The 51,921-nt window shown below is 64.0% G+C and carries 42 protein-coding genes, 1 tRNA gene and 1 pseudogene (1 of these 44 running past the window's edge); 11 read left to right on the forward strand and 33 right to left on the reverse strand.

Annotated features, from left to right (window positions below; genetic code table 11):
- The 4 genes from GRI75_RS05570 to GRI75_RS05585 form a co-directional block, all read right to left on the reverse strand.
- Positions 1 to 150, reverse strand: partial view of a CsgG/HfaB family protein gene (locus GRI75_RS05570; protein WP_160745949.1) — the beginning only. Its footprint begins 849 nt before the window's first position; only the first 150 of its 999 coding nucleotides appear in the window; the start codon lies at positions 148 to 150; its stop codon lies off the left edge, out of view.
- A 14-nt stretch (positions 151 to 164) separates the two neighbouring features.
- Positions 165 to 578, reverse strand: a complete 414-nt coding sequence (locus tag GRI75_RS05575; RefSeq protein WP_235911343.1) for a curli assembly protein CsgF — start codon at positions 576 to 578, stop codon at positions 165 to 167.
- Between the two features lie 253 nt (positions 579 to 831).
- Complete coding sequence (locus GRI75_RS05580) at positions 832 to 1,467, reverse strand: helix-turn-helix transcriptional regulator (protein WP_160745951.1); 636 nt, start codon at positions 1,465 to 1,467, stop codon at positions 832 to 834.
- Positions 1,468 to 1,691: 224 nt separating this feature from the next.
- Positions 1,692 to 2,468 carry a hypothetical protein gene (locus GRI75_RS05585; protein WP_160745952.1) on the reverse strand — a complete coding sequence of 259 codons (777 nt, stop codon included), beginning with the start codon at positions 2,466 to 2,468 and terminating at the stop codon, positions 1,692 to 1,694.
- 359 nt (positions 2,469 to 2,827) lie between these two features.
- Here GRI75_RS05585 and GRI75_RS05590 point away from each other — a divergent pair.
- Positions 2,828 to 2,914 (forward strand) — tRNA-Leu (locus GRI75_RS05590).
- Between the two features lie 80 nt (positions 2,915 to 2,994).
- Here the strand turns inward: GRI75_RS05590 and GRI75_RS05595 are convergent.
- Both GRI75_RS05595 and GRI75_RS05600 read right to left on the reverse strand, forming a co-directional pair.
- Entirely contained in the window at positions 2,995 to 3,738 is a 744-nt protein-coding gene (locus GRI75_RS05595) for a glutathione S-transferase family protein (protein ID WP_160745953.1), read from the reverse strand.
- Positions 3,739 to 3,799: 61 nt separating this feature from the next.
- Positions 3,800 to 4,222 carry a MarR family winged helix-turn-helix transcriptional regulator gene (locus tag GRI75_RS05600; RefSeq protein WP_160745954.1) on the reverse strand — a complete coding sequence of 141 codons (423 nt, stop codon included), beginning with the start codon at positions 4,220 to 4,222 and terminating at the stop codon, positions 3,800 to 3,802.
- Between the two features lie 270 nt (positions 4,223 to 4,492).
- Here GRI75_RS05600 and GRI75_RS05605 point away from each other — a divergent pair, with 270 nt between their 5' ends.
- Complete coding sequence (locus tag GRI75_RS05605) at positions 4,493 to 5,431, forward strand: SDR family oxidoreductase (RefSeq protein ID WP_160745955.1); 939 nt, start codon at positions 4,493 to 4,495, stop codon at positions 5,429 to 5,431.
- On the forward strand, positions 5,428 to 6,492 hold the full coding sequence (locus GRI75_RS05610) for a hypothetical protein (RefSeq protein WP_160745956.1): 1,065 nt from the start codon (positions 5,428 to 5,430) through the stop codon (positions 6,490 to 6,492). The genes GRI75_RS05605 and GRI75_RS05610 overlap by 4 nt, the downstream gene beginning before the upstream one ends.
- Positions 6,493 to 6,533: 41 nt before the next feature.
- On the opposite strand, the gene GRI75_RS05615 is transcribed toward GRI75_RS05610, so the two are convergent.
- The 7 genes from GRI75_RS05615 to GRI75_RS05645 form a co-directional block, all read right to left on the reverse strand.
- Positions 6,534 to 8,129, reverse strand: a complete 1,596-nt coding sequence (locus GRI75_RS05615; protein ID WP_160745957.1) for an MFS transporter — start codon at positions 8,127 to 8,129, stop codon at positions 6,534 to 6,536.
- A gap of 56 nt (positions 8,130 to 8,185) precedes the next feature.
- Complete coding sequence (locus GRI75_RS05620; protein WP_160745958.1) at positions 8,186 to 9,079, reverse strand: SDR family NAD(P)-dependent oxidoreductase; 894 nt, start codon at positions 9,077 to 9,079, stop codon at positions 8,186 to 8,188.
- Entirely contained in the window at positions 9,079 to 10,050 is a 972-nt protein-coding gene (locus GRI75_RS05625) for a hypothetical protein (RefSeq protein WP_160745959.1), read from the reverse strand. The genes GRI75_RS05620 and GRI75_RS05625 overlap by 1 nt, the downstream gene beginning before the upstream one ends.
- 16 nt (positions 10,051 to 10,066) lie before the next feature.
- Entirely contained in the window at positions 10,067 to 11,350 is a 1,284-nt protein-coding gene (locus GRI75_RS05630; RefSeq protein ID WP_160745960.1) for an MFS transporter, read from the reverse strand.
- Between the two features lie 203 nt (positions 11,351 to 11,553).
- Positions 11,554 to 13,995 (reverse strand): TonB-dependent receptor, encoded by a 2,442-nt coding sequence (locus GRI75_RS05635; protein WP_160745961.1) that lies wholly within the window; start codon positions 13,993 to 13,995, stop codon positions 11,554 to 11,556.
- Between the two features lie 51 nt (positions 13,996 to 14,046).
- Entirely contained in the window at positions 14,047 to 14,766 is a 720-nt protein-coding gene (locus GRI75_RS05640) for a glutathione S-transferase family protein (RefSeq protein WP_160745962.1), read from the reverse strand.
- Complete coding sequence (locus GRI75_RS05645; protein ID WP_160745963.1) at positions 14,763 to 15,545, reverse strand: glutathione S-transferase family protein; 783 nt, start codon at positions 15,543 to 15,545, stop codon at positions 14,763 to 14,765. The genes GRI75_RS05640 and GRI75_RS05645 overlap by 4 nt, the downstream gene beginning before the upstream one ends.
- Positions 15,546 to 15,836: 291 nt before the next feature.
- Here GRI75_RS05645 and GRI75_RS05650 point away from each other — a divergent pair, with 291 nt between their 5' ends.
- Complete coding sequence (locus GRI75_RS05650; RefSeq protein ID WP_202389604.1) at positions 15,837 to 18,407, forward strand: G8 domain-containing protein; 2,571 nt, start codon at positions 15,837 to 15,839, stop codon at positions 18,405 to 18,407.
- A 61-nt stretch (positions 18,408 to 18,468) separates the two neighbouring features.
- On the opposite strand, the gene GRI75_RS05655 is transcribed toward GRI75_RS05650, so the two are convergent.
- The 4 genes from GRI75_RS05655 to GRI75_RS05670 all read right to left on the reverse strand — a co-directional run bounded on the left by GRI75_RS05655 (position 18,469) and on the right by GRI75_RS05670 (position 24,571).
- The gene (locus GRI75_RS05655; protein ID WP_160745964.1) at positions 18,469 to 19,491 is read right to left on the reverse strand and encodes a MarR family winged helix-turn-helix transcriptional regulator; all 1,023 of its coding nucleotides are present in this window, start codon (positions 19,489 to 19,491) and stop codon (positions 18,469 to 18,471) included.
- A gap of 100 nt (positions 19,492 to 19,591) precedes the next feature.
- Positions 19,592 to 20,926, reverse strand: a complete 1,335-nt coding sequence (locus tag GRI75_RS05660; protein ID WP_160745965.1) for a cytochrome b/b6 domain-containing protein — start codon at positions 20,924 to 20,926, stop codon at positions 19,592 to 19,594.
- Between the two features lie 77 nt (positions 20,927 to 21,003).
- Positions 21,004 to 23,955, reverse strand: coding sequence for a TonB-dependent receptor plug domain-containing protein (locus GRI75_RS05665; RefSeq protein ID WP_160745966.1), 2,952 nt, complete (start codon positions 23,953 to 23,955; stop codon positions 21,004 to 21,006).
- Between the two features lie 214 nt (positions 23,956 to 24,169).
- Positions 24,170 to 24,571 (reverse strand): DUF6152 family protein, encoded by a 402-nt coding sequence (locus tag GRI75_RS05670; protein WP_160745967.1) that lies wholly within the window; start codon positions 24,569 to 24,571, stop codon positions 24,170 to 24,172.
- 196 nt (positions 24,572 to 24,767) lie between these two features.
- On the opposite strand from GRI75_RS05670, the gene GRI75_RS05675 reads away from it, so the two are divergent.
- The gene (locus GRI75_RS05675) at positions 24,768 to 25,568 is read left to right on the forward strand and encodes a hypothetical protein (protein WP_160745968.1); all 801 of its coding nucleotides are present in this window, start codon (positions 24,768 to 24,770) and stop codon (positions 25,566 to 25,568) included.
- A gap of 256 nt (positions 25,569 to 25,824) precedes the next feature.
- Here GRI75_RS05675 and GRI75_RS05680 read toward each other — a convergent pair whose 3' ends face one another.
- From GRI75_RS05680 to GRI75_RS05710, 7 genes and pseudogenes are all read right to left on the reverse strand, one after another.
- Positions 25,825 to 27,924: an alpha/beta hydrolase family protein gene (locus GRI75_RS05680; protein ID WP_160745969.1), complete on the reverse strand. Its 2,100-nt coding sequence runs from the start codon at positions 27,922 to 27,924 to the stop codon at positions 25,825 to 25,827.
- A 107-nt stretch (positions 27,925 to 28,031) separates the two neighbouring features.
- A complete protein-coding gene (locus tag GRI75_RS05685; protein ID WP_160745970.1) occupies positions 28,032 to 29,675 on the reverse strand; it encodes a redoxin domain-containing protein in 1,644 nt (547 codons plus the stop codon).
- 114 nt (positions 29,676 to 29,789) lie between these two features.
- Positions 29,790 to 32,948, reverse strand: a complete 3,159-nt coding sequence (locus GRI75_RS05690) for a TonB-dependent receptor domain-containing protein (RefSeq protein ID WP_160745971.1) — start codon at positions 32,946 to 32,948, stop codon at positions 29,790 to 29,792.
- An 87-nt stretch (positions 32,949 to 33,035) separates the two neighbouring features.
- Positions 33,036 to 34,124 (reverse strand): FecR family protein, encoded by a 1,089-nt coding sequence (locus GRI75_RS05695; RefSeq protein ID WP_160745972.1) that lies wholly within the window; start codon positions 34,122 to 34,124, stop codon positions 33,036 to 33,038.
- Positions 34,121 to 34,669, reverse strand: coding sequence for an RNA polymerase sigma factor (locus tag GRI75_RS05700; protein WP_160745973.1), 549 nt, complete (start codon positions 34,667 to 34,669; stop codon positions 34,121 to 34,123). The genes GRI75_RS05695 and GRI75_RS05700 overlap by 4 nt, the downstream gene beginning before the upstream one ends.
- Before the next feature lie 154 nt (positions 34,670 to 34,823).
- The gene (locus tag GRI75_RS05705) at positions 34,824 to 35,126 is read right to left on the reverse strand and encodes a chorismate mutase (protein ID WP_407925133.1); all 303 of its coding nucleotides are present in this window, start codon (positions 35,124 to 35,126) and stop codon (positions 34,824 to 34,826) included.
- 264 nt (positions 35,127 to 35,390) lie between these two features.
- Positions 35,391 to 35,840: pseudogene (locus GRI75_RS05710) on the reverse strand (MucR family transcriptional regulator); the annotation flags it as partial.
- A 406-nt stretch (positions 35,841 to 36,246) separates the two neighbouring features.
- Between GRI75_RS05710 and GRI75_RS05715 the strand changes: the two are divergent.
- Positions 36,247 to 37,680, forward strand: coding sequence for an amidase (locus tag GRI75_RS05715; protein ID WP_160745974.1), 1,434 nt, complete (start codon positions 36,247 to 36,249; stop codon positions 37,678 to 37,680).
- A gap of 28 nt (positions 37,681 to 37,708) precedes the next feature.
- On the opposite strand, the gene GRI75_RS05720 is transcribed toward GRI75_RS05715, so the two are convergent.
- From GRI75_RS05720 to GRI75_RS05730, 3 genes are all read right to left on the reverse strand, one after another.
- On the reverse strand, positions 37,709 to 38,146 hold the full coding sequence (locus tag GRI75_RS05720; protein WP_235911344.1) for a DUF411 domain-containing protein: 438 nt from the start codon (positions 38,144 to 38,146) through the stop codon (positions 37,709 to 37,711).
- A 5-nt stretch (positions 38,147 to 38,151) separates the two neighbouring features.
- Positions 38,152 to 38,346, reverse strand: coding sequence for a hypothetical protein (locus tag GRI75_RS05725; protein WP_160745975.1), 195 nt, complete (start codon positions 38,344 to 38,346; stop codon positions 38,152 to 38,154).
- Positions 38,347 to 38,443: 97 nt separating this feature from the next.
- On the reverse strand, positions 38,444 to 39,334 hold the full coding sequence (locus tag GRI75_RS05730; protein WP_407925130.1) for a LysR family transcriptional regulator: 891 nt from the start codon (positions 39,332 to 39,334) through the stop codon (positions 38,444 to 38,446).
- Positions 39,335 to 39,435: 101 nt separating this feature from the next.
- Between GRI75_RS05730 and GRI75_RS05735 the strand changes: the two genes are divergently transcribed.
- Together GRI75_RS05735 and GRI75_RS05740 are read left to right on the forward strand one after the other, a co-directional pair.
- Complete coding sequence (locus tag GRI75_RS05735) at positions 39,436 to 40,131, forward strand: pirin family protein (RefSeq protein WP_160745976.1); 696 nt, start codon at positions 39,436 to 39,438, stop codon at positions 40,129 to 40,131.
- Between the two features lie 74 nt (positions 40,132 to 40,205).
- Positions 40,206 to 40,775: an NADPH-dependent FMN reductase gene (locus GRI75_RS05740; protein WP_160745977.1), complete on the forward strand. Its 570-nt coding sequence runs from the start codon at positions 40,206 to 40,208 to the stop codon at positions 40,773 to 40,775.
- Between the two features lie 44 nt (positions 40,776 to 40,819).
- Here GRI75_RS05740 and GRI75_RS05745 read toward each other — a convergent pair whose 3' ends face one another.
- From GRI75_RS05745 to GRI75_RS05755, 3 genes are read right to left on the reverse strand one after another with little or no spacing between them, the layout of a single operon-like run.
- Positions 40,820 to 43,273 carry a TonB-dependent receptor gene (locus tag GRI75_RS05745; RefSeq protein ID WP_160745978.1) on the reverse strand — a complete coding sequence of 818 codons (2,454 nt, stop codon included), beginning with the start codon at positions 43,271 to 43,273 and terminating at the stop codon, positions 40,820 to 40,822.
- 52 nt (positions 43,274 to 43,325) lie between these two features.
- The gene (locus tag GRI75_RS05750) at positions 43,326 to 44,369 is read right to left on the reverse strand and encodes an amidohydrolase family protein (RefSeq protein WP_160745979.1); all 1,044 of its coding nucleotides are present in this window, start codon (positions 44,367 to 44,369) and stop codon (positions 43,326 to 43,328) included.
- A gap of 2 nt (positions 44,370 to 44,371) precedes the next feature.
- Entirely contained in the window at positions 44,372 to 45,613 is a 1,242-nt protein-coding gene (locus tag GRI75_RS05755; protein WP_160745980.1) for an MFS transporter, read from the reverse strand.
- A 123-nt stretch (positions 45,614 to 45,736) separates the two neighbouring features.
- Between GRI75_RS05755 and GRI75_RS05760 the strand changes: the two genes are divergently transcribed.
- Positions 45,737 to 46,390 (forward strand): TetR/AcrR family transcriptional regulator, encoded by a 654-nt coding sequence (locus GRI75_RS05760; protein WP_160745981.1) that lies wholly within the window; start codon positions 45,737 to 45,739, stop codon positions 46,388 to 46,390.
- Here GRI75_RS05760 and GRI75_RS05765 read toward each other — a convergent pair.
- Positions 46,371 to 46,943 (reverse strand): peptidase S14, encoded by a 573-nt coding sequence (locus tag GRI75_RS05765; protein WP_160745982.1) that lies wholly within the window; start codon positions 46,941 to 46,943, stop codon positions 46,371 to 46,373. The genes GRI75_RS05760 and GRI75_RS05765 overlap by 20 nt on opposite strands.
- Before the next feature lie 183 nt (positions 46,944 to 47,126).
- On the opposite strand from GRI75_RS05765, the gene GRI75_RS05770 reads away from it, so the two are divergent.
- On the forward strand, positions 47,127 to 47,408 hold the full coding sequence (locus tag GRI75_RS05770; protein WP_160745983.1) for a hypothetical protein: 282 nt from the start codon (positions 47,127 to 47,129) through the stop codon (positions 47,406 to 47,408).
- A gap of 4 nt (positions 47,409 to 47,412) precedes the next feature.
- The gene (locus GRI75_RS05775) at positions 47,413 to 49,284 is read left to right on the forward strand and encodes a M61 family metallopeptidase (protein ID WP_160745984.1); all 1,872 of its coding nucleotides are present in this window, start codon (positions 47,413 to 47,415) and stop codon (positions 49,282 to 49,284) included.
- A 13-nt stretch (positions 49,285 to 49,297) separates the two neighbouring features.
- Here the strand turns inward: GRI75_RS05775 and GRI75_RS05780 are convergent, their stop codons facing one another.
- Positions 49,298 to 49,498 (reverse strand): hypothetical protein, encoded by a 201-nt coding sequence (locus GRI75_RS05780; RefSeq protein WP_160745985.1) that lies wholly within the window; start codon positions 49,496 to 49,498, stop codon positions 49,298 to 49,300.
- 762 nt (positions 49,499 to 50,260) lie between these two features.
- Positions 50,261 to 51,652, reverse strand: coding sequence for an MFS transporter (locus GRI75_RS05785; RefSeq protein ID WP_160745986.1), 1,392 nt, complete (start codon positions 51,650 to 51,652; stop codon positions 50,261 to 50,263).
- Positions 51,653 to 51,921: the final 269 nt, after the last annotated feature.

Consider the following 51,921-nt stretch of genomic DNA (forward strand, 5'->3'; position numbering starts at 1 on the left):
GCTGGAGAGCAGGACCTGGGTCTGCGTCTTGTCGGGGATGAACGCCTTAGAGCGCGTTTCCGGCATCGACGCGCGGCCGTGTTCGGTGACGGTCGAGCAGGCGGAAAGCGCAAGCGCGGCCACGGAGGCGAGAGCGGACTTGAGATACATGGACCGTGCCCGCCTCAGTTTACTTCGATGAAGGTCGGGATCACGATCGTCGTCACCTCGCCGGTGCCGTCATCGGTGATGTTCAGCGTCACTTCGGTCAGGCTGCGGACGAAGTCGATCGTCTGGCCGCCGAAGCTGATCGTGCCGCTTTCCTGCGGGTTCTCCCCGAAGATCGCGTCGACGATCTGCGATGAGAGCGCCGAGAGCAGGCGCGACTGGAGCTGGCGGGCGAAGATGTCCGCCTGGCTCGACGTGCTCTGCGCCTTCGGGTCTTTGGTGTTGTTCTGCGCGTTGGCGATGCCGAGAAGGTGCGCCGAATTGAACGGGTTGCCGCCAAAGCTGGGATCGATCGGCTGATATGTGATGTCCTGCGCCGCCGCGGGCAGCGCGGCCAGGCAAGAGACACCCAAAATGAAACCGGCCGTCAACCTGGTAGCCGAAAACGCACGCACCATTCGTTACCCCCAATAAGGTCGGCTTGCCGGCGCCCGCGCTGGGCCCCCGGATCCAAGCTGTTGGCAGCGGTCGCGCTGGACCCCAACCGAGCGCTAACTTTGAATTAGTGCCCGAACCCCCGTTCGTTAACATTCGTTTACGATTGGCCGATCTGATTCGCATCCCCAATTCGGGTGGCATCGCGCAGAAGGTGGGGCATGTGTCCCCTTTCGGTACAGACCGGCTTCAGGAATCCCCGAAAGCGCGCACGATCTGCAGCAGGCGGACGCTCGAGGTCACGGCCATCTTCGCGTGTATCCGCTTGAGATGGCTGCGAACCGTGTTGATCGTTATCTGCAGCTCCCGCGCGATCTCGGCCGGGCTGCGCAGCCGCGCGAATTGATCCAGAACGGTTGCTTCTGCCTTGGTGAGACCGAAATAGGAGGCCAGGCCGCTAGGCCGTGTATCGCGCGCCGGTTGGGAGAGCGCGAAAGTCAGGAACAGCAGCCGGCGGTTGTCCTCCTGCTGCGCCCAGCCGCTCATCAGGACCCAGCAGTCCTCCATAGGGTTGGTGAACAGCAGGCGCCCCCCCTCCGGCTCAAGCGAGGCGAGGAACGCCTTGCCGTCCTGCGTCGCCTGGCCGTCCTCGAAGCACAAACGCCCTTTCCTGATGTGAACCGGGAAAGGCTGGCGCAGTAGCCGGTCCGCGCTCGGCGAACTCCACAGCAGCCGGGCGCCGGCATCGGCGATCACGCGCGGCCGGGCATCGCGCTCGACCAGGCTGCGCCCGAACATCGCCTCCAGTTCCCGGTCGGAATTGCGCCCGCGCGCGGCAACAGGCTCCCCTGCCCGCTGCACGAGCCTCACTTCACCGCTGGTCATACCCCGACTGCCCCCTTCAGATGCCTCGCGTCCCGCCGCAGGCCCGCGCAGCTTCCGCTAAATGCTAGCTAGATTCCGATCCTTTGCCTGAATCTCCCAGGCACTGGCGGAAGCGCGCGTTCCGCTCCGCCTGGACCAAGGAGATGACGGGCTCGTTGCAACCAGCACCGTGCGGCGTCCGGCCGGCGGGCTGCCGACAACGTGATCGAACGAAGGTAACGACATCAACTGGTTATACGCAGTTCGTCATAGACCGGGTCATATCGCAGGTTCAGGCCCATCGCGCGCAGCTGATCGAAGCTGACGAACGTATCGGCGGCCGCGGAACTGCGCAGCCGCTCAAACTCGCTGCTGTCGAAGCGTTCGACTAGGAGGTCGAGCAGTCCGGAAAGCTGGACATCGAAGCTTTGCGCGTCGCTGGTCCGCAAAGCGACCTTGCCGAGTTCCGACTCGCCGATGCGCACCAGCAGGTTCGACGGCGACTCGGCCAGGAGCGCGGCCCGCTCCGTGTCGCGCAGGCGCGGCGGCGGCGGCAGGGTGACCTGCATGGCGTCGACTCGCGCCGCGAGGGTCGGCGCGCCGGCCCCGGCAAGCCCCGGTTCGCGGAGCTGCGCCATACGCAGGGAGCGCGCCTCGCTATCGGCGATCTGCTCTATGTCGACCGGGCGCAAGGGCTCGCTGGCGAATACCAGATCTTCGGCGACAACAGGCTCGGATGGCGGCGGTTGCGCGGCGGGTTCCGCCATTGCCAGCACCGGGAGGGCGCTCGGCCGCGGCATGACTTCGGCCGCGGGCGCGCCGGACACGGATGGGGGAGCCTTTTGCGCAACCGGCAGCGGTCGGATCATCGCCGCCTCTACCGGCGCCAGTGCACTCTGGTCGGCAGACGGGGCCGTGGTAGCCACGGCGGGTGCGGAACGGTCGCCGCTCGCCACGGCCAATGCACGCGGCCACGGATCGCCGCTTGGCGCGGCAACGAAGCAGGCGCCGGCGAGCAACATCGCTCCCCCTGTCCGGCGGGCGGCCGACCGCGGCCGTAAGGACGCCGGGCGCCGGCCGACCCGGCCTTCGCCCCCGCCCTCCCTCTCGCCATCGCTGTGCCGTAGCTCGTCCATCTGCCCCCCGGGACCTGCATAAAGTTGAGTCCGGCAAATGCAATGCTGCCGGCGAATTGTCCCACAACAAGACACTTTAGAGCGCCTCACACCGCTCCGCTCGACAACCCGAGGTCGGCCAGCACGGGCAAGAAACAGCCCCTTCGTGACGAGGCATCGGTTCGCGTGTTGACAACATCCCCGTGGCGCAGCTATCGGCCCCCTCCTACCTGCCGCACGGGGTTCGATGCCCGCGCGGCCTGCGTGCCCAGATGGCGGAATTGGTAGACGCACCGTCTTCAGGTGGCGGCGGGGGAAACCCCGTGGAGGTTCGAGTCCTCTTCTGGGCACCACTTTAACCCTCTGGCAGCGTTCAGAGGTGTCCAGCAGGCAGCCGTTTTCACAGTCATTGAGCACTCACTTCGCAGTGCATTCAGCTTGCGGGTCGGGTGTTCGGGCTTGGTGCGCGGAAGGAGGCGAGGGCTTTTACGGCCCGCCGCTGCTCCATCCTCTGCAGCCAGGCGCACACGCTGGGCGAGGCTTGCTGGTTGCACATCTGGGGCACTATCCGCGGCAGCGCCGGGACCATCGAGTACCACTTGATGTCTGCTAGAGAGTATTCGCTGCCGACCAGCCATTGCCGTCCGTCGGCCAGCTGGCGCTCCATGCGGTCGACGCAGATCTCCACACGCCGCCGAGCGTCGGCGAGTTGCTCCTCGCTGAAGCCCTGGCTGGACACCGCTTCCCACTTCCGGCGGACCTCTTCGTTGGGCATACGGGAAAGCCGCTCGGTCATCTCCTGCTTGTCGACCTGCGAGGCGAAACCTGTCGCGCCCTGGGCGCCGAGCACCGTCAGCGCGGGGCAGAAATACTCGTCCACGAACTTGGTCCAGACGCGCATCTCGGAGCGCAGCCACGGATCTGCCGGGCGAAGCGGAGTGCTCGGGAAGACGTCCTCGAGGTACTCGTTGATGACGGTCGATTCCCGGACTACTTTTCCGTCGTGCACGAGGATCGGAACCATCCCCTCCGGGCTCAGTCGTTGGAATTCGGGGGAATGGTGCTCCCACGCGCGGCTGTTGAGGAAGCGGTTCTGAAATGGCAGATCCTTCTCCAGCAGAGCCAGCAGCGGGGTCAGCGAATTGGCTACGGGTCCGAAGTGATAAAGCTCCAGCATGTTCTCTCCATGCGGCGTCTGCCGTATATGTGCCGATCGTCGGAATTCGAAGGAGAGCCCTTCAGGATCCGAGGCTGCGCTCCTCGTCCATCAGCTCTTCCGCCTTGTCGATCATCCGGTCCGTGATGCGCCAAAGCATCTGAATCTCTTCCTGAGACAATCCGCTCGTCAGCCGGCGGTCTCGCTCGATCGCTCTTTCGACCATGTGACCGTACAGGGCACGACCTTCCGCTGAGAGTTCGATCTCGATTTCGGGGCCGCCGGGCTTCCGCTCGCGCTTCAGCAGGCCACGCCCCACCATCCCCTTGACCGCTCGGCTTAGCTGACCCCGATCCTGCAAAGTGAGCTCGGACAGTCCGTTGAGCGACAGCGGGCCGTACTCACCCACTTGCGTCATGATGCGCCATTCGATTTCCGAGAGGCCGAACTGCCGCCGCTGCGCAAGGATGCCGCTGCGCCTCAGCATGCCGAAGAAGGTGATCATTCGCATGGTCACCAGGCGTCCAAGCGGACCCGATCGCTCTCGCAAGTGGCGAGGCACGCGATCGTGTGCCGCCGTAGCAGTGAGTTCCTGCACTGTTCCCTCCGGCTTGCTCATCGGCCCCCCAGTCCGGGCTCATATGGCAGGATATTTTTGCTGGTGTCAAAAAGGTTTTCCGGCTTATCCTGCGATGAGCCCAAGGTTTGCCCGCAGGGCGGTTCTGGTCAGGAGACCAATGCTGCGCAATCGCGCAGACACGAGAGGAGGGGCTGGATGAGCGAAGTGCGGGGAAGGACGGCATTTATCACCGGTGGCGCGAGCGGCATAGGCTTGGGAATGGCCAAAGTGTTCCTGGAGGCAGGAATGAACGTGGCCATAGCCGACCTCCGCCAAGATCACCGCGAAACCGCGCGCGCCGAGTTGCGCGACGCCGATCTGCTGGACCGGACCTGCTTCATTGACCTGGATGTCACTGATCGCGAGGCGTTCGTCCGCGCGGCGGACGAGGCGGAAGCGGCTTTCGGACGAATCCATGTCTTGTGCAACAACGCCGGCATCGGGATCCTCAAACCGATCGGCGCCGCCGACTACGCCGATTGGGACTGGGCCATCGACGTCAATTTGAACGGTGTCTTCAACGGCGTGCGAACGATCCTGCCGAGGATCCGGGCCCATGGCGAAGGCGGCCACATCGTGAACACCGCATCGATGGCCGGCATCCTGCAATACAGCCAGGCGGGGCTGTATGTGACCACCAAGTTCGCGGTCGTCGGCTTCTCCGAGGCCCTCAGGGCCGAACTCGCGCCGGATGGGATCGGAGTAACGGCATTCTGCCCCGGCGGAGTTCGCAGCAACATCCGTGAGTACGAGAGCACGCGGCCGGAACGCTACGCCGCCCGAACCGATCGTTCGGAGGATGGGCCGCCGCCGCGCTTGGAAGTGGCGCCGGAGGACCGTGAACGACTGTCTCGCCTGACGGCGAGCCCCGAGGAAGCCGGACGCCTCGTTCTCAACGGGATCCGCGAGAACGCGCTCTACGTGTTCACCGCACCCGAGTTCCGCCCAGGTGTTGAGGAACGCTTCGAGGCGATCCGCCGCGCGCTTGGCCGTGACGACGAGCGCGAGAAGGACGCACTCGAACTGATCCCCGGCCTTATCGGCAGCCCGATCTATCGAGAAGCTTCGAGACAACAGGAGAGGGAGAAATCATGAGCATCGGCTATCCGAGCACCATGTTGGCAGCTGCGCTGGCCGCTTCGGTTGGCGCCACAGCCGTGGCTCCCGCGGCAGCGCAGGAAGCCAAGCCTTGGTACAAACGCGCCTGGGATCCCGCCAATGTGAAGCCTTGCGATCGGCAGTGCCTCGTGCGCATCGGCGAAGCGTATCTGCTTGCGCTGCAGACGAAGGACCTCACCAGCTTGCCGTTCGCCGAACAGGTCGTGGCGACTGAAAACACCGGGAAGATCGACATAGGCACCGGCCTGTTCTGGCGCGCGCGGATCCAGCCGACGGACTTCAAGATCACCGTGGCCGATCCGGTGCAGGGCCAGATTGCCTTTCAGAGCGTGCTCACCATCGATGGCGCGCCGGCGCTAACCGCCATCCGCCTGCGGGTCGAGCGCAACATGATCACGGAAGTCGAACACATGTACGATCGGGATGTCGCACCGGAAGCAATGGAGTTGCTCCGGCGCCCGCGGCCGGAGTTGCTGGCCGACGTTCCGGAGGACAAGCGGCTCTCGCGCGAATACCTGACCTACGCGGCGGAGAGCTACTTCGATGCGCTAACCGGCGAAGACGGCAGCATCGCCCCCTTTGCCGATGACTGCGACCGGCACGAGCAGGGCTATCAGACGGTGAACCACCCCACGCCGAGCCGCGCCTCCCCTTCGCCGAGACTGCCCGACCCGAGCACCGAATTGGGACGTTTCTTCCTGAAGCTGAGCACGATGACTTGCGCGGAGCAGATCGACACGGGAGTGTTCGGCGGGATCAAGCGCATCTGGCCGCGGCGCACGCTCGTCGTCGATCAACAGAAGGGCCTCGTCGCCACCTTTCCCTTCTTCGTCCACGATGGCGTGCGGCACGTGGACACGCCGCCGCGCATCGCCGGGATGGAGCGGCCTCAAAACGGCGCCGGGATGGTCACCAACCTGACCACCATGGAGACTTTCGGTATCCGTGACGGAAAGATCCAGGAGGTCGAGGCGTTCCCCTTCGTGCTGATCCCGTACGGTGGCAGCGACGGGTGGACCCAGCCCAGCACGAACTGAGCGACTCGGTCGGGGCGGCAGCGCTGCCCCGCCCCGCGCCTTCAGCCGCGGGGCCGCAACGAAGCCAGGCGTCTGCCCGACCGAACGCTCCGCTCGAAGAAGTAGCGGTGCTGAGGCGGATCCATGCCGGAGTGGCAGCTCAGCAGCGCCTCATCGAGTTCCTTGGCATCAAGCGTGCGCCTGGAGAGCTGGCGGCGATGCTCCGTCCAGCACCTTACGCAAAAGCGCTCCGTCCAGAGTTCTTCATCTACAGCATCCTGCATCAGCGTGACCTGCCGCGCGCCGTCTCGCAGGCGCATCCGCTGCCGCTTGGAGATTGCAGCCAGGAATGCGTCACGCCGGCTCGCCGGAACGCGGTATTCGATCGCAACGACCACGCCCACACCAAGCGGCGCATCGGGCAACGGATCGCCCAACTCGTCAGGGGCGGGAGCGATTTCACTGGCGCCCACTTCCCGCACGGGCAGGACCCATGCGAGCAGCAGCGTCAGGAGCAAGGTTGCGGCGCTGAGCAGGTAGGCTCCGCCGATCCCGGCGACTTCCCCCATGTTGCCCCAGAACCATGCTCCCGCGGTCATCCCGCCGAACGTGAACATCTGGTAGAGCGCAAGGGCCCTGCCGGAAACCCAGCGCGGCACCGCCATCTGGACCGAGACGTTGAAGGTCGAAAGTCCTAGCACCATACCGGATCCGACCAGGAACAAGGCAGCGCCGGTCAGCGCGAAGCTGCGGCTGAGGCCGATCGCCACGAGCGCGCAGGCAGTGGCGAGAATCGCGATCCGCAAGAGCCGTTCGACAGTGTAGCGCCGGCGCAGGATCCCCAGCAAGGCCGCACCCGTCACGGCGCCGATGCCCATGCAGCCCATCAGAACGCCGAATACGGCCGCCCCTTCGCCAAGGAGATCACGGGCAACCAGCGCCATCAGCGAGACGACTATGCTGGAGCAGAACCCAAAGCACATCGCGCGGATCAACACCCGCCGCACCACCGTGGCATGGAAGGCATAGAAGATACCGTCGCGCATCGCCGGCAACACCGCCTCCGCAGGGAGCGGCCGCGCCTGCTGCAGCGGTTGCCACGCCATGAGCACGCCGATCATGGCGAGATAGCTGAGCGCGTTCACCGTGAAGTTGAGCCCCGCCCCGACCACCGCCACCATGACCCCGCCCACGGCGGGCCCCACGGTCCGTGCGATGTTGAACGCCATCACATTCAGGGCGACCGCCTGCGGGACTTCATCCCGCGGAACGAGCTCACCTACGGTGGATTGCCACGCCGGCGCCATGATCGCCGCTCCGGACCCGACCAGAAACGTAAGCAGAAGCAGCAGGAGCGGAGTGACGACACCGGCATAGTCGGCAATCGCGAGCGTGGCCGACGCACCGAACATCAAGAACTGCGAGCCAATCAGCACGAGGCGCCGATCGATCACATCCGCCAGCGCCCCCGAAACGAGCGAGAACAGCAGGATGGGCAGCGTCGAAACGGCCGTCACCAGTGCAACCATGGAAGCGCTGGGCGCCAGCGACGTCATCAGCCACGCCGCGCCGACCTGCTGCAGCTGGCTTCCGGTCGCGCTGAGGATACTCGCAACCCAGATGGCCGCGAAAACGCCGTGGGCCAGTGGCGCGAACATGTGCAGCTGCCTTGCGGCAGTCCGGGGGATCTCGGCAGACGTGGTCATGCCTCCGGTCAGTCGTGCCCGGTGTAGATCGGATTTGACAGGAACATCTCAAGGCTCGCCATCAGTTCCGGATCGTCATCCTGTTCGGGGAGGGAGGCGAGCAATTTGGAGAACTTCTCCTGCATCCCCCTGCGGAACATGGAGTGGGTGAAGATGTAGAGCTGGTTTTCCCGGATACCTCGCACGACCAGTTCCCCGACCTGTTCCGGATCCATCCAGCGGGGATCGACCTGCGCCTGCCGGCGAGGAGCTGTCTCAATGCCCTCGTTGCGGTACCGCTCCGGCCGGGTCCGGTGTATCTGGAAGATGTTGGACCGGACCGGCCCCGGGACGAGCGCCGAGATGCCGATGTTGTCTTCGGCGAGATCGTAGCGAGCCTGCTCGACCATCCCGAGCACCGCCGCCTTCCCGGTCGTGTAGGTCACACCACCCTTCATCACCGGCTGGAGCACCGCCGCCATCGACGAGGTGTTGACGATGTGCCCGCCCTCCCCGTGCGCGATCATCGCCGGGAGGAAGTTCACCAGACCATTCACGGTGCCGCCGATCATCACCCCCAGCGACCAGTCCCAGTCCTTGTAGGTCAGATCCTTGGTGCGCCCCCCAGCGCCCAGCCCGGCGTTGTTGACGAGGACATGGAGCTTGCCGACCTTCTCCGCGAACTCGGCGGCGACCGCCTCGTAAGCCTCGCGATCCGACACATCGAGAAGCACCGGCACCACGCGGTTTGCCTCCCCGCGTCGCTCGAACGCCTCCATCGCCTGATCGAGATGGTCCTGCCATATGTCGGCGATCATCACCGTCATTCCCTGGCGGACGAGGGCGCTCGCGATCCCCATCCCTATTCCGCTGGCGCCACCAGTGACGAATGCGTTCTTCCCAGCGAATTCCGTTATCGCCATCAGCGGCTGCCCCAGCCCGGATCGGAGTGGTAGGGGACGCTGGTCCCCACGGCTTCGACCTGCTGGATCAGGTTGCCCTGGATCTTGAACGCCTCGGCCAGAAGAATGCTGGAGGGACGGTTGAACCCGGCGATCTCGACAACGCGCCCGTCAGGCATGGTGAGGCTGCGCTTGCACCCGCAATGGTCGAACACGCCGAATGCGAAAACCGCCTGCCGCTCCTCGTCGATCACCGGGAACCGGCGGCTATGGACTTCCGTGACGACGCCGTACAAGCCGGTCGAGAACTGCTCCTTGCAGCCCATGGCGCCAATATCCACGCCGCCCATCTGGATCATACCCGGACGGTTGGTCGTGTAGGTTCCGTTTTCCAGACGATCGCAATCTTGGGTGAAGGGGTAGTCACCTTTGCCGTCGTTGTTCTCTATCGCCTCGAAGTATTGGTTCGCGATCTGAACCAGCTCCTGGCGGGACTTGCGCTGAGCAGCAGGCACGGTCGCGGTCCAGAGCGTCTTGGGAGTTCGCATCCCCTCCAGCTGGGCATATCCGGCATCGTTCCAGGCCGGGCCAGCGCCAACTCTGTAAGTGACCAGCTCGACCTCGCTGATCTGGCCGAGCTCGAGCCGGATCCGCACCCCCATCGTGACGCCGTGCCCATTTTCGTCCATCGTGGCGAAAAGCCCGAGTTGCCCGCTGGCCGGATCGGCGAAGACGTGGCGATAAGCCCCGATCGCGCTGCCCGTCCGCCAGAGACCATTGTCGAACCCCATCTCCTGGCCGTTCTCGGTATACCGGGCGTCAGCGGCCAGAGGCAGGCGCGAGCTGTCCCGCGCTGCCAGCGCCTCGAGGAAGCTTCCGGCAATATCCTCCATGCAAGAGCGTTCGCAGGGCACCTGAACCGGCTTCATCTGCGCCACGGCCGGCGCCGCTGTGGCCAGGAGCAAAGTGGCGACGATCGATTTCACGAGCATCCTTGAATTCTCCTTGTCAGCTGATGCGGCCTTCGGCCGCGTCCAGCGCGTTCAACCGTTCGACTTCCTTGCGGTAAGGCCTCCACCCGAGCCAGGTCACGGCCAGCGCCGCGGGAAGGAAGACGATATGCAGCAGCATGATCGACCAGCGCAGGTCTTCGGGCGAGGTGAAGATGTACTGGGTCGTGGCCCCTGTGATCACCGGTGAGAGGCCTTGGCCAATGACGGTGAAGATGAACAGGTAGAGGGCCATGACCTGGCCGCGGATCTGGTTCGGGGAAACGATCAGCATCACTGCGTTGAGCAGAGGTCCGCTCATTCCCAGGGTCAGGAAGCTGACGGCATTGCATGCCAGCGCCAGTTCCGGCGTCGGCATGATCGGCATGGCTATGGCGAAAGGGATTGTCGCCGCCCTGGTATAGAGAATGACCCGAAACGGCGCGTCGACCAGACCGCGCGCCTGCATCCGGCCGACCCACTTCGACCCGAGGTACAGACCGGAAAGCATGGCCACGATCGAGACCACCCCGCCAGCCATGCCGTAAGTGGCAGGCGACCAGCCATACGTGCGCTCGAAAAACGCAGGGCCCCAGGCGCGCCATCCACTGTCGAGCGCGCCGAAAGTGAGGCCGATGAACAGAGGGCCGTAGACTGCAAAGTTGAGCCACATGTACTTGACCGCGCCCCAAACGGGCACCTTCGAGACGTTGGCCCGAAACGTCCGGCGAGGCGGCTCCTTCACCGTGAGCAGAAGAAGCGCGACGAACACCCCCGGCAGGCCCACTGCGACCATCACTGCCTGCCAAGGCCTCAGCTCTCCGACGAGCGGGAGCACTGGGGTGCCAAGCGCGGCGACGATGTAGATCATCGCGCCGCCGAGCAGCAGGGAGAGGCCGCTGCCCATGACCGAACCGATCTGCAGGCCGTAGATCGCCTTCGGCAAGCGATCGCGCGAGAAGTAATCCGATACGATCGAGTAGGCCGTCGGTCCGTTTACCGACTCCCCCGCACCGACGGTCATCCGGGCAAGGAAAAGGTGGACGAAACTGCTGGCCAGTCCGCACGCGGCGGTGGCCAGGCTCCAGACGGTGATGCCGACCGCGATGATCTTCGTTCGCGTCCAGCGGTCGATCAGCGGCGAAAGCGGAATACCCACGACCACGTAGACAAAGGCGAAGGCCGGACCGAGCAGCAGGCTGGCCTGGGTATCGGTAAGATCGAAATCGACGATGATCTGCTGGATCAGCAGCGCCAGAATCCCCTGGTCGAGCATTGCGAAAGTCGTTGCGATCGCGAGCATGCCGACCGCATACCAGCCCTGCCGTTCGGGCGGGTACGCTCCCGGAGCGGTACGAGCACCGTCAGGCAAGACGGCATCCGGGCTCCCGCCGGGAGTCGGCGATATGGGGATGGTCCCATCGTTGCTCGCTGTCGTTGCCATTCCAACTCCCCTCGGTCGTTGCCGCATGACGCTGGGGGAGCGCGCGCGCCCCCAGCGACACCTCAGAATTCCTTGCGCACGGTGAGCAGCCATTCACGCGGACGGCCGACGACGCCCGTGAAGAAGCCGAAGCTTTCACGCTGATCCGTCAGCGTGGTGAAATGATACTTGTCGAACAGGTTCGTCACGCCGCCAGCCAGGGAAAACCCGAGATCTTCGTTGGTGTATGTCAGACGTGCATTCACCAGGGCGTAACCGGGCTGAACCGACGACACCGCCCGTACATCGTTCGAGTAGTAGATGTCGGACCGGTAGCTCACATCGACCCGCGGCGTGATCAGCTGATCGGCCCCGAACGGGATGTCGTACTGAACCGCGCCCGAGAGGTTCCACTTCGGCACGCGGACCTGCGGACTGTCCAGAGTGAGGCCCTGCGTCGTGGCGAGCAGTTCCTTGTACTGGAAGTCGGTGTAGCCGACGTTGCCCGAGATCATGAGGCCCAGCATCGGGCGGAGCACTGCCTCCGCCTCGAAACCGGTGATTTCCGCGTTGCCGACGTTCTCATTGCAGAAGATCGCGCACGCGCCTCCCCTGTACACCGGGTCGCGGATGGTGCCCACGAGTTGATTGAACTTGGTAAGAAACGCGGCCGCGTTGAATCGCAGCATATTGTCGAACAGCGTGCTCTTGAAGCCGGCTTCGTACGCGGTGACATCCTCCGGCTGGAGCGCGAAGATGCCCGTCGCGCCGAACGGACGCGCGTTGAACGCGGATGCGGTGAAACCCGTCGAGTAGGACGCGTAGATGTTCAGATCGTCGGTCACCTCGTACATCGCCGAGAACCGCGGATTGAAGCGATCGTCGTGGTTTTCGCCGACGGCGATGAAGTTGAGGAATCCCAAGCCCGACGGGGAGTAATCGCGGTTGAACGTGTAGGTCTTCGTCTCGTTCGAGTAGCGCAGCCCGGCCGAGAGCGTCAGCCGATCGATCGGGCGTAGATCGATGGCTCCAAACAGGGCCCAGCTTTCGAGCGTCGCCGTGTCGTCGCTGAAAAAGTCCAGCGGGTTGGTGAAGCCTTCTGTCTGAACGCGGGCCGGATTGAGCGTGCGGGTATCCAGGTAGTACCCGCCCAGCGTGTAATCGAGCATGCCTTCGAACACGGATCCGAGCAGGCGGACTTCCTGGCTGAACTGGCGGTGCCCCAGGGCATTGCGGACCTCCTGGACCGGTATCGCCAGCGAGCTTTGGCCGAAATCGCCGTAATACTTGCGGTAGGCGGTGATCGAGGTGAGGTGGAGGTTGTCCGTCAGGTCGGCCTCCGCGGTGAGTGAGCCGCCGTATGCCTCGAGCGTCCCAACAGAAGGATTCTCGTAGCCTACTCGCGCGTTGCCGTAGCGCGCGAAGGTGGAGAAGGGACCGGTGGATTCGAACGACTGGGCAACTGCGGCCAGTTTCTCGGGAGTCGAGACGTCGAACCCGTAGTATGTCGTTCCAAGACCGCGGAGCCACCGTGCGAGCCCGTTGGTTTCGGGACCTGTGGGAGGGATGACCCCGCCACCGATGACGCCCGTTTCAGGGTTGATCCGGGAGGTCTGCGTATCGAGGATGATCTCGGCCGAGCTTTCGGCACGCTCGCGCGTATAGTCGCCGGCAAGGTAGAAGACGAGGTCGGGCGTCGGTTCGAACGCAAGGGTCCCGCGGAAGCTGTAGCTATCGCCTCCGCCGAGGGTGCCCTTCTCGCAGCTTCTCTTGTTGACCGGGCCCTGCCCGATCCCTCCGACCTGCTGGTTGCCAAACTGGGGGTAGACGCATTTGTAATCGAGCCGCTTGACGTGGCCGTCCTGCCCTTTCGCGCTGGCAACCGCCCTCAGGGCCAGAGTGTCGGTGATCCCGAGGTCGTAGGCAGCGCGAAGCTGGTAGCGGTTGCGGCTGCCGGTGGTCACTTCGAAATAGCCGCTGTCGTCTCCGCGAGGCTTGGCGGAAATCAGCCGGAGCGCCCCGCCCACCGAGTTCCGACCGAACAGCGTCCCCTGCGGCCCGCGCAGCACTTCGACACGCTCGAGGTCCATGACATCGAAGACCGAGCCGTACGTGGTCGCATAATAGACATCGTCCACGTAGAAGCCGACGCGCGGTTCGAATGTGGTCAGGAAGTCGATCTGCCCAAGTCCGCGGATGAACGCCTGGTTCGTCTGTGCGCCGTACCCTGATCCACCGGCAGTCATTTCCATGTTCGGGACCGACTGAGCGATGTCGAGCACGCTTTTGACGCTGCGCTGCTCGAGCTCATCCGCAGTGATGGCGCTAATCGCCACGGGTACGTCCTGAAGCGCCTGCTCGCGGAATTGCGCGGTGACGATGATTTCGCCCTCCGGCCGCGGAGGCTGCTCGTCACCATCGGCTGCCTGGGCCGCGACCGCGGCTGGCAAGAGCCCCAGTACCAGCGCCGCCACACCGGCCGAGCGGCGCAGTCCGAGTTTCAAGCTCGCGTAATCCTTGATCATGCCCCTGTCCTCTCCAGTCTTTTCGCTACGCTTTGTTGCGTTGTTGTCTTTTCAGCCCCAGCGGCCGGGTTCCGGCCCAAGCACAGGAAGCAGCTCCACCTCACCCTCAAGCGCACGCGCCGAGTCTCGCTGCGAGAAGCGGTCGCACCAGTCCTGCACTGCTTGCGGCAGGGGGATTCCCAGTGCGGGAAGCTGCCTTACGTGCGGGCAGGCCACCACGTCGGCGAGCGTCAAAGCCGGGCCGGCAAGCCACTCCCCTTCGGCCAGGTCCGCCGCCAGCCTGTCGACCGCCGCCAGCAATGCCCTGCGCGAGACAGCCACCTGATCGGCGTCGAAGCCAGCCGCAGCCCGCTCCCACAGCGCGCGGCGCTCGTGCGGGAGGCGGGCGAACCCTTGGGCCTGCTCAGGCCCGGCGGCACCCCCCAGCGCAGCCCAGCGCACGATCCCGAGGTGCGGAGCGATGTGCGTCTCGACGTACTTGCCCCACTTGTGCACGCGGTAGCGCTCGCCCGGGTCGCTCCCGCCAAGCGGCGGATCGGGATAGACCTCGTCGAGGTAGAGAAGGATGAAGAAAGCTTCCGACAGCCGGCGGCCATCATGCTCCAGAACAGGGACGAGACCTGAAGGAGCGATGTCGAGATAGTCCGGAGCGTGCTGTTCGAAGCGGGACAGGTCCAGCGGGTGGCCCGTCCAGTCGAGGCCCTTCTCCGCCAGCGTAATGCGAACGGAGGCGGAATGCGGCGACCCTGCTGCGTAGTGAAGCACGATCACGCTGCGACACTTTCGGCAATGCCCAGCATCCCGCGCACCTCCGCTGCGCGCTGGCTTATGAAGCCACGGCTCAGCGCGAACGCTTCCTGCAGAGCCGGGCGGCTGTGGCAGCGCCGCAGCCAATCGATCAGGTGCGGTGTCCGCGCCTCGTGGACCTCTCTCGGGTAGGAAATCGGCAATCCGTAGAACGTCGCGAAAACGGCGATGTCGGCCAGCGAGAAGCGCTCTCCCGCCAACCAGGGCAGTTCGGCCAGCAACGCCTCGAAGTGCGCGATGGCCTGCGAGACCCGGCGCGCCGACTCCTCCAGCTCCGCCGGGGGCGTCGTGTTGAACATCAGCTTTTCCCAGCTGGCCCGCCGCTCGGGCAGCGGGATCTTGTTCAACTCCCGCTTCAGCTCTTCGGGATCCCGCCCGATGAAGCGGGGAGCTGCGAGGCGGTTGGACGCTATCATCGCCAGGGAAGGCGCAACCACGTTATCCATGTATCGCATGACCTGACGCATGCGCCAGCGCAGGTAAGGATCGGCGGGCCGCAACGGCGGGCCACCATACGCGTCGTCGATGTACTCCATCGCGGGCGTCGATTCGGTCATCACGAGGCGCCCGTGGACGACTGCGGGGATGGTCCCGTCGGGGTTTATGTCGAGAAATTCGGGCGAGAACTGCTCGTAGGACCCCATGTCGACGTAATGGTGCGTGAAGGGGACTTGCTTCTCCTTCAAGCAAAACAACGGCTTGCCGGAGTTGGCGTTCGGTTCCCAGGTGTAGACCTCGACCATTCCCCCTCCTCCCGCTGCGGCGCGCCATTTTTTCGCGCGTCCGAGCTGCAACCTAACCGGCTTATTGATGGAGTCAAAATCTTTTTGGGAAAGTCAATTTGGCCCCGCGTTTGATCTCGCTAAACAGCGTGTCTCAGCAGCGCCCGCGGCATGGGAAAACCGTCAGAAGCAGAGCCAATCGGCGCTTAGCCGGTCGGAAGACCTCTTGCCAAACCAATTTGACAGATGCAAAAAGCTGCGAGAAGAATTGGGATGCGGGACGCACAGTCTCGTCGGAGGAGGTTACCGTCCATGCGCATGCAGTCTCGCTTGCTCCTATCCGTGTTTTCCGTGTCGGCCCTGGTCGGTGCCGGGGGCGCCGCCCAGGCCCAAGACGGGCACGTACACGCGGTAACGCGAGTCGGCCCGGCTCGGGTGACGACAGGCAAGGTGCTGTGGTCCGATCCTGCTTCCTGGCCGGACGGCAAAGTGCCGGGCGAGAACGATGCAGTCACCATCCCTCGTGACCGGGAGATCGTTCTCGACGTCGATCCGCCGGCGCTGCGCAGTCTCACGGTCGACGGCAAGCTCAGCTTCTCGAACGATCGCGATATCGAGCTGGAAACCGAGTGGATCTACCTGCGCGGGGGCGAATTGCACATCGGCAGCGAGGCGCAACCTCACACGCGCAAGGCCACCATCACCCTGACCAACAAGGTTCCCGGTGAAGATATCAACACCATGGGAGATCGCGGGATCATGCTCATGGGTGGCATGCTGAGCCTGCATGGCGATCGTGAACACAGCTGGACCAAGCTCGCAAGAACGGCCCGGGCCGGTAGCACCCAGATCGAAGTCCTCGATGCCGCCGGGTGGCGAGAAGGCGACGAGATCGTGCTCGCTTCGACCGACTTCAATCCCCGGCAGGCGGAGAAGCGGACCATCACCTCTGTTCAAGGCAATGTGATCACGCTTGATCGGGCGCTCGATTACATGCACTTCGGGGAAATTACTTACGGTGTCGATCAGCGCGGCGAGGTCGGCCTGCTGACGCGCAATATCCGCATCCAAGCCTCGGAAGACGCCGAAAGCTCCTATTTCGGCGGACACATCATGGCGATGCTTCAGCCCGATGTGCGTATCTCCGGCGTCGAACTGACGCGCATGGGACAACACTTAACCCTGGCACGTTACCCGATGCACTGGCACCTGGTCGGCGAAGGCCAAGGCCAATACATTCAGAACTCTTCGATACACGAAACCTACAGCCGCTGCGTTACGGTGCATGGCACCAATAACGTGCGAGTGGAAAACAACGTAACCTTCAACACGGTGGGTCACTGCTTCTTCCTCGAAGACGCGGTGGAGACGGGCAACCAGTTCGTTCGCAATCTCGGGATCATGACCAAGTGTCACCCGACCCTGCCTTGCGAGCCGACCAACCTTGTCCTGGCGCATCAGGGTACCGACGGCCAGAAATCGAAGCATGTCCTGATTCCATCGGACAACACCGTCTCCACTTTCTGGATCACCAATCCGGACAACATATACCGCGACAACGTGGCCGCGGGTTCCGATCAGATCGGCTTCTGGATGGCCTTCCCGGAGCATCCGATAGGGCAGTTCGAAGGCACCGAGATCAGTGCCAAGACCTGGCCCGGGCGGACCAAGCTGCGGGAGTTCAGCGGCAACACCGCCCACTCCAATTTCGATGGTCTGATGCTCGACCGCGGCCCGCGGCCCGACGGCACGTTCGGTATCGCCGGCCCCAACCTCACCAGCTACGCCGATCCTGCCGATACGAGCAGTGGGCTGGTGATGGCGGTGTTCGATGACTTCACCGGTTACAAGAACCGCAACGGCGCGATCTGGGGCCGTGGCGAGTATCACCTGTACAAGAACCTGAAGCTGGCCGACAACGCCATCGGGTTCACCCATGCGTCGGGCATTCCCGGCATTGCGCCCTTCACCTCACGGGTCGTCGACTCGCTGTTCGTGGGCGAGAGCGACAATATAGGAAATCCCACTACGCCCGAAGAAGTGGCCTACGGCCGCAGCCTGCCAGCTGCATCCGCCGATTTCCCGATCCGCGGCTATGAGTATTACGACTTTCACCACGAGGTGGAGAACACCACTTTCGTGAACTTCGTGCCCAACGCGCTCCGCGATGCGGGCGCACTCTCCTACCTTCTCTACACCAGCTTTGGCATGAGCACCGAGAACTCGGTCAAGGGCCTGACGTTCGTCAACGCCCAGCCGGTCAGCTTCCCGCCGATCCAACGCCGCTGGGCGTCGGATTACGGACGCAGCGCCGCCTATAAGAGCGCGGCATTCCGCGACCTCGACGGCTCCGTCGGCGGTACGCCCGGAGCCTACATCGTCATGGACAACGGGATCGCATCCGACGAAGAAACCTGCGAAATCAAAGCGAACTGGAATGCCGCCATCTGCCGGGGGGACATCGGCCGGCTCAGCATCGCCGGTGATTTCAACCCATTCCAGTCCGGCCCTATCACCAATCCGATCATCCTCCAGCGCAACGGCCGGCGGTTCGAGTACACCGGGGAAACCACCATCGGCAGCGGGGCGGAGGTAAGGGTCGAAACGGCAAGGGACACGCTGTCGCTTTCCTTGCGGGAAATGGACCAGGGTTCATTCGTGATCTTCGAACTTCCCGGCTTCGCAACCACTGCCGTCGGCGCGCAAGCGAACAGCCTTGCTGCACTGCGCGACGCGAACAGAACGGCCTACTACAAGGACGGCGACACGCTGTGGGTCAAACTGGTGGTCGAAGATGCCGACCAAAAGGGGATCGTCGTCGAGCAGGTCGGCAACATCACTGCGCAGGCCACCGTCGAGGTCGGAAAGCGAAGCGCCGGGTGAACGAGAGCAATTGGCGCGGTTCGATGGCGACCTAAGATCGTCGGAAGCCGGTCGCCGGTGCTCAATCGGCGGTGGAGCGCACCTGCTGCTGGCCCTTCTGGCGGGAAAGCTCGAGTTCGGCGTTTGTGGTGATCCTGTCGAGCGCGGCCATGTAGCGGTTGCGGTCCTGGCGGCTGGTCTCGGCCAGCAGGAAGTCTTCACGGCCGATCGCCAGTCCGCACATCGACACGTAGGTCTCCCAGCCCGGATCGGTGGTCTTGAGCAGATTTTCCTTTCGTCCCGGCTGGTGCTGCCGGGAAATCAGCTTCTGCTGTTCGAGGAAGGCGATGGTGCGGCCGACCTGGCTCTTGTTGCGCCGAACCATGGTAATCAGCCGCGCCTGGGAAAGCGGCTGGTGCTCGCCGATCTGGGAGAAGACCATCCATTCGAAATGCGACAGCCCGTGTTCGCGCTGGTAGGATAGCGACGCGCTGCGCTTCATGTAGGACAGAAGCGCGTGGAGGGCCGGGAAGATCATGGTGCCCATCGGCTTCTCTTCCGCCAGGCCGTCGCCGTAATCGGGAAGCGGCGGCTCGGCCAGGGTGCCGCCGCCCTGGTCGGCGCTTTCGGCGGAAACCTGCCTCTCGTGCGCGAAGAGAACGGCCGCCCGCGCGGTGAGCTGGCGCGTCATCCACAGCAGGTGCGCGACATCGGCCTCGCCAAGCCCCACCGTCAGGATCGCGTTGCGCGACCGGGCGATCTGCATGGTCTCCTCGAACACGGTGCGGCCTTTCGCGGTCAGCACGATCGGTGAGCGCCGGCCGGCACGCTCCACCAGGCCGGCGTCCTCCAGCGCCTTGACGGTGCGGCTTACTTGCGCCTTCTCGGTTCCGGTCAGGACGACGAGCTCGCCGGAAGTCAGCTGCTCATAGTTGCCGACCAGGAGCACCACCTGGCGATGGTGCTCGGTCAGGCCCACTCCTGCGTACGCACTCTGTGCAGTCTCGCGAACGATCTGGAGAAGGTTGATCAGCCGCGAACTGATCAGCCGCCGCCGCATCGGCTCGCCGGGCAGACGGGGGACGGAGGTGTCGTGCTCGTTCAATCGTGCCCCTCAAAGCCTAGCTCGCGGCCGGCGCCAAGCCTTTCGCCGGCAACCGTTTTCATCCGCCCCGCCTCCGGCCTGCGCGCGGAGCGCGGCAAGGTCAATCCCGGCGACCGACTGCGTCGAACGAGAAAGTAACCATGACGTTCGGATCCAGGGCGGCGCCCGTGGAACCCGTACCGATGCCGAAGGCCGTCCGATCGATCGTGGCGGTTCCGGCGACACGCCGGCGCAGACCCTCGCCTGAAAGGGTGAAGTTCAGCGCCTGCTCCCTGCTGGCGCCGCGTAGCCGGAGCGTTCCACGGGCGGCATAGCGGTTCTCGCCAGTCGCGCGGACGGAGCTCGTACGAAAGGTAGCCGTAGGCCCGTTGGCGACCGCCAGGAATTCATCGCCGGCCAGCATTTCATCCTGCGTGGGATCGCCGACCGAGGCGCTGGCGAGATCGACGTCGATGCGAATGTCCGCGCCGGCGGGATTTGCCGGGTCGAAGCGGATCGTCCCGGTCCAGGTCCGGAAGCCGCCCTGGATCCGGCCTCCGCTCCCATCCCCGACGGAGAACGCGAGACGTCCTCCGGGCTGTATGGTCCAGATCGGCGGGGGCCCCAAACCCGCTTCGGCGGCGGCAGACGGTGGCTGCTCGTCCGCCTGCTGCGCCTCCGAAGGGCCGACCGCAGATGCGTCCACCTCATCGGAGGGCCCCGCGGCCGACACCAACGCGGCCGATTGCCCGCCGGTACCGCGCAACCCTTCGGTACCTTCGGTACCTCCGCTGTCGACCCGCGCGTTATCGAGCCGAGCCTGCGCGGCGGCATCTCTGGAGGTGTCATCCGCCATCAGCAACGTCGCCGATCCGAGCAGCACGACGAACGCGCTCAGGCCGATCGCCACCGCGTTCGAGCCCGCCGGGGCCATGCGCTGCAGCAGGCCGTCGCGGACGATGAGATGGTGGCGCGCAGCACCGGCGACATGGAGCAGGAACAGGGCGAGGCCCATCCACGCGAGCAGTTCGTGCGCATTCTCGACCGGCCCGTTGATGCTCGACGGCAAGGCAAGATGCGGCAGGGGCACGGTCCCGAACAGGAGCGTCGGGATGCGAAGCGGCGCAGTCGAAGCCACTGCCCAGCCGGTCAGCGGAGCAAGGATCATGAAGGCGTAGAACCCGACGTGAACCGCTTTTGCCAGGAAGCCGGTGAACCCGCGTTCGGAAGGCGGAGGCGGGCGATGCTTCATCCGCCAGCCGAGCCGCACGAGGGTCAGCAGCAGGATCACGATGCCGACGGACTTGTGCAACTGGAACAGAGCAAAACCACTCGCGTCTCGTGGCATCGCAAAGCCCAGAGCTAGCTCGAACGACAGGCACAGCGCGATGAGCCAGTGGAGCACGATCGCCCCGGCGCTGTATCTCTGGAGCTCTGCGGGGGGCTGTGTCGGCATCGATCCTCTGGTTAGTCCGGGAGTTGATGGGAAGGGAGCGCAGGTCGCCCGCGCTCCCCCCGTGTATCGGCGGCGCCTCAGCCTTTGTAGCGAATGCCGAAGCGGAAGTAGCGCCCGATCGTGTCGAAATAGACCGGGTTGGTGTAGAACTGCGTCTCCGGGGCAGCCGGGGGGTCGCGGTCGAACAGGTTGTGGATCGCGCCGAAGATCTCGAAGCCCCTGCCGGTATCTCCTCCGGCCCGCCAGGTGGCGAACAGGTTCACGTAGAAGCGGCCCTCTACCTCGTTGTCGCTGATGCTGTCGGGCAGGTTCGGCGCGTAGTCCGGATCATCGGGACCGATCCTCTGCGCATCGTAGAGACCCGGCGATATGTAGCGTCCCTGCACCGTCGTGGTGAAGTGAGGCGAGTTGAAGGTGAGGTACCCGTTCGCGACCCAGTCGGGTGCGGCAAGGCTGCCGGCCACCCCGGTCTGTCCCGCCCGGTCGACGGCCTCGCCGAAGTTCACCGTTGTCAGATCGTCGACGTAAGTGGCCACGCCGCGGAAGCTCAGCGAGTTGCCCGCCTGTGCGAGCGGAAGGGTATAGACGGCTTCGATGTCGATGCCGCTGGTGTCGATCTTGTCCAGGTTGAGCGACACGTTGCGGATGCGCGTGATCGTCTGATTGGGCCCGAAGTCGACGAATTCGCAAGCGGCGGCCACGCCCGCGTAGCAGCGGTCGGCGATGAACTGCGCGCCTCCGGGCGCGGTGCCGATGTAGTCGTCCACTTCGATCCGATACCAGTCGGCCGACACGCGGAAGCCGTCGAGGAACCCGTTCGGGCTGAGGACCGCGCCGAGCGTGGTGGTGTTCCCGGTTTCGGGCCTGAGGAACGGATATCCGCCCTGGAAGATCGTGGGCGGCGTTTCTTGGGCAGGATTGAACCGGTTGACCACCGGGGCGAAGCTGCTGGCCGAAGCGAGGAACAGTTCGGCGAAGTTCGGCGCCCGGATATCGCGCGAGCGGGTGGCGCGCAGCATCAGCATGTCGATCGGCTCCCACATCACGCTGGCTTTCCAGGTGGTCGCGCCGAAGCTGTTGTCGGTCTGCGTGCGCAAGTAGCTGCCGAAGCCCGAGATGTCGTAGTGGGCATAGCGGACCGCGCCGTTCAGCGAGAGGGAGCGAGTCCAGCTTGCGTCCCGCACCAGCGGCAATTCCGCCTCTACGTAGCCTTCGATGACTTTGGTGATCCCATCGTAATCGGCGCCGAAGTTCTGGAAGTAGGCGAACTCGTTCGACAGCGGATCGTGCACCACGTCGATCGTGTCGACGCGGTATTCCGCCCCGGCGGCGATCGCCAGCGGGCCCGCCCACAGATCGGCGAGATCGCCGCGGATGTTCGCGGCGACGACGTGTTGTTCGAGATCGATATCCTCCACCAGGGTGCCGAAGACGTAATCCGCTGCCGCCGGGTCGAAGTTGCCCTCGCCGAACAGGTTCAGCGGAACGCAGCCTTGCGCCGAAGCACGCACGGCCGGGTTCGGATGCAGCAGCGCGCGGCAGGTGACGGTGCCGGTGGCCGGGTTGCGCACGGCGTCGAGCGCATAGTTGAGGCGGGGAGTCGACCCGCCGACGACCACGTTGCGTTCGACCGTCTGCAGGCGATCGGTTCGCCCGTACTGGTAGTAGGCGTCCCACTGCCAGTCCATCGCGAGATCGCCGTTGAGGCCCGTCGTCAGCCGGTAAGTGTCGGCCGTCGACGTGCTGAGCCCGCGGCCGATGTCGTCGAACACGCGCGCGATGCGGAAAGCCGGGAGCGCCGGCGGAGTCGGACTGAAGGCGCCGGGCATCGGCACTGCGGCCCGCAGTTCAGCGGGAATGAACGGGTTGTCGGCATAGATCGGCAGAGCAGCATTGAAGAACGCGGTCTGCAACAGGACACCGTTCACGTGCCCGTAGGAGCCTTCGATGAACGCACCGAGGCTGTCGGAGAAGTCGAACTTGGCGTGGCCGAACAGCGTGTAGCGCTCGACCGGCACCGTGATGTTCGAGTCGGTGTAGGTCGGGTAGATGTCCCCGCCCACCTGACTGAGTCCGAAGGAGAAGGAGCCCGGATGATAGGGCGCCGGCTTGCCGTCGGGAGTGAAGGTGATCCCACCGGTGCCGAACATGTTGATCAGCGAGGCCGGCCCGCGGTTGATCACGCCGCCAGTGTTGAAGAACCAGCCGGCGTTCGTGTCGGAATGGATGTAGTTCGGCATCCCGTTCGTGGCGAAGAACGGGTTCGAGACGACTGCGCCGGGCGTGCACCAGTCGCGCGTGAAGCAGTTCCCGATCCCGTCCTGGTCGCTGTACTCGCCGCCGATCACGACATGGCCAGCATCGCCCAGCTCGGCGCCGTAGGCGGCGGCGGCGTGCAGGTTGAAACCGTCACCCTCGCCCGAGATCCCGGCATCGAGCTCCGCCACGATCCCGCGCAGGTCGGTATCGAGGATGACGTTCACGACGCCCGCCAGCGCGTCGGAGCCGTAAGCTGCCGAAGCGCCGCCCGTCACCACCTCCACGCGGTCCACCAGCACGGAGGGAACGAGGTTGAGATCGACCGAGCCCTCGCGCGTCGTCGGCGCGAAGCGGCGGCCGTTGACGAGAGCGAGGCTGCGAGTGACGCCGATGCCGCGCAGGTTCACGATCTGGGCGCCGACGTTGAAGCTGCCGAAGCCTTGCGTCGCCGGCGTCGTGCTCGCCCTGAAGGCCGGCAGCTCGCTGATCGCCGCGCCGACGTTGACCACCGCGCGATTGTCGAACTCCTCTCCGCCGAGAACCGTCACGGGGGAAGGAGCATCGAAGGTGGAGCGAGCTAGGCGCGAGCCGGTTACGACGATGGCATTCGCGCTTCCGTCGTCCTGTTCGACCGTGGTTTCGGCAGGGTCGGGGGCGTTGGCCTGCGCCATCGCCGTACCGGGAAGCGCCAGCGCCAGTGCAGCCGTTGCCGTCGTGGTCAGCAGCAGCGCCGTTCGCGCCCGAGCCGTGACGAATTCGAAGTTCCTCATCCTCACTCCCCTTGTTGTTTTCGCGATCCTGTACCGCTCGCCGCGGCGCGACAGCCGCACCCCTTCCGTGACGGCCGGCGAGTTCCACCTTTGCCCTTCGCGTTGCGCCCCCTGCCTGATCGGTCGTGAGGCCCGAGGCCTGTCAAATATGTTGACAACAGCTACTTATAACATGCGCTGGAGCAGCCATGAGCCCTGCCCGCCTTTGCACCGATCAGCGCGACGGGAGCTGCTTGAGCTCGGTGCCGTCAGCCTTCTTCACCATCACGTTGAAGCCCCCCTTCCGCGGATCGCGCAGCGCGTAGTAAGTGAGATCGACCTTGTCGCCGGGCTTGAGCGAGCGCTTGGACCAGCCCGCCCGGGAGAGGTGATTGGGGCTCATGCCCTCGAATGCCCAGCGCTCTTCCTTGCCGTCCTTCCCGATCGTCGTCACGAACAGGAACGTGTGCGGATTGGTCCACTCCCATTTGCGGACCGTGGCGTTCGACAGCTGCACTTCCTTGCCCCACTCGAACATCGCCGTCGAATGGTGCGCGGTGCCGGGCACCGAGAACGCAGCCATGCCCGCCAACGCAACTCCCCCGGCCAGTGCCAGGCGACTGAACTTGCTTGCCATTCTTCTCTCCAAACTGGGTGCATCGCCATCCATGCGAGCGGGTCGGGCTCAACGCCGGACTCGGGCTCCACTGCCGTAACCCTGCCGCGAGCCATAGCAGAGTTCAACCATGTTCAGTACACATAATCAACTCCTACTTGACGAGCGGGCGTCGATCGCGGCAACTGGCGGAAAGAGGAACAAGCGAGAGGATCCCATGTCGTTCATTATCGACCGCGCGGCGGTGGCCGCGGGCCTTGCGTTGGTGGCGCTCACCGGTCCAGCGGTGGCGCAGGATGCGTCCGCAAGCGCGCCGGTTGCCCGCGCGGTGGACTATGCGCAGCTCGCCGCCTTGCCCGATTGGAGCGGCGTCTGGTCGATCGGCGTGGGTGGAGAAGGCCGCCGCCCGGCCAAGCCGGTGCTGACTCCGGCGGCGCAGGCACGCTTCGACGCATTCCAGAAGAAGCAGGCGGAGGAAGGCGTCGACCAGTTCGCCAACATCCACTGCATTCCCCCGGGCATGCCGGACATCATGCGCGAACCCTACCCGATCGAAATCATCTACTCCCCAAACCGGGTGACGATCTTCGCGGAGACTTACGGCCAGGCGCGGCGCATCTACACCGACGGGCGGGCGCTCCCCGAGGATCCGGACCCGCTGTTCAACGGCACTTCGGTGGGCCACTGGGAAGGCGACACGCTGGTGGTGGACACGGTCGGCTTCAACGCCATGGTCGAGCTCGCCCCCGGGGTTCCGCACAGCGGGAACATGCGGATCCGCGAACGGATCTGGCTGGCATCACCCGACGTGCTGCGCATCGAGACGACGATCACCGACCCCGAGGTCCTCGCCGAGCCCCTCGTCCACCAAAGCACCTACCGCAAGCAGCCCGGCTGGGAGATCCGCGAATACGTCTGCGCGGAGAACAACCGCCTGGTCGAGGGCGAAAACGGCGCCAACATCGACCTCGGCCTCGACGATGAGGGCGAAGACCCGTTCGGGGCGTTGCCGGAGTAGGAGGACGGTGGGGCAGGTGTGACGTGTCGGCGCTCGACACCCCGGTCCACCACCTCCTGTTCGAGACGTTCTACCGGAGCGACCGCTTGCGGGAAGCGGCGGCGTAACTTTGGTAAGTTTGTGCAGGTGGCACTTTGAAGTTTATGTAAGTGTCGCGCAGACCTCATGAGCGCAGCTTCAAAAGAGCGCCCTCACTTTGTGGTATCCTCATGTGGAGACTGGTCACATCCGAACGGCGCTCAGGATTAGATCCGTTTCAATGAATGGGAGGTGCCTCGACTTTCGAGTTCCTAATCTGCGCATCCCAGCGCCGATATTGCTTTATCTTTGAGGGATCCGGGTCGCGCTGTCCAAGGAGCCATAATGCAAGCCAGTCGACCGTCGCTTCCATCTCGAAAGCCCAGTCACTGGGTCTAGTGAGATAATGACCCGCGTCAGGAATAGTTATAAAGTCGAACGGAACCCTGTTTCTCGCTAGTGCAGCAATGGTGGCCTTACTGTCAATACGAAATTCGTGCGGATGACTAAGATTCCTTTCGTCATGATCGAAGAGGAGGACCGCAGCAGTGATGCGATCGGCGTTGAGAATGGGATCGTTTTGGAACCAGGCCGGCTTATTTTGCCAAAAGGAGCCGCCGTAAAAATCCATATTTTGCTCTAAACTACTATAGAGGTACTGCTCGACATCGCCGAACAGCGATAGAGTGACCGAATCTGAAATCACCACCGCTTTCATTTTCGTCTCGCCGGGATGGGATGCGACCGCGTGGCAAACGTATCCACTTCGGGAGAATCCAAGACACGCCACCCTGGCCGGATCCACGAGTCGATCTTTCACGAGCTGGCCCACGGCACTATCGATCAGGTCAACAGAGGAGGATATCTCCTGGGCGCTAGTTGCGCGCGACAACTTGGAGATATCCAGCGAAAGAACTGCCATGCCTCGTGCAGCGAGCGATTGCCGCGCGAAGTTGGCAGGGACTGGACCTCCGTCGGGATAAAAGTATTGAACCGGGACTTCGGCGGCGCTCAGCTGAATAACCAATGGCAAGGGCGTCCGTATTGGCCGCGTCGGGACGGTAAGCTGGCCTCTCACCGTCCGCCCATCGCTAAGCTTGATATCGATCAAATCGGTTTTCGAGACCTGGACAGACTTCAACCAGTCATTCGGAGCAAGCAGGGCTTTCTGCCTGCCGTTAGCGTTCACCGTTAAGACTTGTGCAGTGTTCAGGTCTTCATGGATTTTAATCTCAACTCCATCAAGGTTCAAGCTGGACCGGGAGCCTTGCTCGACCCCTTGTTCCCTTATAATCGCGGGGAGCGTGCGTTCAACGGGTGTTTTTAGATCCTCGACCGCAGCTCTCATAGCAGCTACGCGTACGGAAAATTTCCTGCTGAGCGGCTCGAAAGGTGATGCGGTGGAACTAGCCAAGCCGCTCAGAGTCCGGTCACCCTCCCAACTAACACGTTCAACATTGGCATTTGACAATGCCGATTCCAGCTCATCTATGCGCCTCAACTTCCAGTGATGCAGGTCGGCTAAATAATAGCGTACATCAGTGGTCACAAAGTTCTGAGCACGGATCGCCAAAAAACGGGAATTGGGCGAAAACCAGTAATCCATCAATGCGGGACCGATTCCGGGGTTGAGCTCGCCGAGGTTCCAAGTTCGGCCGTCGTTGAACGATATGATGGTGTCCCGGGTCGCATTTCCCAGACCTTTGAAGTCGAACTCGATCTTACCCGAGCGATTTAAGGGAAGATAGATTCGTCGTTCCTGTGGCTCTGAAGATGCTTGCTTTTCCGGCCCGGAGTATACGACAGCGCCCTCACCAATGAAAGGCAGCACCTTTGGTCGACCATCGCTGGTGACCGCCGACAACTTTCCTGTTGGCATCAAGACTTGATAGACTTCCTCCGCAAAGCCCTCGCTCGCGATAAAGATCAGTGAACCACCCTGCTCCGACCACTTGAACTCTTTCATGGGATCTTTTCCACTGCCCAGTGGTCCTCGGCGAACCAACCTTACCACAGGGTTGGGAGCTTTTCCGGAGCCCGGAAGGATCGCCCAACGTTGCACGTCAATAACATCATAGATTACCAGCTCCCGAACTCTGCAATCACAATCCAAATCGCCCCACGAGAAGGTCGTATAAAAGTACTTTTCGTCGGGAGAGAGAACGACATGGTTTTTACCCGCGTTCAGCATCGGCGCGACGTCACCACCAAACAGCCGGACAGAAACGGATGTTTCGACATCCCACTGTTTTGGCGTCGTTCCAGAGGCACCTGCTCGTAAGGGCAAGCAGAAGCTAACCGCGGCGACGATCACGAAGGTGAATGAGAATCTATGCATATAGACGTCCTAATCTAGCGGTTAATATCACCTCGCAACTCGAAAGCAGCGCGTGACTAACATGCTCTGAGCATCAGACACGACGGAGGAAGTCGTGGTTTCTTTGACTATATCCCCGTGCCCGTGGCTGATAATTTCGACTTACACATCTGGTCGATGCGAGATTTGCCTAAGAGCCTGATAACGGATGATTTCACCTCATCCCAAAGCAACTCGCCCACGAAATGCCCAGAGGCGTCAATAAGGAACAGCCGGGGATTATCGGTCACTAGGAATTGCTCTGCGATAGGGATATTTCCTGTACCGTCGTAACTAATGGGCCACGGAATTTTCTCTCTTGCAACGAAATCCTTTATGCCCTTCAGGTCTATAGTCTGCATCCGAGAAACGCTATCAGACGAGGATGATTGATCCATGGACACACCAAGCACCTCGAACCCGGAGCACTTGAGATCATCGTACTCTGGTCGGATGTGACGTATAGCAGCGCGTGACGCTGGTCCCGTGGCAGTGAAAAAGAAAATTAATAGGGGACGCCCTCGAAAGTTAGAGGATTCGATTCGCTGGCCGGCTAGTCCACGAAGTCCGAAGTTTAACGGCCTTGAGAGGGCGGATCTTTGCGAAGATGCTAACTGTTTGGCGCGCCTGACCAGTTCCCTGTTCAGTTCAGCTGAGCGCCACAGGGGAGTGGATTGGCTATCCAGAGCTTCCGAAAGAGCAAGTTTTGCGCGTGACGCCTCCGAGTCTACCGCGAAGGCATACAGATCTAAGATGTCCTCCGGCATCGGACCGGTAGGAGTATCTTTGTCGATTAAGCGCGTAAGCGCCGCGCTGAACGCTTCCAGGTTGATCGGAAATTCAAGCACGTCGTGCTCTCGGAACATCGCTGCGCGCTTCAAAAGGAGTCGCATTCGCGCCATCTCGCTGAAACCTTCCAGCGAGGACGCCGCCCTCAAAGCGGCCGGAAACTCGGAGGCATCAGGCGTCAGGCTCTTGGTCGTGCGTAGATGTGCCAGCGCTTCAGATGGGCGGCCAGCAAGTAGCATGGCCTCGGCGTACGCCCACTGTGCCTTGGCACGTTTTCTGTGGCGAGTGGCGTTCAGCTTCGCCAGTTCAGTAGCCGCGGCCGTTTCACCCAAGCGATACATAAGGATATCGGCGGCATACTTCAAACCCTCGTAGCCAAGGTAAACGTCTGTCCCTCGGCCGTTCATCATGGTGCGGACAGCGGCTCTAACCCCTTCTAAGCCGCGCAGCCGAATAGCCCGCTTAAGTTCATCGGAAGGTCTAGACTTGTGGGAAGAGACTGTTTCGAATTGATAGAAAACGATGGAACCGCCTTTTACTCCGAAAGAGGGGACATCCTCACTCCCGAACGCCATTTCCGGCGAGAGCTTGACGGTTGCTCGCGTCCCGACGGGTACCGCTTCCATCGCCAAATGGAGCCCCTTCACCAGGACGTGGGGGCCTCCGACTTCCACCGTCGGCGGGTCGACCCACCAGGAATTATCATCGATCACAGTTCCATCGGGCAACTTGCCGAGGATCCGAAAAGCTAAGTGTTCGCCCTTTCGTGGCAAGTGGCCATTACCAAGTTTGGTAATAGTTAGTTCAATGCCAGCGGGCAGGGACGCCACCGGATGAAACGCCCTGCCGTGAAAATGCGCTTGCTGGTGAGCAACATTCTCGGCCTGAGCCGGAGAGGACATCGCCAATGTACCGAATATGACTGCTGTTGCTATATATCTCATTGTCTATGTCCAGTTATATAGGCGCTACACGCTAACAAGCAGGTTTTGCCCGTGGCCTTGTTTCAGGTCGGTCTGGCTTAGATTTAGATTATCGCTATTCAGCGCGCACCCTATTCAGCGCACATCAAAGCGCTTTCTCAGCCCGATCTCAAAGCGGCGCAGCCGCAGATCTCCGTACGTACTGTAGCCGAAACCTGTACTCGCGATTGCCGGCGGCCTAGCATTAGGGATGTTCTGAACACCTAAGGCAATCTCAAGGCCGGCGCCCACTCCGTTCAAAGCCTTGTCAGGAAAGGCGTAAGATAGGAATACATCGTGGTACGTTTGGCTTGGCACCGATGAGCGCCCATTGTTCAACGTGGTAAGATCGCAGCTTGTTTTGGAAGCGCTGGCTCCACAAAGGCTATAGCTGTCGTAGAACTGTGCGTTCCAACCCGCGGACCACCCGTCGCGGCGCCAATTGAGTCCTATATTTGCGCGCCATTCAAGTGGGCCGTCGGTAAACCCTACGGTGTCTAATACACGGCTGGCGAGCGTAAGCTGGGAGCGACGATCCCACTGATGCGTGGCAATGGCGTAGAGATGAAAAGTCCCCAAGCGCCTCACGGCACGTCTATAATCGAGTTGAAAGTCAATGGTTCGTACCGTCGACGACTGCAGGTTTATAAGTGAAGTATCGATTTTGGTCACCCTCCCCGCGGTGTAGCCCAAAGCGGCGTCCGCTGATGTCAACGGATCCCGAGTGATGCGTCCGGGGAAGAGGGACTCATTAGGAAACAAGTCCAAAAAGTTGATCACGCCAATCTCGTCCTTCTTGCGAATTTCCACATAGTCGGCAGATAAGCGAAGTCCGGCGAGAAATGTTGGTGATAATATGAAGCCCGCAGAGAAACTCCGAGATTTCTCGGGCTTCAATTCGGGGTTTCCCCCGGTTACCCAGTCCACGGGGCCCACTAGCAACGTGTTACCGCGCTGGGGATCGCGTAAGTCGAGCAGAGATATGAAAAAGTCACTCAGACTGGATTGGAAGCCTGGCAAGATTTGAGAGATCGCTGGCACCAGGTAGCCGGTACTGTAGCTGGCTCTTAAGGCGAGATCTCTCACTGGCTCATAGCGGACGCTAAGCGTGTAATCTGTCGAGGCGGGCGAAGATTTCGTAGTCTCAAAGGAAGGGAAAGGCCCTTCGCGCGATGCCAGCGGCAGAGCAAGCCCCTCTCCAGCTGCGATGTGGTAGTCGTCGCGCCTAACGGCTGCCGTGACGCTCAAACCTCTAACAAGCGCAATCGCGTTCTTCTCGGAGAAAATGGGGATTCCGATCTCTGCATATCCCGAAGTGATTCGTTGGGTGACCGGGGGCTTCCAATTGACCGCCAAATCATTGGTGGGTAAAGTTTTCGCATCAGCGAAGACATCGGACACCCGCTGTCTGCGAATTTCCAATAATGAGTTCAATGTTACTGCTCCGCCAGGCAAGGACAGTATAGGGCCTCCTAAACGAGCCGAGAGCTCCCAGGTCCGGACGCTTGATGTTCGCGCAGTTTCGACGGGTGTGTAGAAGGAGAGCAAGTCGACTGCTGGATATCGGGAAAGATCCCGCAGTGCGATCGAACGGAGGTAGTTCACTCCCTCCGGGGAGATAACGAAAGCGTCGAGAGCCGAGTTACGCGAGCGTTGTTCCTGCCAGCCAGCTTCGAGTAGAGCCCGCCACCCGGAAGGCAGTCGTACCGTTACTCCACCACGCGCCATGCGCGTCCGCTCAGATGAAGTATTGTAGAGTTCTGGTCCTATCAGTGACACTACGATGTTTTGTTGAAAGGGATTGAATTCCGATGTCGCTGGAATGTTGACGAGAACTGAATTGCGGGTACTTGAATTACTACGCGCCTCTGATGTGTATACATCAGCGAAGAATTCGAGGGCGTGAAGGTTGTGCTTGAGACCGAGTCCAACCGAGTTAGTCCGCTCGGCTCGCCCAATTTGGACACGGCCGAAGTCGAGGTTATAGGTGTTGCTGGCGAGCAATGCATTACCAGCGTCGCCTGCGCCATCGGGGCCTGGATAGGGTCCGCGGTATCCCTCCCGAACGTGCCCCAAAGTCGATCCAACTAAAGCAGAGTTGTCGAGGACCAGCTCTATCGGCGCGCACGTAGTCGAAAAGGTGGTAGCAGTTGCACAAAAATTCGGCGTGGCGCCAAATGGCAGTGGCGAGGTGATTGCAGCTGCATTATTACTAAGCAAACGCTCGCGACTTCTCCTGCCAATACTATTTCGGTCGTTGAAATAGAATGGACGTGTCTGCATATAGGATACGTTGGCCGTCAAGTGCGTTCGAGGACCTATTCCAAGGCCGCCGTTTGCTGACAATGATGATCCCCCAGCCACAAAATCCTGGGAATTACGATACTTCGTCTCAATCTCGATTCCGGAGAAATCCTGCTTTGTGATTATGTTGATCACGCCGCCTGTGGCGTTGCCGCCGTAGATGCCGCTCGCGGTTGCCGGCAAAACCTCTATGCGCTCAATCAGGGACGGGGAAATGCCGGCGATATTTGACTGGAGGAAACTGACCCCGCCTGCGGTGGGATTAGGCGCCCGACGACCATTAATCAAAATAACTGTCTGGTTCGTGCCAAGTCCTCGTAGATTTATTCCGCCGCCAAGGGGTATTATATTGGCACTCTGATCGGCCCTTATCGATTGAGCGTTCATAGGGAGACGCGTGGCCAGAAACTCCTCGATATTGTTGACCCCACTCGTCCTAATTTCTTCAGCACCGAACACCACGTATGGCTGCGCATCGTCCTCACTTCGCCGGATATCGACGTTCTGGGAACGCGAGCCAACGACGAGGATCTCAGAAATCCCCTCGTGCGCCTCAGGAACGGCATCCTCCCCATAGGACGAAGCCATCTCACCCCCCTCACCATCGCCGTCGCCGTTTCCCTCCGGCACGCTGACCACGAATGTGCCCTCGTTGGCCATGCTCATCACGAGGCCGGTGCGGCGGAGGAGGAGGGACAGGGCGCGGCGGGGGTCGTGGGTGCCGGTGACGCGCGCGGAGCGCTTGCCGGCGACCTGGGAGCGGTCGAAGATGATCTCGCGGCCGCTCTGCCGGCCGAACGTCTCGAGCGCGGTGGCGAGGTCGGTCGCGGGGATGTCGAACTTGGGCGTCGCGGTCTGCGCGGCGGCGGGCGCCAGCGGCGCGGCCAGGCCGAGCACGGACGCGCTCGACAGCGCGCAAGTGACGATTCCCCGGATGAACGAACGGTGCATGTCTCCCCTCCCCCTTCTTATCGGGAGGCTTTCCCCCTCCTCCCGATCAGCAAGAGGTGGGATTTGCGCGACCCCGTAAAGAAAACGTCACATTCCTTTCTCGGTGCCGGCCTCGCGGTTCCCCCCTCGCCACTTCAGCGCGATCATCCCGGCGGTCTGCCGCTCGGCCTCGACCGGGTAGAAGGCGGCCAGGGCGGCGAGGAAATTGTCCTGCCGGTCGGTGCGGAACACGCCGCTGACCCGCAGGTCGCCGATGGCCGGGTCGAGCGCGACGATCTTGGCTTCGGAATAGCGGTTCATCTCGGCGATCGCTTCGGCCAGGGGGTCGTCGCGGAAGACGAGCTGGCCCTGCTGCCAGCTGGTGGCCTTCTCGAGATCGGCGGTGACGACGGAGACCTGGCCGGTCTGGCTGGCGACGAGCTGCTCGCCCGGCCGCAGCGTGTCGGCGGAGAGGGGCGAGAGGAGCCGCTCGATGCCGGACTGGCGGACCGGCTCGACCCGGACGCGGCCCTGCAGGAGGACGACCTTCACTTCCCCGTCGCTGCCGACGCGCACGTCGAAGCGGGTGCCGACGGCGGTGATCCGGCGGTTGCCGGCGAGGACGACGAACGGGCGCTCGCGGTCGGGCGCAACGTCGAACCGGGCCTGGCCGCTGAGCAGCCGCACCTCGCGCGCATCGCCGCCGTAGGCGACCTCCATCGTGGATGCGGTGTTGAGCGTGACCACGCTGCCGTCGGCCAGCGCGACGCCGCGCCGCTCGCCCAGGGCGGAGGCATAGCGCACCGGCTGCACGGCCTGGGGCTCGTCCGTCCGGAAGACTCGCTCGGCAGGGGGAGTGGCAAGGAGCAGCAGCCCGGCGAGGCCGGCGGCGAGCGCCCCGCCCGCCCACCAGCGGGTGCGGCTACGATCCTCGCCCGCCGTGGAGGCGAACGTAGCCCCGGTAGAGGCCAGGGCCTTGTCGCGCATCGCCCGGATCTCGGGCAGCGTCGCGATATCGCAAAGCTCGTCCAGGGGGCGGTTGAGCGCCTCCCAGGCTTCGGCGTTGGCGGGGTTTTCCAGCCAGCGCTGGAACCGGGCCTCCTCGCGCGGCGAGAGCAGGCGCAGCTGCCGCCGGGTGCACCACCACAGGGCGGCTTCGTGCGCGTCACTGGGGACCTGGAGCAGGGGCAGGATCATGACAGTCGCGCCTTCAGGAACTTGAGACCGTTGTGCATCTCTTTCTCGACCAGGCTGAGTGAGATGCCAAGCTGCAGGGCGATCTCCCGGCCGCTGAACTCCTCGATCCGGCTCAGGACGATGATCGTGCGTTGCCGCTCGGGCATTTCCTGCAGCGTGTCGACGAACAGGCGGTAGCGCTCCCGCCCCAGGGCGATGCGTTCGGGCGAAATCTCGTCGACCGCGGCGGGGATCCCGTCGAAAGTCTCGCCCGTCACCAGGACCGGGCGGCGGAGCGCGCGGCGCGACCGGTCGACCAGGATGTTGTTGGCGGTGCGGAACAGGTAGCCTTCGATGTTGTCGATCGTGTGGACGTCCGATCGCCTGACCAGGGCCGCGAAGATCTCCTGCTTCATGTCCTCCACCTCGCACGGATCGGCGCCACGGCGGAGCAGGAACGAGCCGATCGCGCGGCCATAGCGGTCGACCAGCGCCGAAACGGCGTCATCGGTCGACTGCGGCTCGCCATCCATCACTCCGGGGCTCCCGTGCAATGTGGTACCCATATACACCAAGACGCCGGGATTTTCGCGGGCCGTACGAACTGCGCGGGTGACGGCACGCCAGGGCCGATGGGCGGGCCGGGCTGCTAGCTACGCGCCACTGGCCTGGCACAGGCAGGGAGGCAGTTGGTGACCAGCTAAAACAGGTCGGCTGCGGCTATTGGCCCCGCGCGAGCGTAGTGAACTGCCGCAGTTCGTATGCGATCGAGGCTTCCACGAGCGTTTCGTAAAGGTCGCGCGCAAGATTGGGCGGAACGCCGTTGATGGCGGCACTGGCCACGACGTTGGCGATGACTTCCGCCTTGCGCGCCTCGTCGCGAACCTGGCCGAGGTCATCCATGATCCGGGCGGCCGCGTCCATGAAGCGCATGCGCCGGCCGAGCAGGGCCAGCAGTTCCCGGTCGAGCGCGTCCACCCCCGCGCGCACTTCGGCCATCGTGCGGCAATCCTGTGGCTGGATCACGGACGTTCACCTCGCGGGACTGTGATGAGGCCCGCACCACGGGTGCATCGGGCCTTGCGGAGGCCGAAAGGGACGGCGGGGGACAGCCCCCGCCGCTGCCGATTACTCCTGAGAAGCCTTCGTTCCATTCGCGCCGCCCGAAGTCTTGCGAGTGGACTTGCGGGCAGTCTTGCGCGGAGCTTTCGCGGGCGCGGCGCCCTCTGCCTTGGGAGCGGCGGGCTGGCTCTTCGAACTGGCCGGTGAACTTTTCGCCTGGGTCTTCGCGGCGGGTTGCCGTCCGCGCTTCTGGCCCGGCTTGCGCCCGAGGCCGATCTTCTTGGCCAGATCGCGGCGCGTCTCGGCGTAATCGGGTGCAACCATCGGGTAGTCCGAAGGAAGGTTCCACCGGGCGCGGTATTCGGCGGGCGACATGCCGTGATCGGTCATCAGATGGCGCTTGAGCATCTTCATCTTCTTGCCGTCTTCAAGACAAACGATGTGGTCTTTCTTGACGGACGAGCGGACCGAGACTGCCGGCTCCGGCCGAGCTTCTACTTCCGGCGACTTCCCAAGGCCTGCCAGGGCCTGGTGCACACTGGCGATAAGCTCCGGGATTTGTTCGGGCGCGATGCTGTTGTTGCTGGCGTGGGCAGCGACGATGTCCGCCGTGAGGGTGATGAGGTTCCCGGCGTCGGCGATATCGTCGATCGTGGATGAAGTTTCATTGGCCATTTGGGGATCGTCTCTCTTCATAGCGTCAGGGCTTTGGCGAACAGCGTACAAGCTCTATTCTCTTTATACCATCTATGCAACAGTTGGCGATAACGGAAGCGTTACTGACCAGGCTGTTGTAATCACAGTCCTCCGACTTGCGACTGGAGACAGCTGCCACGGCCGCACCGCGCGTTTTTTGCGGAGCCCTACTCTCATCGAAAAGAGTTAAGGAAAAGAAACCGTTGTTGCATGGCCGGCTTCGTCGTTCGCTCCCGAAATGTCGACGAGCCGACTGAAAATACTGGCCTGGGCTCGTTACGGCGCGTTTTGCATCGCAGCGGAAAGCCAGGGCTCTTGGCAACCGGCGAAGTAGGGCCTTAGGATGCGAGCGATCGCCATCCGGCGACACGGGGAGGACTACACAATGCCCGATGACCAGCTTGCTTTTGCCACTGCCACCGAACAGCTGCGCATGCTCGACCGCCGCGAAGTCAGCGCAAGCGAGCTGCTGGAGCTCTACCTCGACCGTATCGAGCGGCTGGACGGCAACTATAACCTGGTCGTGGCGTTCGATCGCGAGCGAGCCCGCGCAACGGCGGCCGATATCGACTTGCGGCGTGAACGCGGTGACGCGCTGGGGCCGCTCGCCGGCTTGCCGATTACGGTGAAGGACTCCTTCGAAGTCGTCGGCATGCCGGCGACGTGCGGCCTCGAACACTTGCGCGACCACCGGCCCGACCAGGACGCCGATGCAGTCGCCCGGCTGCGCGGAGCGGGCGTGAACGTGTTCGGCAAGACCAACCTGCCCGCCGGAGCCAGCGACTGGCAGTCGTTCAACCCGATCTACGGGATCAGCCGCAATCCCTGGAATCCGGATCGCACCGTGGGCGGCTCATCGGGCGGCGCGGCCGGCGCAGTTGCGGCGGGTTTTACTTCGTTCGAGCTTGGTAGCGACATCGGCGGTTCGATCCGCATCCCTTCCCACTTCTGCGGCGTGTTCGGCCACAAGCCGACTTACGGGCTGGTGTCGACGCGCGGGCAGATCCCCCCGCCCCCCGGCGCGCTCAGCCAGCCGGAGCTTGGCGTTGCCGGGCCGATCGCCCGCAGCGCGGACGATCTCGCGCTCGTGCTGTCGGTGCTGGCGGGGAAAACCCTGGCGCCTGCGCGTCACGAGCAGCTCGGAGATTTCCGCGTCGGCGTGTGGATGGGCGACGGCGCCTATCGCGTGGACGGCGCCTATCGCGGCGCGCTCGAAGCCTACATTGCAGACTTGCGGCGCGCGGGTGCTTCGATCGAAGAGGTTGGCCTGCCGGTCGACCCACAGGAGAGCTACGAGACTTATCTGCAAGTGCTGTTCGCCCTCGTCGGCGCTCCCGCTCCGCAGGAGGCGGATGCTTTCGAGCGGCTCGCCGATCAGGACGAAACCGGCATGGCCGCCAAGCTGGCCCGCTACATGCGCACGTCGCTGGGCGAATGGTTCGAGCTGGCAGAGAAGCGGGAGCACTTGTTCCGGGCCTGGGCGCGGTTCTTCGGCCAGTACGACCTGCTTGTCTGCCCCGCCGTGCCGGTCGTGGCGTTCCCGCACATGGCGGAAGGGAGTGGGGTCCACTCGGACCAGTTGTTCCGCCGCGTCACTATCGACGGAGAGCCGGCGCCGTACCTCGACTTCACCTGGCAGGGCCTCGCCCTCGTGGCGAACTTGCCGGCTACGGTGATGCCGACGGGGCACCTCGTCGACGGCCTGCCGACGGGGCTGCAGATCATCGGCCCTCATTCGGAGGACCTGACCGCCATCCGCTTTGCCGCCCTCGCGGCGCAGGCGGCAGGGGCTTACCTGCCGCCTCCTGCGCTTTCATGAGGGCAGCGCGAACGGAACGCGCCGTGATTTACGGGTAAGTGGCGAACACCCGCCGGCCGAAGTCACCGAAGGCGACGACCTGGTAAGGCTGCACGCGGCCGCCCGCTTCCATGCCGGGCGAGCCCAGCGGCATTCCGGCCACCGCGAGGCCCTTCACGCCTTCGGGGCGCTCGGCCAGGAGCCGACGGATCTCGCGGGCGGGAACGTGACCTTCGATCACGTAGCCTTCGACTTCCATCGTGTGGCAGGATGCGAGATCGTCCGGCAGTCCCTTGGCGCGCTTCACGGCGGCGATCTCCGGCTCGTCGCGCGCCGTGACTTCGTAGCCGAGTTCCCGATGCAGATGCTCGGCCCACTTCTCGCAGCATGGGCAACCGGGATCCCGCAGCATGACGTACGGCGCGGCCTGGGCCGCGCCGGTGCAGGCGGCGAGCAGAAGCGCGAGCGCGAGAGAAGGCGTGCGCATCACGGTCAGTGCGCGTGCGGCGCAGCCGGGGCCTGCTCGGCTTCGCCGTGACCTTCATGCCCTTCGTGGCCTTCGTGCTTCTCGCAGCAGTCACAGCCTTCCTTCATTTTCTCGCAGCACTCCATCTTCGGTGCTTCCTGCGCGTGAGCGACAGCGGGCAGACCCAGGAGGAACGCGGCGGCGATCGAAAGCTTCTTCATGATTTCTCCGTGCATGGTGCGCACTCGCGCGCTGGGGCTTGCGATAGCCCCGTTCGGCTGAACACAGCAACAACAACATCGCTCGGCTGCGGTGCCGTCAGCATCGCTCGATCAGGGCATCCAGCATCCAGGTCGTGGCCGGGCCGGGCCTGCTGTCCTTCCGCCAGAGCGCATGGAGCTGGTAGTGAATCTGCGCAGCCTCGGGCAGGCAGAGCGCGACGAGGCGGCCGGCCGACAGGTCCTCCAGCACGGCATGACGGGGCATGTTCCCCCAGCCGATCCCTTCCAGCAGCAGCGCGTGCTTCGCACCGAGGTCCGCCAGGCGCCAGGTGCGCGAGCTGAGGACGGAGAACTCCCTCCCCTCCGTCAGCGGCGACCGGTCGGTAAGGACGAGTTGGAGGTGCTCGCGCGTTTCTCCCGGAGCGATCTGCGGGAGCTGGGCCAGCGGGTGCCCGGGCGCGGCGACCGGGAGCAGCTCGACGGAGCCGACCGCGCGCCGCTCCAGCTCCGGCAAATCGAGGATGTCGGGCCCGGCAATCGCGAGGTCGGCCCGCTTGTCGAGGACCAGTGCCGCCACCGCGCCGAGAGCCTCTACATGGAGGCGCAGGTTCACGGTCGGGAACGCCTCCTGGAAGTCCCGCAGCACGCCGGCGACCGTGCGGCTCGGGACCATCACGTCCACCGCCAGCCCCACCTCGGTCTCCAGGCCCTGGCGAATGCCCCGCGCCCTCGCCACGAGCCCGTCGGCCTCGTCGGCGACTGCGCGGGCATCGGTCAGCAATGCCCGGCCGGCCTCGGTCAGCACGGGCTTGCGCGACCCTTCCCGGTCGAACAGCACAACGCCCAACTGCCCTTCCAGCGCTGAAATGCCGTAGCTCACCACCGACAGCGCGCGCCCGAGCTTCCGTGCCGCCCGGTTGAAACTTCCCTCGTCGGCAACGGCAAGGAAGATACGGAGTTGATCAAGGGTAGGCTGCCCGACGTCCACTATTCAACTCCATCGAACATTTTGGATGGCTTTATCTCACTTATCCTGTCGAGCCGCAACGCCCAGATAGGTGGCACGCAAGTCACTGAGGAGACCAAGCCATGATCGAACTTCGGCCATTCGCCAGCCTCGGCGCCGCCAACCACGGCTGGCTCGACGCCCACCACCACTTCTCCTTCGCCGATTACCACGACCCGGCGCGCACCAACTGGGGCCAGCTGCGGGTGTGGAACGACGACACGATCGCGCCTAAGTCCGGCTTCCCGCCGCACCCGCACCGCGACATGGAGATCATCACTTACGTCCGCAAAGGGGCGATCACCCACCAGGACAACCTGGGCAACACCGGCCGCACCGAAGCCGGCGACGTCCAGGTCATGTCCGCCGGAACCGGCGTGTCGCACGCGGAATACAACCTGGAAAACGAGACCACCCAGATCTTCCAGATCTGGATCATCCCGGACCAGCGCGGCGGCGAGCCGAGCTGGGGCGCGCGGCCTTTCCCGAAGGACGACCGGCACGGCCGCTTCGTGACCCTCGCATCGGGCATGGCCGGCGACGATGCGCTATCGATCCGCACCGAGGCGCGCGTTCTCGGCGCAACGGTAAAGGCCGGCGACAGCGTGGTCTACGACACCACGCCGGACCGCCATCTCTACCTGGTTCCGGCGACCGGCAAGGTCCGCATCGGCGAGATCGAGGTCAATGCCCGCGACGGGGCGGCGATCACCGGCCTGCAGCGGATCGAGATCACCGCGCTCGAAGACAGCGAACTGGTGCTGGTCGACGCCCGCTAACGCTTCCGGCCGGCAGCCTCATTACCCCCGCGAGGCTGCCGGCCCTCCCCTTCCCGCATAGGAAACGCTAAATCATGTCCAAGACCATCAACGTCGCCGTAGTCGTCGGCAGCCTGCGCAAGGATTCCGTCAACCGCAAGGCGGCCCTGGCGCTGGCCAAGCTCGCACCCGCGCACCTCGCGCTGAACATCGTCGAGATCGGCGATCTCGCGCTCTATGACGAGGACGTCGAGGCGGCCGGCACCCCCGAGCCCTGGGCCCGCTTCCGCGAGGAAATCCGCGCGAGTGATGCAGTCCTGTTCGTCACCCCCGAATACAATCGCTCGGTCCCCGGCGCGCTCAAGAACGCCATCGACGTGGGCTCTCGGCCTTACGGCAAGGCCGCCTGGTCGGGGAAGCCTGCCGCCATCATGAGCCTGTCTCCCGGCGCGCTCGGGGCGTTCGGCGCCAATCACCACTTGCGCCAGTCGCTGGTGTTCCTGAACATGCCCGTCCTGCAGCAGCCCGAAGCATACGTCGGCGGCGCATTCACGCTGTTCGACGAAACCGGCGAACTGGTGGAGGAAAGCACCAGGACGTTCTTCGCCGGCTTCATCCGGGCTTTCGCGGACTGGATCGACCGGACGGCCGTGCAGCCCGCGTAAGGCGGCGAGCCGGCCGCCGCCCCGCAGGTCCTTGCCCTGGCTCCCTAGAACTCCTTCTTCAGCGTCAGCGCCCATTCCCGGGGACGTCCCGGCTGGGCGCTGGCGACGCCCGCCGCCGCGGCGATCTCCACGGTCGTGAGGAAGTAGTATTCGTCGAACAGGTTGGTTACTTCGAGCGAGACCTGCAGATCGCGCGCTTCGTTGAGCCAGGTCAGTCGGGCGTTCGCCAAGACATAGTCCTCGATCTTGGTGTGCGGCACATTGACGGCCGTGCCCCACACGTCGGACTGGTAGGCTGCATCGAACCGCGGGGTCAGCGAGCCGGCGCCACCCAGCAGGATCTCGTACTGCGCGCCCACGCTCCACTTCCATTCGGGCGTATAGGGCGCACGCATGCCCAGCTGGACGCCGCCCGGATTGGTCGGACCACCGGCCTGCGGGTCGATCTCGGAGTATTGGAAGTCGAGGTAGCTGACGGCGCTGTCGATCAGCAGGCCCGGCGCAGGGCGAAGGTTGGCTTCGACTTCCACGCCCTTGATGTCCGCGCTGCCCACGTTCGCGGGAAGCCCGCAAGGGAATGGCGCGGTCGGCGGCACGGGCGGCGGGTTGAACTGCGGGCAGCGGTTCAGGATCAGCTGGATGTCGTTGTACTTGCTCGTGAACGCCGCCACGTTGAAGCGCAGCGCGCGGTCGAACAGGTCGGTCTTCAGGCCGACTTCCCAGGTCTCGAGCGTCTCCGGACCGAAGGGCTGGATCTGGGTGACCGCGAACGGCCGCGGGTTCACGCCCCCGCCCTTGAAGCCGGTCGAGAACTGGCCGTAGGCCATGATGTCCTCGTTCAGCTCGTACTGGACGGCCGCGCGATAATCGGTGCGGCTTCCGCGGTAACGCCCGGTCTGGTTGTGCAGCAGCGCGTTCTGCCCGGGGAGAAGCTGGCCCGTCCTGCTGAGGCGGGAATAGGTGTAGTCCTTGCCCTCTTCCGTGTAGCGGATGCCGCCGGTCAGCGTGAGCTGGTCGGTGACGTTCCAGCCGAGATGGCCGAACACGGCCTTGGTGAAGGCAGGCACGGGATCGTTGCTGACGAATACCAGCGGCCCCGGCACGACATAACGCAGGTCCTGCTGTGCCGAGTAAAGCACGTCCTGGTCCATGTAGAAGCCGCCGACGGTGTAATCGATGGCCTCCTGCGCCAGCGAACCGTTGAGGCGGAGTTCCTGGCTGAACGCACTGAAGTCGAGGCTGTTGGGCCCGCCGAGCTGGTGCGACATCGGGGAGAGATCGTCTTCGTTGGAGAAGATCGATTCATAGGCGCGATAGGCGGTGATCGAGACCAGCTGCATGGAATCGCTGAGATCCCACTCGGCCTGGCCGGACACGCCCCAGCCCGTGAAGTCGACCCGGCCGGGGATTGTACGGCCCACCGCCGGCGGATCGTCCTGGATGCTGTAGGTCGAGTAGTTGCAGTACGGGCGGCAGATGAAGCGGGAGTCGAACCGCTGCGGCGTCGGGAACGGGTTCACGTCGCCCGCGCCGGTGTAGTTGGCGAACGTCAGCACCGATCCGGCGATTTCCCGGTCGTCACGGGTGAAGTCACCGATAATGTTGATTTCCAGGTCGTTCGTCGGGAGGAAGCGGAGCTGCCCGCGCACGGCCTGGTAGCCGACATCGCCTTGCCTGGAGAGCACGCAATCGTCGCCCGAAACGGTTGCGGGAATGCCCTGGCCGGGATTGACGCAGCCATAGTCGAGGCGATCGACATACCCCTCCTGGCTCCGGGCTACCCCCGCCATGCGCGCGTAAACATCTTCGGCCAGCGCGAAGTCTACGCTCGCCCGCAAATCCAGCCTGTCGCGGCTGCCGTAAGCCGCCTGCACATAGCCGGAGCCGTCGCCGGTGGGCCGCTTGGAATAAAGCTTCACCGCTCCGCCGATGGAATTCTTGCCGGCCAGCGTACCCTGCGGCCCGCGCAGGATTTCGACCCGTTCCAAGTCGAGAAGATCGATGATCGAACCGGTCAACGTCGAATAGTAGACATCGTCAACGTAAAGCCCGACGCCGGGCTCCAGCGCCGGATGGAAGTCGAACTGGCCTACGCCGCGGATATTGGCGGCCAGCGAAGGTCCATAAGAGGCGGCGTTCGACTTCAGGCTGACGCTGGGCGCCTGGCTGGCGATGTCCGCCACGGTGGTCTGGCTGCGGGCCTCCAGCATCGCCGCCGAGACCGCGGTGATCGCCAGCGGGGTCTCCTGAAGGTTCTGCTCCCTGAACTGCGCCGTGACGATGATTTCCTCGACGCCCGCGCCTCTCGTGTCCTGCGGGCCGGGGCTGTTCGCGTCACCCGCCTGCGCCGCCGCTGCTTCCTCTGCCGGAGCAGGATCGGCCGACGATTGCGTCTCCGGCGCCTGTGCGAACGCGGGGGCGCTTGCTGCTGCCGCAGCCGCAACGATCAGCGCATTCGTGCTCGCTCCCCGCAATGCCCTCGCAAAGCTATACCGCATCAGACATCTCCCCATTTCTTTTCGTATCGTTCAATGCGCCGGAGTGGCGAAATCAGTCGTCCTTGGCAGGCGCGATGTGGAACACCCGCTCCGCATTGCGATGATAGACTTTGGCCATCTCTTCCGCGTCGAGCGGGGCTGCATCCATGAACTCGACCGCCGGCTGCGTAGGCTGGTAGGGATAGTCGATCGCCCACATCACATTGTCGACGCCGAGCTTGTCGATCGAGTACCGCAGCGCCAAGGGATCCTCGACCCCGCTGGTCGTGATCAGAAAATTGCGCTGGAAGTATTCGTCCATCGTCAGTTCGGTCTTGCGGGCGAGGCCGATCTGCTGCGCGCGCTTGTTCATGAAGGCTATGCGCCAGATCCAGAACGGGATCGCCTCGCCCATATGCCCGATGCAGATCTTGAGGTTCGGGAAGCGGTCGAACACGCCGCCGGCCATCATTCGGACCACGTGCGTGCCGACCTCGACACCGTAGCCCCACATGGCGCTGTCCATGCCATAGTCCTGCAAAGGACCCTTGAGCGTGTCCGACGCAGCGCGGGGGTGAATGTAGAGCACACGGTCGAGCGCTTCCGCCGTCTCGAGGATCGGCCAGAACTTGGGATCGTCGAGGTACTCGCCATAAGTATGGCTGTTGACCATGAACCCGTTGAGCTTGAGCTCCGTGATGGCCCGCTCCATCTCCCGCGCCGCCCGCTTCGGGCTGTGCGGAGCGAAGCTGGCGAGGCCGGCGAAGCGGTCCGGGCGCCGGGCGCAGACATCGGCGAGGTAGTCGTTCGCAAGCGCGGCAAGATCGGTGGCGGTGTCGGCGTCGAACATCTGCACGCCGGGCGCGGTGAGCGATAGCAACTGCACGTCCACGCCGAACTCGTCCATTTGCCGCAGCCGTTCGCCTTCGATGTCGAGCAAGCCATCGAGGAAGCTCATGCGGGCATAGCCGGTGGTGTCGCTTTCCGCATCGTAGATGCCGGCGCACAGCAGGCGGTCCAGGCTCTGCGACGGGCCGCGGACGACATCCCGCAGCGCTTCGGCGACTTCGGGAATGGAGAAAGCTTCTTCTGTGGCGATGCGGCGTATGCGGGTCATGCTCATCTTTCTTCCAGGGTTGAGGGATTGGCTTTCATCGCGCGGGCCAGCCAGGCGGCGGCAAGCGCCGCGACGAGCATCGGCGCCACGGCGACGAAGAAGAGATCGCGCGGATCGGTCAGGCCGACCATGATGGCTAGCGAGCCCACCAGCGGCCCTGCGATAGAGCCCAGCCGGCCGATGCCGAAGGCCCAGCCCAGCCCGGTGGCACGCAAGGCGGTGGGGTAGCTGTCCCCTGCGGCGCCGTTGATCGCGTTCTGGGTTCCGGTCACCAGCAGGCCCACCAGGATGATCAGCGCGGTGATCGCGAAAGTCGACCACTCCCGTGCGCCCAGCGCGACCAGGGAGGCCCCGGCCAGCCCGGCGAACAGGACCACCACCGGCCAGCGCAGCCGCCCCAGAAGCAAGCTGGCGATCACTCCGCCCACCACTCCGCCTGCGTGATAGGCAGAGCCGATCCAGGCCGCCTGCGCCGGGGAGAAGCCGCTGTCGCTCATCAGCAGCGGGATCCAGCCGCTGAGCAGATAGACGTTCATCAGGACGCACGCGAAGATGAGCCAGATGGCAAGCGTTCGCCCGCGGGCTCCGTTTTTGAACAAGGCGCGTGGCCCGGGTCGGGTTTGGGGCCGGGTCTCGGGCCGCGCTTCCCTGGCGAGCGCCGGACTCTCCGGAAGGAACACCGCCAGCACCAGCGCGATCGCGAAGGGCAGGATGCCTCCCACCACGAACAAGGATTGCCAGCCGTAAGACGGGATCAGCCGTGCCGCCACGATCCCGGCGAGAACTCCGCCAAGAGTGATGCCGATGCCGACGAGGCCCATGGCGCGGGCGCGGCGCGCCGGACTGGCGAGTTCCCCGGCCAGAGCGATGGCGTTGGGCAACACGCCGCCGAGCCCGACGCCGATCAAGAAGCGCAGCACGATCAGCTGGCCGAGCGACTGCGCCGCCGCCGCGATCAGCGAGAGCAGCCCGTAGGCCACGCAGCAGGCGACGATCAGGCGCTTGCGCCCCATCCGGTCGCCCAGCGGTCCGACGAAGGCTGCGCCGACGAGAACCCCGACAAGGCTGGCACTGAGGAACGGCCCCACTTGCGCACGCTCCAGGCCGAAACTCTCGACCAGGTCCGGCGCGGCGAAGTTGGCGGCCTGCAGGTCGAATCCTTCGACCACCAGAGCGAGCAGGATCAGCGAGAAGTGGAGTGCTCCTCCCCTTCCCCTCTCAACGGACTGAGCGGCGTGGGCCATTCGACTCTCTCCCCGCAGTGATGTAGAACCATAATTCTAATTCGAGTCAAGCAGCCTGTCCCGCTCCTTCGAGGCGCGGGTCCGGCATCACGGGAATGGCTGGGGGAGGCTGAACGGATCATCATGACGAACGGGATCGCTGCCCATCGCGCGCCGCAGCAAAAGCGCAGCCTGGCCGCCACTCAGCGTATGCTGGAGGCTGGCCGCGAGCTTCTAAATGACCGGGATATCGACCAGATTTCGGTGCAGGACATCGTCCGCGTCGCCGGAACTTCGGTCGGCAGTTTCTATCACAATTTCGGAACGAAAGACCGGTTCTTCGCCACTCTCGTCCAGGAAATGGCGACCAATCGCGAAGCGATCGCGATGGCGAACTTCGCCGGCACGCCTTTCGACCAGCTTGCCAAAATCCTGGTGCACGGCGCGGTCGAGAACCATCGCCGCTATCAGGGCCTGCTCCGCTCGACGATCCGCCAGCACCTCAGCGGCTCGCCCGTGTGGGAGCCGATCACCGTGATGGGCCAGCACATCACGGAGGAGTACATCCGCCGCCTGGAGCTGCATCTCGAACGGCCGCTCAAGGCTCGCGAGAAGGAGCGCGTCGCCTTCGCCTTCGTCTGGCTGTACGGAATACTGGCGCAGAGCGTGCTCGGCCTCAACACGCTCAGCGCCTATCGAATTCCCGACGAGCTGTTCGAGGAAGAGACGACGCACATCTTCTCGTCGCTCCTCCAGCGCGCCGTGCCCGAGAAGCCCGTCAGATCACGTCCGCGATGAGCCCCAGCGAACGTGCTTCGGACGCTTCGATGTACCAGTTGGACGGGGCGCGGCGGAGGACCTCCTCGATCGTGACCTGCGATCCGCGGACGAGGTTCTCGAAGCCTTCGTTCTGGATCGCGATGGACGCCTGAAGCTCATGGAGCTTGGCCTCGACCGAAGCGATGCACGTGGTCAGCGGGCCATTGAGGCCGAGCGTGCAGTTCATCAGGCGCTCGTGGATCATCAGCCGGGTGCCGCGGCTGAGATAGCGGTTCTCGCGGGCGAAGAAGCTCATGAACGTCGTGCCCGCCGAGTAGATCGCCGCCTTGCCGAGGAAGACGATCCGCCGACCGGGATTGATGTCGCTGTGGAAGCGGACATCCTCCCCCATCATTCGTGCCACTTCCGGGTCGCCGCCGAGGGTCGACAACTCGACGACGCAAAGCCCCTCTTGCGGGGCTTTGTTGAGTTGGTCGCGGAAACTCGCGTACATCGCCTGGTCTACCGGCCCGGCTAGGAGGACGGCAGGCGCTCGGAAATCGGCGGGTTCGAGTATGCTGTCGTGCGTCATGTACCAAGATCTCCCAAGGCGCCAAGTCAAATCGCACCCGTATGTAGATCAGCATTGACCCCGTTCAAGGTTATTCTTCCATCTTCCGCACGGGTTGAGAATTGCTTATCAAAACCCAAGTATATCAAATGTTAATGACGCATCTCTCGGGAACCTCTTCGTCCCTGGACCATTTACGCGCGGATGGAACTTATCGAAAAATCCGAACTCCGCCGAAGAGTTCGCAAGCCCCAGGGCGCCGCAATGGTCGTCCGCAACGACGGATCGCGCACCCTGGAGATCATCGGCCAATTGCCGTTCGACCGCGTGCGACTGATGCCCGGAGAGGCATTGGAAATCGATGCCTCCCAACTGGGCAGCGCGGCCAGCATCACCGTGTACGACGGCGGGCTGCAGATCGACTACGGATCGCCCCCGCGGAACGAGCTTCGCGAGTCCAACCGCTCACGCCGCGTGAACGCCTGAGCGAATGCTTCAAAGCGAGAGCCTGCCGCAGCCGCTTGCGCAGCCGCCATCCATAGAGGAACCCCGCGACGTCGAGTACGCGGGCCCGATCGGCTTGCACGTCGACGCCACCGATGTGGTGCGGCGCATCTTCAGCGTGCGCGAGACCATCCCGGTCGTCGGACCCGGCGAGCTGACCCTGCTCTATCCCCGCTGGCTCCCCGGCTATCACGCGCCCCAGGCGCCGATCGAGCTTCTGGCGGGGCTGGAATTCACGGCGGGCGGCCAGGCGCTATGCTGGCGAAGGCATCCGACAGAGATCAACGCCTTCCATGTCGATGTCCCGGAAGGCTGCTCCAGGATCGAAGCGAAGTTCCAGTTCCTTTCGCCGACGGACAGTTCGCAGGGCCGCGAGATCGTCAGCCCCGAACTGCTCAACCTGCAGTGGAACACCGTAGCCCTGTACCCCGCGGGGCATTTCGCCCGGCAGATCACCGTCGAGCCTGAACTGGCTCTGCCCGAGGGATGGGAGTTCGCCTGCGCTTTGCAGACGGCCTCGCAAGATGGCGGCACGATCAGGTTCGCGCCAGTCGCCCTCGACGTGCTGGTGGATTCGCCTGTCTTCGCCGGAGCGCACTTCCGGCGCATCGGGCTCGACGACCGTGAGCAGGTCTGGCTCAACATTGTCGCCGACCGGCCCGATCTGCTCGAAGCGACCGACGAGCAGATCGAACCGCACCGCGAGCTCATCCGCCAGGCCGACCGTCTGTTCGGAGCGCGGCATTTCGACCGCTACGACGTGCTGCTCGCGCTCAGCGACGAGATCGGCTCGATCGGCGTCGAACATCACCGTTCGTGCGAGGCGGCCAGCATTCGCGGCTACTTCGCGCAATGGGACCAGACTTTCGCACGGCGCGACACGATCCCGCATGAATACGTGCACAGCTGGAACGGCAAGTACCGGCGCGGCGCGGACTCCTGGACTCCGAGCTTCGAAAAGCCGATCCGCAACAGCCTGATGTGGGTCTACGAAGGGCAGACCCAGTACTGGGACAAAGTTCTTTGCGCGCGCTCCGGCCTGTGGACCAGGGACCAGGCGCTCGCGTCATTCGCGGAAATCGCCGCCACGCACGAGATCCGCGCCGGCAGCCGCTGGCGGCCGCTGAGTGACACCACGCGCGACCCCATGATCGCCGGCCGCGCGCCGCTACCGTGGCCGAGCTGGCAGCGCAGCGAGGACTACTACACCGAAGGCGCGCTGATCTGGCTCGAAGCCGACACGCGCATTCGCGAGCTCACTGGAAGCGCTCGCTCGCTCGACGATTTCGCCCGCCGCTTCTTCGGCATGGACGACGGGTCGTGGATCACCAACACCTACACGTTCGACGATGTCGTCGGCACGCTCGAGAAGATCGCCCCCTTCGACTGGCGCGGCTTCTTCGACGAGAGGCTGCACGCGACCACCACCGGGGCTCCGCTGGGCGGAATCGACCGGGGTGGGTACCGGCTGGTCTACAAGGATCACCAGAGCGACTACCAGATCAGCAAGGAGACCGTCTTCGGCGTGACGAACCTGCTGTTCTCGGTTGGCCTGATGCTTTCGCACGACGGCGGGATCACGGAAGTGCTGTGGGAAGGCCCGGCCTTCCGTGCCGGCCTGACTGCAGGAAACAAGCTGCTGTCCGTGAACGGGCGGGCCTACGCCGCCGACGAACTGAAGGCGGCGATCTCCGCTGCCGCGCAAGGCGAGCCGATCCAACTCACCGTGCAAGCCGGCAAGCGGACGCGCGAGGTGACGATCGACTGCCCGGGCGGCCACCGCTACCCGCACCTGGAGCAGCACGGCGGAAGCCCGCGCCTGCTCGACGACATCCTGGCGCCGCTGCCCGGCGGCTAAGCCGCTCCGAGGATCAGTCCTTCAGAGTGACCCACACGTCCACCGGCGCGACGAACTTCCCGGGCGCCGGCTTGCCCACGTCGATGCGCTCGGCAGTCACCAGCTCCCCCGTCTCGAGGTTGAAGCTCGCCCACGGCTTGGGCATCCGCCCGAAGGTCATCTTCTGGATCGGCCGCCCGGTGGCGGTGTTCATGATAGTCGCGATGATTGCCATCCGCCGCCGCTAGTCCAGCGGCTGCGGCGCTGTCCAGCCGGGGGAATGGTTCCTCAACGGCCCCGATGGGCATTGCTGCAAATTTTTCCTCCGGCGGCCAAGGCTGCCCGGCAAGGGCTCCGTCGTGCAGGTATAAACGACCAGGCACACCCTCTTGTGTCCTGCGCCTCCGGTGGCGGTATCCCCCGGGGGCCAGGCGCAATCGCCGGCAGCGCACTCTCGTACCCCCCACCGTCCCGCGCTGCCGGCGTCTTTTCCCGAATTCGGCGCGCGCGCCCGCCCCTCCTTTTCAAAGGAGGAGGCTTTGGATCGGGGTTTGGCTCACACGAAGGCACGAAGGGATGCATCTTCGTGGCTTAGTGTGAGGAATTTTTGCGCACGCGGAGGCGCAGAGGCGCGGAGGAGGTTTCTTCTCACGCAAAGGCGCGAAGGCGCAAAGAAGGGGTGACGGGAGGGATTGGATAGCGGCTTCGCCGCAAGACTCTTTGCGCCTTTGCGCCTTTGCGTGAGAATCTTCTTCTCTGCGCCTCAGCGCCTCTGCCAGCGCAAAAACCTCCGCGGCTCCGCGCCTTTGCGTGAGCCCTACCGCCCCTCCTCTTCAGAGGAGGGGCAAGCGAGACTTGGTGAGCCGAAGGCGAGCCTAGTCGCAGCGGGGTGGTGCTGAGGCAGGCGAGACGTTCACTGCGCCTCCACCACCCTTGGGCCCCCTCCTCTGGAAGCGAAGCTGTCCCGAAGGGACAACAGGAGGGGGCTTTTTGCCGGCTATTCGGCCGGTTCGAGAGCCGGCTCTGCCTCCGCGGCGCGTTCGGCGAGCAGGCGCTTGGCGAAGAAGGCCAGCGCCACGATGCCCAGGACCACGCCGGCGAGGCACAGGGCGGTGAAGTTGTACCCATCGAGCACCGCCTGGCGGTCCGCCAGGAAGTAGTACCCGCCGACGATCGGTGCCGCGACGGCCGCCAGCTTGGCCATGAAGCTGGCCCAGCCGCCGCCGGTCGAGCGCACCGCGCTGGGGTAGTACACCGAAGTCATCGAGATCACCGCCGCGTGGCCCACGCCGATGGTGATGCCGCCGAGCAGGATCACCGGGATGAACAGCGGCCCGCCGTCGATCAGGCCGGAGCCGATCAGGAGCGCGAGTGGTACGCCGATCAGCGGCGCCAGGGCGATCCAGATCGGGCCGCGCTTCTCGGTGTACATCAGCAGGATCACGCCGCCGATGGCGCCGAGCAGGCCGTTGATGGAGGCCAGGTCGGCCGCCATCGTCCGCTCGATCCCCAGCGTCTCCATGAACAGCACGCCGAAGGCCGACTTCAGGTAGATCGCGAAGGTGCTGAAGAAGTACGTGATCCAGATCACCGGCGTGATGAACACCAGCGCGCCGCGGAACAGGGCCGCCGACTTGGCCCAGGGGGATTCGCCGGAAGTCTTGCGCTCGTCCGACAGGACCAGCTCGGTGTAGCCGGCCTGACCCACGCCGGGATCGAACCGGCTCAGCAGCGGCAGGACTTGCGCCGTCGGCCTGCCTTTGGCGACCATCCAGCGCACGCTCTCCGGCAAGGTGAACTGCAACACCACGGCGAGCGCCAGCGTCGCCGCGCCGGAGACCCAGAACACGGCTTCCCAGCCATAGTCCGGGGCCACGAAGTTGGTCACCTGGCCGGCCGCCGCACCGCCGGCGGAGAAGCCGAGCATGATGATGGTCACTGCCGTGGCCTTCTTGCCGGCGGGCATCGATTCGATGTTGAGCGACCAGATCGGCGCCAGCAGCCCGCCGATCGCCAGGCCGCCGAGGAAACGCAGCACGATGAGCATTTCGGGTGTGCCGGCGAAACCGGTCACGAACGTCAGCAGCGCGCTCAACACGGTGCACCACAGGATCACGGGGCGCCGCCCGACGATATCGGCGATGTAGGATCCCACGAGCGAGCCGACCATCTGCCCGGCGAAAGCCGCCGAGCTGACGAAGCCGGTCATCTCATCGGTCAGCGCCATCTGCTCGCGCAGGTAGGGCAGCGTGAAGGCGATGAGCGAGAAATCGAGCCCGTCGAAAAACGTGACCAGGCAGGAGATGATCAGCAGCCGCTTGTGAAACGGCGTCATTCCCTTGTTGAGAAAAGCCGACACGTCGAGCGTGCGGCCGGGGGTAGTGGCCATGTGGTTCTCTCTCCAAAAACTTTCAACGTCGGTTCACGTTTTCCGGGCGTTCCCGGCTATATTCTTGGGCTCGTCGAGCCACCCCCTGCACAATGGATTGTTAGCGAGCTATTTGGCAAGCGCCACCTCACTCGTTTGCGCCCCCGCGACCGCCGCATCGTCGCTCAGGTGCGCGCCCTGCTGGCGCAGCAGCTGGCGCACTTCGCCCACGTCGACCGCGCGCGGCTGCACGCCGCGGTTGGCCGCGACCGCCGCGGCGGCGCCGGCGG

The sequence above is a fragment of the Croceibacterium soli genome, assembly GCF_009828065.1.
GTDB classification, from domain to species: Bacteria; Pseudomonadota; Alphaproteobacteria; order Sphingomonadales; family Sphingomonadaceae; genus Croceibacterium_B; species Croceibacterium_B soli.

What these genes read in the sequence shown, in the direction of transcription:
- GRI75_RS05580 (WP_160745951.1), bottom strand. Translation starts at nt 1,467, where the DNA reads ATGACCAGCGGTGAAGTGAGGCTCGTGCAGCGGGCAGGGGAGCCTGTT.
- GRI75_RS05585 (WP_160745952.1), bottom strand. Translation starts at nt 2,468, where the DNA reads ATGTTGCTCGCCGGCGCCTGCTTCGTTGCCGCGCCAAGCGGCGATCCG.
- GRI75_RS05595 (WP_160745953.1), bottom strand. Translation starts at nt 3,738, where the DNA reads ATGCTGGAGCTTTATCACTTCGGACCCGTAGCCAATTCGCTGACCCCG.
- GRI75_RS05600 (WP_160745954.1), bottom strand. Translation starts at nt 4,222, where the DNA reads ATGATCACCTTCTTCGGCATGCTGAGGCGCAGCGGCATCCTTGCGCAG.
- GRI75_RS05605 (WP_160745955.1), top strand. Translation starts at nt 4,493, where the DNA reads ATGAGCGAAGTGCGGGGAAGGACGGCATTTATCACCGGTGGCGCGAGC.
- GRI75_RS05610 (WP_160745956.1), top strand. Translation starts at nt 5,428, where the DNA reads ATGAGCATCGGCTATCCGAGCACCATGTTGGCAGCTGCGCTGGCCGCT.
- GRI75_RS05615 (WP_160745957.1), bottom strand. Translation starts at nt 8,129, where the DNA reads ATGTTCGCGCCACTGGCCCACGGCGTTTTCGCGGCCATCTGGGTTGCG.
- GRI75_RS05620 (WP_160745958.1), bottom strand. Translation starts at nt 9,079, where the DNA reads ATGGCGATAACGGAATTCGCTGGGAAGAACGCATTCGTCACTGGTGGC.
- GRI75_RS05625 (WP_160745959.1), bottom strand. Translation starts at nt 10,050, where the DNA reads ATGCTCGTGAAATCGATCGTCGCCACTTTGCTCCTGGCCACAGCGGCG.
- GRI75_RS05630 (WP_160745960.1), bottom strand. Translation starts at nt 11,350, where the DNA reads ATGCTCGCGATCGCAACGACTTTCGCAATGCTCGACCAGGGGATTCTG.
- GRI75_RS05635 (WP_160745961.1), bottom strand. Translation starts at nt 13,995, where the DNA reads ATGATCAAGGATTACGCGAGCTTGAAACTCGGACTGCGCCGCTCGGCC.
- GRI75_RS05645 (WP_160745963.1), bottom strand. Translation starts at nt 15,545, where the DNA reads ATGGTCGAGGTCTACACCTGGGAACCGAACGCCAACTCCGGCAAGCCG.
- GRI75_RS05650 (WP_202389604.1), top strand. Translation starts at nt 15,837, where the DNA reads ATGCGCATGCAGTCTCGCTTGCTCCTATCCGTGTTTTCCGTGTCGGCC.
- GRI75_RS05660 (WP_160745965.1), bottom strand. Translation starts at nt 20,926, where the DNA reads ATGCCGACACAGCCCCCCGCAGAGCTCCAGAGATACAGCGCCGGGGCG.
- GRI75_RS05665 (WP_160745966.1), bottom strand. Translation starts at nt 23,955, where the DNA reads ATGAGGAACTTCGAATTCGTCACGGCTCGGGCGCGAACGGCGCTGCTG.
- GRI75_RS05670 (WP_160745967.1), bottom strand. Translation starts at nt 24,571, where the DNA reads ATGGCAAGCAAGTTCAGTCGCCTGGCACTGGCCGGGGGAGTTGCGTTG.
- GRI75_RS05675 (WP_160745968.1), top strand. Translation starts at nt 24,768, where the DNA reads ATGTCGTTCATTATCGACCGCGCGGCGGTGGCCGCGGGCCTTGCGTTG.
- GRI75_RS05680 (WP_160745969.1), bottom strand. Translation starts at nt 27,924, where the DNA reads ATGCATAGATTCTCATTCACCTTCGTGATCGTCGCCGCGGTTAGCTTC.
- GRI75_RS05685 (WP_160745970.1), bottom strand. Translation starts at nt 29,675, where the DNA reads ATGAGATATATAGCAACAGCAGTCATATTCGGTACATTGGCGATGTCC.
- GRI75_RS05690 (WP_160745971.1), bottom strand. Translation starts at nt 32,948, where the DNA reads ATGCACCGTTCGTTCATCCGGGGAATCGTCACTTGCGCGCTGTCGAGC.
- GRI75_RS05695 (WP_160745972.1), bottom strand. Translation starts at nt 34,124, where the DNA reads ATGATCCTGCCCCTGCTCCAGGTCCCCAGTGACGCGCACGAAGCCGCC.
- GRI75_RS05700 (WP_160745973.1), bottom strand. Translation starts at nt 34,669, where the DNA reads ATGGGTACCACATTGCACGGGAGCCCCGGAGTGATGGATGGCGAGCCG.
- GRI75_RS05715 (WP_160745974.1), top strand. Translation starts at nt 36,247, where the DNA reads ATGCCCGATGACCAGCTTGCTTTTGCCACTGCCACCGAACAGCTGCGC.
- GRI75_RS05720 (WP_235911344.1), bottom strand. Translation starts at nt 38,146, where the DNA reads ATGCGCACGCCTTCTCTCGCGCTCGCGCTTCTGCTCGCCGCCTGCACC.
- GRI75_RS05725 (WP_160745975.1), bottom strand. Translation starts at nt 38,346, where the DNA reads ATGAAGAAGCTTTCGATCGCCGCCGCGTTCCTCCTGGGTCTGCCCGCT.
- GRI75_RS05735 (WP_160745976.1), top strand. Translation starts at nt 39,436, where the DNA reads ATGATCGAACTTCGGCCATTCGCCAGCCTCGGCGCCGCCAACCACGGC.
- GRI75_RS05740 (WP_160745977.1), top strand. Translation starts at nt 40,206, where the DNA reads ATGTCCAAGACCATCAACGTCGCCGTAGTCGTCGGCAGCCTGCGCAAG.
- GRI75_RS05745 (WP_160745978.1), bottom strand. Translation starts at nt 43,273, where the DNA reads ATGCGGTATAGCTTTGCGAGGGCATTGCGGGGAGCGAGCACGAATGCG.
- GRI75_RS05750 (WP_160745979.1), bottom strand. Translation starts at nt 44,369, where the DNA reads ATGACCCGCATACGCCGCATCGCCACAGAAGAAGCTTTCTCCATTCCC.
- GRI75_RS05755 (WP_160745980.1), bottom strand. Translation starts at nt 45,613, where the DNA reads ATGGCCCACGCCGCTCAGTCCGTTGAGAGGGGAAGGGGAGGAGCACTC.
- GRI75_RS05760 (WP_160745981.1), top strand. Translation starts at nt 45,737, where the DNA reads ATGACGAACGGGATCGCTGCCCATCGCGCGCCGCAGCAAAAGCGCAGC.
- GRI75_RS05765 (WP_160745982.1), bottom strand. Translation starts at nt 46,943, where the DNA reads ATGACGCACGACAGCATACTCGAACCCGCCGATTTCCGAGCGCCTGCC.
- GRI75_RS05770 (WP_160745983.1), top strand. Translation starts at nt 47,127, where the DNA reads ATGGAACTTATCGAAAAATCCGAACTCCGCCGAAGAGTTCGCAAGCCC.
- GRI75_RS05775 (WP_160745984.1), top strand. Translation starts at nt 47,413, where the DNA reads ATGCTTCAAAGCGAGAGCCTGCCGCAGCCGCTTGCGCAGCCGCCATCC.
- GRI75_RS05780 (WP_160745985.1), bottom strand. Translation starts at nt 49,498, where the DNA reads ATGGCAATCATCGCGACTATCATGAACACCGCCACCGGGCGGCCGATC.
- GRI75_RS05785 (WP_160745986.1), bottom strand. Translation starts at nt 51,652, where the DNA reads ATGGCCACTACCCCCGGCCGCACGCTCGACGTGTCGGCTTTTCTCAAC.